Origin of the sequence: Nonomuraea sp. NPDC047529, assembly GCF_040642995.1 — a bacterium.
In the GTDB taxonomy this organism is placed as follows: Bacteria; Actinomycetota; Actinomycetes; order Streptosporangiales; family Streptosporangiaceae; genus Nonomuraea.
Map to the genome: position 1 here is coordinate 52949 of NZ_JBEYTJ010000005.1, position 54284 is coordinate 107232.

Consider the following 54284-nt stretch of genomic DNA (forward strand, 5'->3'; position numbering starts at 1 on the left):
GCCCGCCCAGTTCGCCCGGCCTTTTCCGGGGGGGTGGGGGGGCCCTCCGGCGCTCGGGGTGGTCGGGGCCGCGCGCCCCCCCCCGCCCCGGCGGCCCCCGCCCCCGCATCGGCGACCGCGACGGCGACGGCGACGGCGAGCGCCGGGGCCTCCTCCGGTCAGGCGCTGCCGGCCCCCGCCGCGCCGCTCCCCACCGACCCCGCCCGTCTGGCGACCGCACTCCGCGAGACGGCCACCGCCCTGAACGCGGCCATCGACCGCTGGCGGCCCGCGAACGGAACCCCGCCGCGGGACGTCGAGCTCCTGGCCCTCTACCAGCAGCGCCTCTACCGCCACGCCGCCCGCCACCGCGACCTGGCCGACCGCGCCTTCGCCCGCCTGCCCGCCGCGCTCGCCGCCCAGGCCAGGGACAACGTCACCGCCCTGCGCGAGCTGCTCGCCCTGACCCGGCCGATCAAGCCGTCCGCCGTGTTCAAGGTCCAGCGGGCCCGCCCCGCCGACGAGCTGCTCGGCCACTTCAAGCGGGCCGAGCGCCGTTTCGGGGTGGAATGGGAGGTGCTGGCGTCGGTGATGCTCGTCGAGAGCAAGTTCGGCCGGGTTCGCGCCGACAGCCACGCCGGAGCCCAGGGGCCCATGCAGTTCATGCCGGCGACCTGGCGGGCGTACGGGATGGGCGGCGACGTGCAGAACCCCCGGGACGCCGTCATGGCCGCGGCCAACTACCTGCACGCCAGCGGCGCCCCCGGCGACAACCGGCGCGCGTTGTACGCCTACAACCGGTCGCGGGCGTACGTGGACGCCGTGCTCCTGCACGCCCGGCAGATGCGGCGCGACCCGCGCGCGTACTACGCGTACTACAACTGGCAGGTCTTCGTGCTCACCACAGCCGGGGAACGCCGCCTGACCGGCCCGAAGTGACCCCGCGGGGGTCTCACTGTCACTGCGACGTCCGGGCGGTCCTCGCCGCGTCGGCCATCTCCGTCAGGACGTCGTCGACAGGCCCCCGGCGGGCAGGCCCAGTTCATCGCGTCCCCGCTGCCGCCCGAGACCGGCTTCACGCCCACCGCCTACCGGGCGGCCTTCACCCGTGCGAGCGCGCCTCGCTGATCGCCGGACGGCTCAGCGACGCGGGCCGTACACCGGCAGGGGACGGGCGTTCCTGCCCTGGACGCGGCGCTCCACCGCGCCGACGGCCTTCATCAGCGGCAGCCGGACCAGGGCGTCACGGACGCAGCGCCCGCCCTCGGTTCTGGGCACCATGAGCCGCACGTTGGGCCCGATCTGCTGCTTCTTCTCGACCAGCGGGCGATGGACGGCGTCGTACCGGGCGAAGGCGACCCGGTGATCCCCGCCGGCCGCGGCCAGCTCCCCCGCCAGCCGGTACGCCCCCACCAGCGCCAGCTCCGCGCCCGCCCCCGAAGCCGGGGACGCGCACCAGGCGGCGTCGCCGACGAGCACGACCCGCCCTTGGGACCATGAGTCCATGTGCACCTGGCCCAGCGCGTCGAAGTAGAAGTCGGGGTCGGCTAGGGCCGAGTCGAGCAGCTCCCTGGTACGCCAGGACGTCTCGTCCCCGAACGTCCGGCTCACCAGCCGTTTGTGCTCGACGATGTCCCGGTGGTCGTAGTCCAGCGGCGCGGACCGGAAGATGAAGTACGCCTTGGCCTGGGCGTGGTTGCCCGACCGGTAGATCCCGGCCATGCGGCCCGGCGTGTTGAACATCGTGACCCAGCGGTCCTCCCCGAGCGCCGCGTCGGCGTCGGCGAAGGCGAAGTAGTGGTCCTTGTGCCTGACGAACTCCTCCTCCGGCCCGAACACCAGCCGCCGCACGTGGGAGTGCATGCCGTCGGCGCCGACGACCAGGTCGAAGGCGCGGGCGGGCGCGTGCTCGAAGGTGACCCGCACGCCGTCGGCGTCCTGCTCAAGGCCGCGGATCGTGTCGCCGAACAGGATCTCCACGTCGGTCGCCTCGTCCAGCAGCGCCACCAGGTCGCCGCGCATGATCTCCACCGAGCCGGGGTCGCGGAACTCGACGCGCGCCACGGGCCGGTCGCCGGCGTCCACGAACTTCATGCCGTGCACGTCGGTGGCCAGCTCGCGCACCTGCGGCATGATGCCCATCCGCGCGGCCACCTCGACGGCGTCGCCCCGCACGTCCACGCCGTTGCCGCCGGTGCGCAGGCGGGGAGCGCGCTCGACGATCGTGGGCCGGAAGCCGTGCCGGGTCAGCCAGTGGGCCAGGGCGAGCCCGGCGATGCTCGCGCCGGAGATCAGGACGCGCTCGTTCATGGGGACTCCATCGCGCTAGAGTTAACTGAAATAAGCGTTCCAGTTAACTATGTGGAATGGACATTCCAGTTGTCAACACCCGCCGAGCCCAGACGCCGCGCCGACGCCGTGCGCAACCGCCGACTCGCCCTCGACGCGGCCATGACGCTGCTGGCCGAGCCCGGCGCGCCCCTCACGGTCGAGGCCATCGCCAAGCAGGCGGGGGTGGGGGCCGCGACCGTCGTACGCGCCTTCGGCGGCAAGGACGCCCTGCTGGACGCCGCGGTCTCCCGTCTGCTCGAACCGGTCGTCCGGCGCGCCCGCGACCTGCTCGCCGAGACCACGCCCTACCAGGCCCTGCGCACCTTCCTCCGCGAGCTGGTCGCCTTCCAGACCGCCCACCACGCCGTCAACGACCAACTGGACGGCCTCGATCTGCCGGCCACCACCGCCCTGCGGGCCGGCCTGGTCGCCGCCGTGGAGGAGATGATCGAGGGGGCGCGGCGCGAGGGCGCGATCCGCACCGACCTCGACCCCGCCGTCGTCACGACGCTCATCGGCCGGACCGCCCTGGCCGTCGCGCGCACCCAGCCGCCTTCGCAGGCCCTCGCCGACGCCTACCTCACCGTCCTGCTGGACGGCCTGCGCTCCGCCCGGTGACCCCGTCGGCTCGCTCTACACGCGCAGGACCCGCGGCTCACCCGACGGGCGTCCCCCCGCCGCCCCGCGTCCGCGCGAGGAAGTACCGCTCCTGCACGTGCACGGGCTCGCCGTCCCAGCGGACGACCCCGTCGAGGATCCACAGGCACGGCCCCCACTCGACCTCCGTCAGCCCGGTCTCCTCCAGCAGTTCCCTGCGAGCGGCCTGAAGGAAGTCCTCGCCCGCCTTCAGCCCTCCGCCCGGGGGCACCCAGAACACCTCCCGGACCGGGGATCCGGGAACGACGATGACGCCGTCGTACCTGTGCTGGATCATCAGAACGCGATCGTGCCGGTCCAGCAGCACAGCCCGGGCACCTCGTCGGCTTCGCGTCGGCGAATTTGTCGTGGCCATACGCCATGATCGGCGATCACCCACCCCGTACGCCCCCCAAGGAGTGTCATGGTCGCCGACGACAGAACCGGATGGTCCGGCATGGACCGGGACAGCTGGACGAACATCAGCGTGGTCCGCTCCCGGCTCGACGCGGGCGGCGACCCCAACTCCGGCGTGTACTTCCACGAACGGCCGCTGCACGCCGCCGCCGAACGGGGCTCGCCCGAGGTGGTCACCGAACTGTCCCGGCGCGTCGACGACGTCGATGCCGAGCAGGAGGGCCGTACCGCCCTCTGGGAAGCCGTCTTCAACAACCGTCCCGACAACGCCCGCAGCCTGGTCGCCGCCGGGGCGGACCCGTGGCGGCCGATGATGAACGGCTGGTCCCCCGGACGGCTCAGCCTGGCCACCCCGACCCCTGACCTGTTCCCCCTCCCCGCCGGCGAGACCGGCCTGTCGGACACCGAGGCCGCGGCCGTGGCCGACGCCAGGCACCTGATCGAGGTGCTGGGCGAGCCGGAGGACGACGGCTTCAGCCTCGCCTGCGTGGCGGGCGTCGGCGCCGCCGAGGCGGCCCGGCGACTGGAGGCCGTACCGGCTGACGACGCCGACGTCGAAGAACTGATGGAAGACCCGTTCGCGGACTTCGACAACAGCCTGGCCATCATCGGCGTCACGGACGTGCCCGGCGGATGCGTCGTCTTCCAGCCCGAGGGGTACAACGCGTCCACCCCGGGCGTCATGAAGCGCCTGTCGGCCGGCTCCGTCTGCTACGGCATGTTCGCCAACCCCAAGAGCGGCAACCAGGGAGCCGTCTGCCGCGACGGCGTCATGGAGGATTGGGACACCCATCCCGGCGGGGGCTCCGTCTCCGACGACGAGCCCGCCGAGGAGATCCTCGCCACCTACCTCTACCACCACCGGGCGGTGGCGTACTGCTTCGCCGGCGCGGGCCTGCGACCGGCCGACGCCCGATCGCTCACCTTTCGACCTGACATGTGGCTCAGGCTTCCCGAGCGGGACTGGTGGAGCTGATCAGGGCCGATCGCCCCGCGCAAGGGCGCGCCCTTCTTCGCGCATCGGAAAAAGAGACAAGATCCACAAAACGCACCAATGAAGATCAATGAGCGCTACCGTGGAAATGATCACTGCGGCGGCGTGTGCCGCCCCACGAGGAAGGACCATGCATGCGACAGAAGGCCGCACGGTTCGGTGTGACACTGGCCATGGCCGGAGCCCTCGCCGCCGGCACCCTCGCCAATGCTGCTCCGGCCGGCGCCACGGCTACGAGCTGGGCCCCCTACCAGGCGTACCGCACCCTTCAGAACTGCGTCTCGGCCGGGACCACCCTGCTCGTCACCAAGGGGTACAAGGAGTACGAGTGCCGCTGGGACAGCCCGTTCTACATGCTCTGGCTGAGGAAGTAGCTCACCGGCGCGGCCAGGTGTCCCGCCGCTGAGCCGCTCGCCCGGCGGCGTCACCACCGCGATCCACGAGGCCACGGACGACGTCGCACGTGTCGTGCGGCGCCGTCCGCCTCCCTCAGCCGTCCGCCTCCCTCACCCGCACGGACCTCATCGCGCGACCGCGATCCCCTGGACGCCCCCCACACCCGATGGCCCGATGCACCCGCCCCTACAATCGGCGGTCGGGCACGGATCCGAGGCGGCACCCCCGCCGCCGGCCGCAAGCTCGCCTCCCGCGCGCGGGCGCGGGTCGCCGCGGTCAAGGAGCTGCCTCAGGCGTCCAGGGCCGAGACCGAACGCCTGCTCAAGGCGTTCAGGGCGGCCGCCGACGTGGGGAACCTGGCTGGGCTCGTCGAGCTGCTGCACCCCGAGGCCGTCTACGTCGCCGACGGCGGCGGCAAGGTGACCGCCGCGCGCCGACCGGTCCAGGGCGCCGCGGCGATCGCGCTGCTGGCGGTCAGGCAGATCGAGATCAGGCGTCCGGACGCGTTCCAGGTCGTCGAGGTGAACGGGCAGCCGGCCCTGGCGACGTACCGCGGCGGCGAGCTGGTCTGGCTCGACACCGTGGAGATCACCGACGGGCGCATCACGACCTGGCGGAGACTGGCCAATCCCGAGAAGTTCGCCCACATCGGTCACATCTGAGCCCGCTGTCCGGTCTCCCTGCCGACCCCTGATCCCCAGGGGAGGTTGAGAGGACTGGACAATGGCCCACGTTGTGATCATCGGAGGCGGTTTCGCGGGCGTCTGGAGCGCGGCGGGCGCGGCGCTGGCACGCCGCCGGGCGGGCGGAGCCGCGGATCTGCGCATCACGCTCATCGCGCCGAACGAGCACCTGGTGCTGCGGCCACGCCTGTACGAGCCGGAGCCGGACCTGGCCAAGGTGGAGCTGCGCAGGATTCTCGGCCCGATCGGCGTCGACCATCTGCGCGCCTCCGTGACCGAGATCGACACCGGCCACCGCACAGTGGTGGCCGACGGCATGAAGATCGGCTATGACCGCCTGGTGCTGGCGGCCGGCAGCCGGCTCATCCGGCCCCACGACCTACCCGGCGCCGAACGGCTCTTCGACATCGACACCCTCGACGGGGCCCGGCGGCTCACCGACCATCTGCGCCACCGGGAGGACTACACGGCCGTGGTCGTCGGTGCCGGGTTCGCCGGTCTGGAGGCCGCGACCGCGCTGGCCACCCGTGGCCGGGTGCTGCTGGTGGACCGGTCGCAGGTGGTCGGGCACCAGCTCGGCCCGGGCCCGCGTACGGAGATCGAAGCCGCACTGGACGAGCTGGGCGTCGAACGCCGTCTCGGGACGACGGTGACCGAGGTCGGCGACGGGTGCGCCGCCCTGTCCGACGGCACCGAGGTCGAGGCGGACGCGGTGGTCTGGTCGGTGGGGATGCGGGCCAGCGACCTCACCCGGCAGATCCACGACGAGCTCGACCACCTCGGCCGGATACCGGTGGATCGGTGGCTGCGCGCCCTTCCCGAGGTGTTCGTCGCCGGGGACACCGCGGCGGCGGCGTTCGACGCCGAGCACACGGTCATGCAGGCGTGCCAGCACGCCACGCCGCTCGGCAAGGTCGCCGGGTACAACGCGGCGGCCGACCTGCTCGGCGTGCCGCCGCGCGACTTCACCCCCGGCCCGTACGTCACCTGCCTGGACCTGGGCGCCGCCGGCGGGGTCTTCACCCGGGGCTGGGACCGGCGGGTGATGGCCTCGGGCGACGACGGCAAGGAGATCAAGGTACGGATCAACCAGGCCATCCACCCGCCGGTCGACGACGCGGAGAAGATCCTCGCCGCGGCCGACCGCGTCCACATCGAACTCCCCTTCTTCCCGCGCGACGAGGAGGCGACCACTCCCACCCTCTGACTCCGGGACGCGGCGACCCACCGGCCGCCGCGTCCCGGTTGTCGTATCGCGTGCACCCCGGGAATCAACAACCGGTCGAGGCGTCAGCCATGTGGCCTGCGCGGATGCAAATTCGGCACTCGCCATCCGACTAGCGCTCATACAGAAACTGATATTGGCCTATTTCCGATATCGATATTAGACATCACTTGATCACACCTGCTTTGCTGCTGTTCTCTGATCGACGACCAGCAAGGATTCGACATGCGACATCTCCACGCCCGCCGATTCTCTGCCGCTCTGCCCGCGACCGCCCTGGCGATCGCCCTCGTGTCCGGTGGGACCCTCGGCGGCGGAACCGCGTCCGCCGCCGCCACCGTGGTGATGGCCCCGGCGGCGGTTCTGGGAGAGGGCCAGGTCAGGAAGGACCTGCGCGCGCTGGAGGCGTCCTTCAAGGGCCGTATCGGGGCGTACGCCATCGACACGGCCACCGGCAAGACCGTGGCGTACCGGGCGAGCGAGCGTTTTCCCCTCTTGTCCACGTTCAAGGCGCCTCTGTGCGCGGCCGTGCTGAACAAGGCGCGCACCGCCGAGCCCGGCCTGATGAGCAAGGTCGTCAAATGGACGGCCGCCGACATGAAGCCCAACTCGCCGGTCACCGAGAAGCACATCAAGGACGGCCTGACCGTCGCCCAGTTGTGCGAGGCGGCCGTCACCCGGAGCGACGGCACCGCGTCCAACCTGCTGCTCAAGCAGATCGACGGGCCCGCCGGACTGACGAGGTACTTCCGCACGCTGAAGGACCCGATCTCCCGCATGGACCGCTGGCACCCCGAGCTCAACGACTGGACCCCCAAGGACAAGCGCGACACCACCACACCCGCGGCCATCGGCCGCGACCTGCACCTGCTCACGGTGGGGAACGCGCTGCACGCCGAGGACCGCGAGCAGCTCGTCGCCTGGCTGCTCGCGAACAAGGTCGGCGATGAGCGCATCCGCGCCGGCCTGCCCAAGACCTGGACGATCGGCGACAGGACCGGCACCAACTCCGACGGCTTCGGCGGTGGGAACGACATCGCCGTCATCTGGCCCGAGAAGGGCGCCGCCCCCATCATCATGGCCGTCTACACCAACCGCACCCCGGGCCTGGCCACCGACAACGGGACCATCGCGAAGACCGCCACCATCCTGGCCCGCGGCCTCGGCAAACTCTGACCTCACGCCCGGAACCGTCTCCCGGGCGCCCGCCTCGTAGGTGGCGCGTCCACTGACTGCCGCCTCCGGGACATCTGCGATGCCGGCTGGCGCGCGCCATAGATCCGTCAGCCCTCCTGCGTCTTAGGGTGCGAGACACGAGGAGAGCCCTTGCACCCTGACCATCAGCGCGACTTCACCGAGTTCGTCGCCGGCCGATCCGACAGCTTGATCAGGCTCGCCTACGTCTTGACCGGCGACCAGCACGCCGCCGAGGACTTGCTGCAGACGGCCCTGGCCAAGACAACCGCCCACTGGCGGCGTATCCGCGACAACCCGGAGGCGTACGTCCGCCGGGTCATGTACCACGAACAGGTCGGGCGGTGGCGCAGCCCGCGCTGGGGCCGCGAACGCGTGCTCGAAGCGCCTCCCGATCACGGCGTGGCCGACCGCACCTCCGAGGTGGAGACCCGGATCACGCTGGCCAAGGCGTTACGGGTCCTGCCCGCGCGCAAACGAGCGGTACTGGTGCTGCGCTACTACGAAGACCTCCCGGAGTCCGAGGTCGCCAAGATCATGGGCTGCTCGGTGGGCACCGTACGCAGCCAGACCCATCAAGCCGTCGCCCGCCTGCGCGAACTGGTCGGCGAGACCGTCATCCTGGAGGGCCTGCAGTGACCATCGACGAACGGCGGATCGCCGAAGAGTTGCACCGGATGGCCGACGAGGCCACCCCCGTGAACCCGCTGGCCTACGCCACGCGGGCTCTCGCCGGGCGCCGGCGCCGGGCGTGGTCGGTCGCCGGACTCACGGCGGCGGCCGTGGCCGCCACCGTGGCCGCCGCAGTGGCCGCCGCAGTGGCCGCGGCGGTGGTTCTGCCCTCCCCGGGCACCTCCGGCCCGGACACCGCGGCCGGTGTGGCCACCCTGCCGGACAACACCCCCGAGCAGTTGCGGCTGGTACGCGAATGCATGCCCAAGGGCGGACCCGTGCACGACATGGACGGGAACCTGCGGATCCCCGAGCACGGGGTGACTAACGACTTCCGGGTGCTGGTGGAGTACCGGGACAAGGGCGGGGTCACCGCCCTGGTGGGCAGTGACGCCGGTTTCGTGCTCTGCACGCCGACCGAACAGAAGGACATGGCCGAGCGCGCCGTCTTCACCTACTGGGGGTTCAGGCCGCCCGGGAACCTGGCCGGGTTCTCCGGTGATCTCCAGGTGGACGCGTACACCAACCACACGTATCCGTACACCGTCGGCAAGCAGCGGATCCAGTACGACGACGTGTACCGGGTCGTCACCGGGCGGGTCAGCGACGCCGTGCGGCGGGTCGAGGTCGACTGGGCGGACGGGCGGCGCACGTCCGCGCGGATCGCCGACGGGTTCTTCATCGTACGGATCATCGGCAAGCTGGTGCGCGACCCTGAGGACCCCAAGAGAAAGGAGGCCACGATCCTGGACTCGCCGCCCGTCACGGTGACGGCGTACGGGACCGACGGGAAGATCCTTCGGCAGCAGAAGAACGTCGCGTTCGGGCCGCTGGGGCGCGGCAGCGACTGACGGCAGCCGCTGGAGCCGCCTGGCGCGGACGCGGCGACGGCTGCCGGCCGCCGATCGACTTGTGTTCGCCTATGGACGAACTTCTAGCGTCGATGCCATGACGCAAGACGAACTCAGCGGCCGGCAGACGTGGGCACGCGCGATGCGCCCCCCTCCGGGCGGCGGATCCGGCCGGTCGGGCATGAGCAGGCTGACAGGTCCGGAGCTGCGCGCCGCGAGCGTGCTGGCGTCCGGCGGGTTGATGGCGGTGCTGGACGCCACGATCGTCGCGGTGGCGCTGCCGCAACTGATGGCGACGTTCGACACGTCGCTGACCGCCGCCCAGTGGATCATCACCGCGTACACGCTCGCGATGGTCGCGACGATGCCGCTCGCCGCCGGTCTTGCCGGACGGTGGGGAGCCCGCCGCGTGTACGTGGGGGCGCTGGCCGGTTTCGCGGCCGCCTCCGCCGTCGCCGGCCTGGCCGGCGACCTGGGCTGGCTGATCGCCGCACGAGCGGCGCAGGGCCTCGGCGCCGGCCTGATGGCGCCCTTGGGAATGGCGATCGGGTTCGGCGCCGTGGCGGCCGAACGCCGTGGCCGGATGATGACGATCACCGGCCTGCCGATGCTGATCGGGCCGATCCTGGGCCCGGCACTGGGCGCGCTGCTCCTGGGCGCCGGGTCGTGGCGGGCGTTGTTCTTCGTCACGGTGCCGCTGGCGCTGCTGGGCGTCGCGGGCACGATGGCCTGGCTGCCGGCCGACGCCGCACACCGGCATCCTGGCCGGCCTGACCTGGCCGGAGCGATGCTGCTGGTTCCGGGCATCGTCCTGGTGGCGTACGGCATCAGCGCCCAGGACGGCCCGGCCTGGACGCGGATCGCCACGGCCGTCCTCGGTGCGGTGCTGGTCGCGGTGTTCTCGGCCCGGGCGCTGGCCCATCCTGAACCGCTGTTGCGGATCGCCCTCCTTCGGAACCCGACGTTCGGCCGGGGCGCCGCAGTTCTCGCCCTGTACGCGGCCCCCTACTTCGGCTCGGCCCTGTTGGGGCCCGCCTACGTGCAGATCCTGCGTTCGGACGGCGCCTCGGTGACGGCCGCGTTGATGGTCCCCGGTGCGGTCGGCATGGGCGTCAGCCTGCAGGTCGCCGCCCGGCTCCTGGAACGGCTCGGTCCCCGGCTGGTCGTCGGCGCCGGGCTCGGCGTCGCGATCGCTTCCGGCCTCCTCCAGGTGATCGTTCTCCGGCCGGACACGTCCTACCTGGTGCTCGGCGTGCTCGGATTCCTCCAGGGAGCGGGCACCGGCGCGATCATGATGCCGACGATGTCCAGCGCCAGCCGCGACCTCAACGGCTCCGACCTGGCCTCCGGCTCCGCGCTGTTGTCGCTGGTGAACACGGTCGCCAACGGCATGGGCACCGTGGCGGTCAGCGCGCTGTTCGCGGTGCTGACCGCCACGATGACCGGCGGTGGGTCGCTCGCTGCCCTGTCCGGCCTGGGAACGGCGGACAGAGCGACTCAGGTGGTCACCATCGTGGATGCGCTCCGGTTCACTCAGGTGGCGGCTCTCCTCGTCATGTCGCTCGCCTTGGTCGTACAGTTGCGCTCCCCGAGACGAACCCCATGACCCGTCCCCGGGCCGTCGGTGGGCCGAGCCGCCGATCCGTGTTGGGACTTCTCACGCGTTGAGTGAGGCCAGGGCCCGGCGGGTGACGTCGGCCGGGGCCGCGGCGATGACGTCATCGAGCGCGTCCATGGAGGTCTGAAGGTCGCTGATGGCCTGAGCGATGCGGTCGCGCTCCCGGTGGAGGTCGGCGAGCAGGTCCGAGCAGGTGGGGACGAGGCGGTCGCCGGTGTCCCGCAGGCACGGCAGGACCGTGGTGATGGTCGAGGTGTTCAGGCCGGCGGCCAGCAGGCTGCGGATGCGGCGGACGACGGCGACGTCCTCTTCGACGTATTCCCGGTAGCCGCTGGCCCGCCGCTGCGGGTGGAGCAGACCCTGCTCTCCGTAGTAACGCAGCAGGTGGACGGCCACGCCGGTCCGCCGGGACAGCTCACCGATGCGCACGACGCCCCCTGACGGCGAGCCGGGCATCACCCCGCCTCGACTTGACTCTCATACCGATATGAGACTTTAACGTCTGCCGCATGAAGATGAACAAGGGGTTCGCGACGCTCGCGGCATTGTGCTCAAGCGTCTTCGTCGTGGGCACGTCGGAGTACCTGATCGCCGGGTTGCTGCCCCAGGTCGGAGCCGACCTTGACGTCTCCGTGGGAACCGCCGGACAGGCGGTCACCGCATATGCGCTCGGAGTGGTGGCCGGAGGACCGCTCATGGCCCTGCTGACCTCGCGCCTGCCGCGCAAGGGGCTCGCCATCGGCCTGATGCTGCTGTTCGCGGCAGGCAGCGCGATCAGCGCGGTGGCCCCGTCGTTCGGCCTGCTGCTGGTGGGACGCGTGGTGTCCTCGCTCAGCCACGCCGCCTTCCTGGCTCTGGCACTGGTGACGGCGACCCGGGTGGTCCCGGCGGAGCGGACGGGCTCGGCCATCGCCACCGTGGCCTCCGGCTTCACCGTGGCCACGCTGCTCGGGGTGCCTCTGGGGGCACTGCTCGGGGAGGGCGCCGGATGGCGGGCTCCCTTCGCCGTGCTGACCGTTCTGTCCCTGGTGGGCACCCTGCTTCTGGCCGCCGTCCTGCCCCGGCAGGAGGCGCCGTCCACGCGACTGCGTGACGAGATCCGCGTGGTGACGCGCCGGCCGGTCATGCTCGCCATCGCCACCACCGCGGTGGGCTTCTCCGGGGTCGCCACGGTGTTCACCTACATCGCCCCGCTGCTGATCCGCGTCTCCGGCTTCTCCCCCGCGGCGGTCTCCGGTCTGCTGCTCGCCTACGGCGCCGGTAGTTTCATCGGCAACCTCACCGCCGGAAGGCTGACCGACAGGTCGATGAGCGCCACCGTACGCGGGGTCTTCGGCGGGCTGGCGGGAACGCTCCTGCTCGTCCCGTTCGCCGTGGTGTGGCAGCCCACCGCCGTGGCCGCGGTCCTGGTACTCGGCCTGCTCGCCACCGCGACCATCGCCCCGCTGCAGGGACTGATCCTGCACCACGCGGGCGCCGCCCCGAACCTGGCGGTCTCCGCCAACGTCGGCGCCTTCAACCTCGGGGCCGCAGTCGGCTCGGTCATCGGCGGCGCGATCGTCGCCGCCGGCGCTCTACGGTGGACCGGCCTGGCGGGGGCGGTGCTGAGCCTGATCGGACTGGCCCTCACCTGTCTCGTCCTTCCCCGGACGCGGACGCCGACGAAGGACTCCGGACAGGAAGTCCCGATCGCCGTCTGATCCCCCGTCACCCACCCAAGGGGACAGTACGTCTCCATGACCAGGATCATCTCGCCCAGCTCGCGGCGTCACAGTCGGGCGGTCATCGTCATGGTGGCGGCGGCCAGCGCGGCGAGCAGGGCCCAGGCGGGTGCGAAGCTGCCGGTCAGGTCCGTGAGCAGGCCGAGCACGGGAGGCGCCAGGATGATCGCCACCTGACTGACGACCATGGCCAGGCCGAGGATGAATCCGGCCCGGTCCGGCGGCGCCGATTCGGCGGCGTAGGCGACCCAGGGGCCGTACCAGCCGATTCCGAAGAAGCCGAGCCAGACGAAGACCAGGCAGGCCGCGACGGGAGACCGGCCGATCGGCGTCGTCAACACCATCATGGCGATGATCACGGCGGCCAGGCAGGTCATGACCCAGGCGTGGCGACCGGATCCGTGACGGTCGCTCCAGGCCGCCAGGCAGACCCGGCCCAGCGCGCCCGCGCACTGGACCGCGACGTAGACCAGGGCCGCCGAGGCGGAGTCCATGGACGTCACCTCGTGCAGGTACAGCACGGTGAGAACGCCCACACCGCTGTGCACCGACGCCATGCTCGTACCGGACAAAATGATCTTCTTCATGTACGGTTCGCGGAGCAGTCCCAGCCGCACGCGGGACGTGTCCGGCATCGGACGCCGGTCCGGTGGACGGCGGTAGAAGACCATGAAGGCGACGGCACCCGACAAGGCGACGAGCGCACCCGCCACGAGCGTCGACCGCCAGCCGAAGGCCGTCGCCAGTACGGGAAGCGCAGAGGCGGCGACGACGCCGCCGAGCGGAAGTCCCGCCTGGCGGACACCCATGGCCAAGCCACGCTGCGAGGCGTCGAACCAGGACGCCACCGATTTGCTCCCGCCCGGCTGAATGGTGCTGTACCCCGCGCCGACGACCAGCAGGGCGACGAGCAAGGAGACATATCCCGGGGCCGCACCGCCGACGGCCAGCGCGGCGGCGACCACAAGAGCGCCGATCCCGACGACCCAGCGTTCGTCGTGGCGGTCCAGCAGTCGTCCCGCCACGAGCAGTCCGGCCAGAGGAAGCAACTGAGCCGCCGACTGCAGCAGGCCCAGTTGGGTCGTGTTCAGCTCCAGGTCTCGTTGCAGGTGGACGCTCATCGCGCCGATGCCCTGCACGAAGAACGCGGCCGTGGCCTGGGTGAAGGTCGCGACAGCCAGAATGACCCAGCGGTACCGCGAGGTCCTCACGGCTTCCAGCACAACAGGGGATCCGGATGGTCGGAGAAGCCGAGCTGCCGGTAGAGCGGTTCCGCATCGCGGGAGGCGGTGAGGTCGACCCGTACGGCGTCGCGGTCGCGGAACCAGTCGAGCAGACCGAGCATGATCGACCGGCCGTGCCCACGCCGCCGGTACGACGGGTCGGTGACCATGCCGATGACGTGGCCGATCCGCCCGTTGCGGGAGTGTGGACCGGGGAACCACTGCTCGATCGTGCCGATGCCGCAGGCGGCCAGGCCGAGGTCGCCGTCCGCGACCAGGATCCGGCAGTCGGGTTCGGTCAGCTTCTGCTGGAAAACCCGTGCGAGCGCGTTACGCCAGTCGTCCGCGGCGTTCGCGGGGTTGAAGAAGTCGCCGCCGAGGTCGTCGAAGAGCAGCGCCCGGAGGCGGACGAGTTCCGGAATGTCGTGCTCTGTCGCTGTTCGCGTCATGACGTACAGGCTGATGTAATGGGCTTGTGCACCTCAACCCTTACGGCGCGGACGTGGTGAACTTCGCCGCGGAACTGGCGAACCGCCCGCCGGCGAGCGCACCCGAACTCGCCGACCGCTGCCGCACGGCCGGGCTGGTGCTGGAACTCCCCGTCGAACCATCGGATCTCGACCAGACCCTCGCCGTCATCAACGCCTGGACGAACGTCGTCGACGCCCCGAACGAGCGCGAGAAGGCCAAGCTGGTCAACGAGATGCTGGCCCGGTCGGCCGCCTATCCCCGGCTGACCGACCACGCTCACGGCTGGCACCTGCACTATCGCGACGACCTGCAGCCGCTCGGCGCGGTGCTGTTCGCGCTGATCTCCGTGGGCACGGCGATGCACCTCGTCAGCCGGGGGATGGACCGGCTCGGACGGTGTGCCGCCGCCGACTGCGAGATGATCTTCGCGGACACCTCACGCACCGCCCGGCAGCGTTACTGCTCCCAGCCGTGCGCCAACAGGGACGCGGTACGCCGCCACCGCGCCCGCCAGTCCACGCCGACGTCAGGGTGATCGAGGCAACCCCGCACGCCGACGCCATGGCCTGGCCCGGCAGGTCGGGGGCGCTCACGGGCGAGGGCCGTCACCTGCCACCGCCTCGTCCAGAGCACGGAAGGAAACCCGGGTCGCGGCCAGATCGGGATCGCGGACGTGTTTCTTCGCCTCGGACTCCGGAACCAGCCGCCGGTGCTGTATCTCGAACTCCGGCACCCATTCCTCAAGCCGGACCTCCGCACGCCAATAAGAACGGACGAGAACCAGACCAAGCTCACGCCCGCGCACGCATTCGCTGCGCGAACAACCAAGCAGGCGGCTACCGATGACGGTGACGCACGCCTCTTCGAGCATTTCCCGGCGCAGGGTCTCCTCGATCGTCTCCGTTCCTTCAGGACGTCCTGCGGGGAAACCCCAGTGCTCGCCGTCATGGCTGATCAGGACCAGCTCATCGGCAGCCGTCACGCAGATGCCGGCGGCCCCGTGAGGCCGGCCTTCCTGCGGGTCATCGACAGTGTGCCAGGACACCAGCCAGTCCTGGCCGTTCGAATGCGTCGGCATCCGCTCCCGGTCACGGGCAGGGACGACAGATGTCATATGGCTCTCCTGCTGAGGTTCGCGATCAGAAGGACCGGCGAGGCCCTTGAGGCGGCTGGAGCGGCGATCATCTCCGAACCGGTCCGGGACCCCGGGGTGATCTGAAACTGCCACTCTTGTGCCATGGTTCGCACATCACTGATCGCATGCTGCTTAGCCATCTCGCTCGCCGGCTGCGCAGATAGCCCGGCACCGGTGGCGTCATCCGAGTCCGCTCAGCCGAAACCCGCCGCCGCCCCGCAGACTCCCCTGCAGCAGAGCACCATTCCCGGCACGCAACAGTATTACGCCACCGATCTACGACCCGGCGACTGCATCGAACCTCTTCCCCAGACGTACCTGGTGACCGTCGTCCCCTGCCACGTGCCGCATTCGGCTGAGTTCGCCACCACATACGTCCTCCCCCAGGGACCGTATCCGGATGCGGACATGACGCGGCTCGCGCAGAACGGATGTCTTCCCATAATGCGCATCAAAAAGTCGAAAACGGATGAGATCGGCATGGCGTGGCTTGGGCCGGCCTTGGAGGACTGGCCGCGTTACCGGACCGTGTACTGCCTGGCCGTACGCATGGACGGAAAGAAGACAACGGGACGAGTGGTCGAGTAGCGACCCGTCGTCTCCCTCATGAGTGACCAGGGCATCCCGATCGCGACATCGCCGATCTCGTCGGCCACGCCGGCACCAGCGTCACATAGGCGGCCCACCTGCCCGGACCGCCGAACCTCCGCCCACGTGACGGGTGGAAGCGTGGTACTGGTGAATGAGCCAGCTGCCGCCCGCCCTTTTGGCCACGACGGACAGGCATATCAGGTGGACGTCACCGGTAGGCGCGGTGAAGGTCACCTCCGCGAATCCGTGCACGATCTCCTCGCTCAGCCGGCCACCCGACACCACCTCGACCTGTGCCGTCGTGCCGCGAACGACCCTGGCGTAATAGTCGAAGACCTCCTGCGGACCGTGTCCCAGCTGCGGACTGATGCCCTGGAAAAGCGCGTCCTGGCTGAACAAGGCGGCGATCTCGGCCGGTCGGTGTGCGTTGAAGGCCTGCTGCCAGTCGTGGAGGAGCCTGGTGAGAACGTCTGTAGCCCCGGTGCCGGTCATCGCGGGGAACCTGCGTGCAGAGCTTCCCGCGTCCACCGGTGTCGTGGCCGCGTAACCAGGCTACGGACACCTGCCCCAATGATCACGGCACCTGGCATTGATCTACTCCTTACCTGCTGAATCGATGCTCGGGACGGTAAGGCATCACATCCATGTGAAGGTCAAGGAGAAGGAACCGGATACGGATCGGCGAACTGGCAGGACCTCCTCAGGCCGGTCCGGCTGGACAACGGCCACCGCGAATACCCTGCGGCGGATGCTCAGGAACGTCGCCGAGCCGGTCCCCACACCCAAGGGCACGAACGGACGTCCCAGCAAGGCACACATCCGACAGCGAGCGGAGGCCGTACTCAACCACGCTTGGCACGGAGGGAGCCCGCGCCCTGCGCCGGGTGCGGTAGAGGCGCGGCCTGGAAGATCGCTTCCCGGACAACCGCTGCTCGTTTCCCGCGCCGGCGGACAGCAGTTGGTGCCGAGAACATCACCAACTGCAGAAGTGTGAAAGAAGTCAGCTTCTTGAGCCTGAGCAACCTTCAGTTCTTCCGGCGGCGTAAGGACGGGTGACTGTCGCCTGAGAAAGGACCGTACATGGCGGATGGATCGGAGTACGACGCGTTCGTCGAGGCGTCATGGCACCGGCTGCTCCGCACCGCCTACCTGCTCGCCCGTGACTGGGGTGTGGCCGAGGACCTGGTGCAGACGGCGCTGCTGAAGGCGTGGCAGGCCTGGCCGCGCCTGGGCGACGAGCGTGAGGCGTACGTCCGCAAGATCATTGTGAACCTGCACGTCTCCTGGTGGCGGCGCCGCTGGAGACGGGCCGAGCTGACCAGCGAGTCGCCGCCCGACCAGGCGCAGGCGGCCGACCACATGGGACAGGCCGACGATCGCGAACTGGTCTGGCAGGCGCTCGGCCGCTTGCCCGCCCGGCAACGGGCCGTCGTCGTGCTGCGGTTCTTCGAGGACCTGACCGAGGTCCAGACCGCTTCGGCGCTCGGCTGCAGCGTCGGGACGGTCAAGAGCCAGGCGAGCAGGGCGCTGGCCAAGCTTCGGGTGGACGAGTCATTCGCGTACGACAGGAGGGGGTAGCGCCGTGCATATCGACCAGGGAGAACTCCGCGACCTGCTGGATGAGCGCAGCAACCCTGCGCTCGACCGCCCGATCCCGTGGCACTCACTGCGGACCAGGACACGCGGCGCGCGGCGGCGCCGGTTGTCGGCCGTCGCTGTCGCTGTCACTTTCGCCGTCGCGGTCGTCACCGTGGGAACGATCGTCAGCCTGCGCGGGCCGGAGCAAGTCGATCAGCCGACCACCGCGACAGTGACCGAGAAGTTCCCGATCCAGTACGAGGAGTCCGACGGCACTGTCTACCGCAGGCTCGCCATTGCGGCCTTCGACCCATCACGCGAGGAATCGACGACATTCCAGGTGAAGGTGAGCGGCAAGCCGGTGGCCATCCTGCCTGACTGCCCGCATCCCAAAGCGGGGCCACCACGGGTCAGCGTGCGGGTGCCGGGCCTGAACAAGGACTTCACGCTGTCACTGAAGAACTCGTGCGAGCGGGGCAAAGCGGTCGACACGCAGCTCTTCCCCGCCGGGACTCGGACGGTGAGATTCTCCGTCACGACCTACCCTTGGGTGACGCCTCCGGGTAAATGGCGGTTCGGCGTGTACGAGTGGACGCCGCCGGCCACGATGAGGACCGCCTCGCCTCCGGTCGAGCCGCTCGCGAAGATCGGGAAGGAACTCAGCCTGGTCGCCAAGGGCAGCGCCACCTGGCCCGGCACCCGCGAGGTGACGCTCACCGTGCCGAACAGGGGCCACGGCCTGGCCATCGTCACCTACTGCGGGGACGGCCTCGCCGAGCGGCTCAGCCGGAAGCTGTGGGTGAACGGGCGCCTGGAGGACTCCGGCGTCTGCTCCTTCCCGCTGTCCGGGGCCGGGTTCCTCCACCTGGGCAAACGGCCGAGCAGTGAGAAGACGACAACGATCAGGGTCCGGTTGGAGACGTCCATCCCCGAGTACCTGCGGCGCCCCGGAACGCTGACAGTGGCCGTCTATGACGGCGACCTATGACAGTGCGTGATCGTGCCATGCGTAACCGGCTCAGGGGCATGGTCGGCATCAGTGTCCTCAGCCGGTGACGGTGGTGGCGATCGAGTGTCTTCTCTGCTTGATCACGGCGTCGTCAAAGCAGGCCGGTATGCGCTTGACGCGTATCGCTATGAAGGTGGATCAGAGAGCCATGTGTCGGCCGGTTTGAGAGCCACTTGCTGATCAACTGCCATGGAAGGTCATCGAAAAGGAGAGCCATGCCCGTGGGTCTGGGGCATGGCTCTCCTTGACGCTGTGTGTGTTGTCGGCGTACACATCCCGCTTCAGCGGGGTTCCTGGCGTTCTGCCGTTTCGCCCAGACGATGGAGCAGGTACGCCCAGCCGTCGCCGGTCTCCTCTTCGAGCGCGGCCGGCAGACCGCTGTGGCGCAGGGTGAGCTCGGTGCCATCACCGTCCGAGGTCAGGATGACTTCGACTCGGGACGCCTCTGGTGCCATGTCGGGCGCTCCCGGTGTGGCCTCCCAGCCGAAGGTGAAGACAAGACGTTCATACGGCACGAGCTCCACGAACCGTCCGCGCATCACCGGGCGTGGGCCCTCGTGCATCGCAACCTGCAACGTGCCACCGGGGCGGGCGTCCAGCTGGGCAGTTCCCCACCATTGCGCCAGGCGTGCGGGGTCGGTGAAGAACCGCCAGACCGTCTCGGGACGCGCACGGATGTGCAACGTCTGCTCAATAGTCCTGCTCACAACGATCCCTTCACGTCCTGGTCACCGGTGTGCGCGCGTTCTTCTTTCTCGGCTTCGTGCTGGAGGCGGCTGAGCGAGGTGGACCACATGGTCTCCAGGAACGTCACCGCCTCGGCCAGCCCCTCCGGACGTAGCCGATAGAAGCGGCGATTGCCTGCGCGGCGGACGTCGACGAGGCGGGCTGCTGTCAGCGTTCGCAGGTGCTGGGATACCGCAGGGCGACTGATCTCGGGAAAGCGCTCGGCGATCTCGCCTGCCGACACCTCGCGATCCCGCACCAGGACGAGGATGGCGCGGCGGGTCGGGTCCGCCACAGCGCGAAGCGCGTCGTCCATGGGCCACCGCCTTCGTTTGCGCACTGCCGGGACAGCATGTAAGTGTTTAAGCAACATCTTACACTCTATCGATGACGAGGATTCCCCATGTCAGGAGACGACAACACCCGCGCCCCGCGATCGGAGAACCAGCGCCTGAATGCGCTGGTTGGCCATTGGCGTTCGCAGGGGCGTATAGCGGCCACCGCGATCGACCCGGCGATCCGCATCGCCGGGTCGGACACCTACGAGTGGCTGGCAGGCGAGCACTTCCTCATCCACCGTGTGGACGTGCGCATGAATGAGGAGCACGTCGAGGTCATCGAGATGATCGGGCCCTACGATCCAGCGAGCCGGACCTACCCCATGCGCTCCTTCGACAATCACGGCAACTTCGTCACCATGTGGGCAAGCGTCGACGACGAGGGCGTCTGGACGTTCGCCGGTGAGACGGAGCGGGCGACGCTGGTGATCGCCGAAGACGGCGACTCCATGACGGCCGAATGGGAGCGCACCGACAACGGCTCAAACTGGCGGCACTGGATGGACATGAGCTTCACGAGGGCTCCCAGCCCCAGCGCCATCCCTCGCCGCTGAATCCCCCGCAGACCAGAAGCCTCACCGTCGAGCTCGCTCCTGGCAGAGGCGCCACAACACCATCATGCTGCGCGCGTCTCTCTGTGCGCGCCTTTGCACATGGAGGTGTACGCCGACAAGTGTGGCCAGCTGGCTTGTTCGGCTCTGGCTCGGGTGCGGGCAAGGCGGTAGGAGTCGGTGCCGGTCTCGATGATGTTGCCGGCGAAGGTGAGCCGGTCGACGATCGCGGCGCAGAGGTGCGGGTCGGTAGAAGCCGGAGAAGGACTCGTTGCCTGCGACGACGACGCTGTTCTTCTCTCTGCGTCCGGTGAGCACCTGGAAGAGCGGTCTCTCCATCGACGAGACCGCCCAGCTGTGCGGCCATGCCGGCACCACCGTGACTAAGACCGTCTTCCGCCACCAGATCCGGCCCGTCATTCAGACTGGCGCGCCGGCCATGGACCGAATCTTCGACGGCAGAGATGCCTAGCCCTGCAACATGTCACTCAGAAGATCACAAAGGCCCTTCCGGAACATCCGAAAGGGCCTTTGACCTGGGTGGGGTGTTCACGAGTGTGTCCAAGCAGGGATGAAGTGAGAGCCTGGAAGATCGCTTCCCGAACTCTGTGTGATCGTTTCCCGGACTGGCAGCAGCCGAACAGCCAGTGGCGTCAGCAAGCCGCCGGGGTTCGGGTCGCCGCCACTGGCCGTTCCGATACGGGTGGGCGTCGGGCTGGTCGGGGTCTGTAACGGCTTGATCGCTCGGGTTGATCACCGCTTCCGGGACGGACAGCAAGTCAAGAAGAATGCACGTGTGACCGGCACGCGCAGATCCCCTGAAGAGGGCGAGGACGACCTGGCCCGTCTCCTGGCCGCCATACCCGGACTGTCCTTGCTCGCCCGCACGGTCGTCGCGCTCCGCCCACGCCGCGGTGAGCCCGGCATCCGGGACAGCCATGTCGGCGGGCCGATGCTCTGGCCGGTGGACGAGCCCTGGCCGCGCTGCGCGGACGCGGACCACGGGAGCGGACGATCGGTGCCGATGGTGGCCCAGTTGTACGGCGCTCGCCGACACCGTGAGCGTGATCACCTCCCTAGGCGATCGGTGCCGATGGTATCCGTGGCCCAGTTGTACGCCGCCGACGTCCCCCAGATCCCCTTCCCCGAGGACACCGATCTGGTGCAGATCCTGTGGTGCCCCACAACGCACAACCTGCCAAAACCGCAGATCACGGGCAAGCACTGCCGGGTCTTCTGGCGGCGCTCCGGCGAGGTCGTGCACGGGCCAGGGGCGCAGCCTGACCCCTGGGAGCACTGGAAAGGGGAGTGGGACGAGGTCCCCCGGCCCTGCACCGTGCATCCCAAGCTGGTCGTCGAGTACCCCTGGTGGGAAGAGCTACCCGTCGAGCTCCGGAAGCAGCTGGAGAAACGGGAGGAGCTTTTCGACCTCTACTACTGGGAGGTGAGCCTTACGCCTGGCTGGAAGGTCGGCGGCAGCAAGTCCTGGTCCGGCAGCGATATGCCCGAGAGATTGGACTGCCCCGAGTGCAGCGCGCCTCTCGTCCTCCTGCTCCAGGCGGACTCCGCCGAGGACCTGCCGCTTGTGTCGGAGAACCCGGACACGTACCTGTGCACCGTGACAGGGCAGCATCTGGTGTGGGGGACGGAGGAGCACATGCTCGCCCGGGAGCCAGCCGGTTTCATGGTGGACGACGCCGCGGACGCGGGGATCTACGTCTGCTCCGCCGACCCGCGGCACCCGGCTCTGTACTTCACCCAATGAGGCCATGCTCCATGCACGAACCGCTGACCTCCCAGGCGTGGTTCACCGCCCGATGCTCGCCTGGCATGCGGACCCACCGACAAAGATCAACTGAAAGTCCTCCACCAGCGACCAGCCGGGCCTCCCCGGGCACGCTCCGCGACTTCCAAACCAGGAGGAACCCGATTCGGAAACCCTCGAAACGACAAGATCCCGCCTGATCGCGATGATCAGACGGGATCCCGTCAACTTCAGTCCGGCCGTTTCAAGAACGGCCCTGGGTGGAGATGAGGGGATTCGAACCCCTGACCCCTTCGATGCGAACGAAGTGCGCTACCGGACTGCGCTACATCCCCAAGGACTCGACCAGATTAGCAAACTCCCAGAGGTACTCGCGCCACCCTTTCAGTCGCCCACCGCTCGTCTGGGCGGTTCGGCGTACTGGTCGAACAGGACGTCGGTGTGCAGTGCGGTCAGGTCGATGACCTCGGCCTCCATCTCGGCCGCCGCCCGGCGCCGCTCGCGTGCCCGCCGTAGCCGCTCAGAGCGCGCCTGGAGCGCCCGTTCGCGGCGTTCCCGATCGACCTGTACGGCGATCCGCAGAAAGGCCGTGTACGCCAGCATGACGACCCCGGACGGCGCCACGCCCCACCACGGGATCATCTCGACCCCGGCCGTGACGACGGAGGCCAGCACGAGCAACGCGGTGAAGAACAACAACCGTCTGCGTCGCGCTACGATGATCGCCCTACGGCGAAGCCGGAACTGCCGGACATCGACCTTTTCGACCTCGGGTGCGTCCTCGTCGCCGATGGTGGCGTCGAGATTGTCCAGGTCGGGCAGGGCGTGCTCGCCGGTGTAGTGCTCCTCGAGCTCGGCGAGCTCCTGGAGGTTCGTCTTGTCCCGGCGCAACCACATCGGAATCAGGACGCACAGCCACATCACGACGATGGCGACATAGAGGAAGGCGCTGCTCACGACCACCTCCGGGCAGCACGAAAGCGCGTCTGTGCTCGTCGCGCCTTCATTGTGCTCACGTCACGCACCGTAAGACCGTGTGTCACTGATTGACGAGCATTCGGTGCGGTGTGTCGCGAGATCGTCAAACCTCTTCGACCGGAGATCCGCCGCGAGCGGCCGACTCACGTGCTCGCCGCCACTGTACGAGCAGGCCGCCGGGGACGTCCTCGACGGTCAGCGCGTAACAGATGTGGTCGCGCCAGGCCCCGTCGATGTGGAGTTGGCGACGCCGAATGCCTTCTTCCCTGAACCCGAGCTTCTCCACCACCCTACGACTGGCCTGGTTCTCAGGACGGATGTTCGCTTCTAGCCGATGCAATCCGGTGGTGAAAAAGCAATGATCGACGGCCAGGGCCAGGGCGGTGGGGATGATGGCCCGCCCGGCCAGCGCGCCGTCCACCCAGTAACCGACCTGGGCGGAACGGGCAGATCCCCACACGATGGCCCCCACGGTGAGCTGCCCCGCGAAGCGACCGTCGTAGGTGACCACCCACGGCAGCGCCAGCCCCTGCCGCGCCTCGCGGCGCAGGGTGCCGACCATGGAGATGTACGGGCCGAGCCCCGTTCTGAACAGCGGGGTCTCGGGGTTGCTCGGTTCCCAGGGACGCAGCCAGTCGGCGTTGCGCAACCTGGTCTCGCGCCAAACGCGTACGTCGCTCAGCCGCAGCGGCCGAAGGCCCACCGGGCCTTCGCTCAGGTTCGCCGGCCAGCCACGAAGTCGATCCACGCCTCTCATCATCCCCCCATCGGGCTCGATGTCGCCACGGATCATCGATCGGCAGACCGAAACCTGGTCAGCGGGGGTGGTCGCCGCCCTTGATCTGCTCGACCGCGTGCCGCAGGACGGGCGCGAGCACAGCCACCCCATCCCGGACGCCACCGGACGAGCCGGGCAGATTCACGATCAACGTGTCACCCGCCTGACCGGCCAGCCCCCGAGACAGAACCGACGTGGGCACCTTGTCGCGATTCGCCAGGCGAATGGCCTCCGCTATACCGGGAATTTCCCGGGTGATCACGCGGGCGGTCATCTCCGGCGTCAGGTCGAGGGGCGTGAGCCCGGTGCCGCCGGTGGTCACGATCACGTCGTAACCCCGGGCGACGCCGTCGCGCAGGGCCGCCTCGACCGCGTCGCCGTCGGGCACCACCAGCGGACCCGAGACCTCGCAGCCGGCGTCGGACGCCAGCAACTCGGCCAGCAACGGCCCTGACTTGTCGGCATATATCCCGGCGGAGGCGCGGTTCGACACGGTCACCACGAGCGCCCGAATCACGTGGCCTCCCTGGTCCACAGACCGGTCTTGCCGCCCACCTTCTCCTCCACCCGGACGTCGGTGATCACGGCGGCCGGATCGACCGCCTTGACCATGTCGATCAGCGCCAGGGCGGCCACGGTGACGGCGGTCAGCGCCTCCATCTCCACCCCGGTACGGTCGGCCGTCCGCACCCGGCAGGTGATCGCCACCCCCCAGTCCTCGACGTCGAGCACGACCTTCACACCGTGCAACGCGATCGGATGGCAGAGCGGAATGAGGTCGGGTGTGCGTTTCGCCCCCATGATCCCAGCGATCCGGGCCACCCCGAGCGCGTCGCCCTTGGGCACCTCGCCCGACCGCAGCAGCGCCACGACCTCGGACGACAGCAGCACCCGCCCGGTCGCCGTCGCGGTACGGGCGGAGACGTCCTTGGCCGAGACGTCGACCATGCGCGCCGCGCCCGTCTCATCCAGGTGCGTGAACTCGCTCACAGCCGGATCACCTCCACCTCGGACCCGCCGGGCACCTCGGTCACGTCCTCCGGCACCACGATCAGCGCGTTCGCCGAGGCCAGGGCCGCGAGCTGGTGGGAGCCCTGGCCGTGGACCGGCGCGACCGTGCCGTCGGAGGACAGCACGCCGCGCAGGTACGAGCGCCGGCCCGACGGCGAGCGCAACGCCGCGGTGACGTAGGCGGTCACCCGGGCCGTGTCGGTGGGCAGGCCGCGCATCTTGTCGAGCGCGGGACGTACGAACAGCATGAACGACACGAAGGAGGACACCGGGTTGCCCGGCAGGGCGAAGATCGGCACCCGGTCGTCGCCCAGCACGCCGAACCCTTGAGGCATGCCGGGCTGCATCGCGACCTTCTCGAACCTGACCGTGCCGAGCGGAGACAGCGCCTCCTTGACGGGCTCGTACGCCCCCATGGAGACCCCGCCGCTGGTGATGATCGCGTCGGCGCGCACCAGGTGGGTGTCGAGCTGGTCGAGCAGCACGGCGGGATCGTCGCCGACGGACCCCGCGCGGAAGCCCTCGGCGCCGGCCTCGCGCACCGCGGCCGTCAGGGTGAAGCTGTTGGACTCCCAGATCTGCCCGCGGCCCAGCGGCGTCCCGGGCTCGACCAGCTCGGCGCCGGTCGAGATGACGACGACGCGCGGCTGCGGACGCACCCACACGCGCCGCCGCCCCACACCGGCGATGATGCCGAGCTGGGCCGGCCCGATCACCGTGCCGGCCTTGAGCACCACCTCGCCCGCCTGGACGTCCTCGCCGGCTCGGCGAATCGCGTTTCCAAGCGGTACGTCACGATTAATCTGGACAGAGACCGTGCCCCCGTCCGTCCACTCCACCGGCACGACGGAGTCCGCCCCGGCGGGCATGGGCGCCCCGGTCATGATCCGGACGGCGTGCCCGGGGCCCACCGCCCGCAGTTCGTCGGACCCCGCGGCCACGTCGTCGATCACCGGCAGCATGCCGGGAACGTCCTCGGCCCTGACCGCGTAGCCGTCCATCGCGGAGTTGTCGAACGGCGGCAGCGGCACCGGCGAGGACACGTCCTCGGCCAGCGTCGTGCCTAGCGCCCGCTCCAGCTCCAGCTCCAGAGGCGCCAGCGGACGCACAGTGGCCAGGATCTCGGCCAGATGCGCGTCAACCGATCTCATCGAGGAACTCCCGCAGCCACGGCACGAACTCCGGCGCGAGATCCTCACGATCCGCGGCGAACTTCACCACTGTCCGCAGATAGTCGAGCTTGTCGCCGGTGTCGTAGCGCCGCCCGCGGAACAGCACGCCGTGCACGGGGCCGCCCTCCTCGGTGCCGCGGCCGGCCAGCGTGCGCAGCGCGTCGGTGAGCTGGATCTCGTTGCCGCGCCCGGGCGGCGTGCTCTCCAGGACCTCGAAAACGGCGGGATCGAGCACGTATCGCCCGATGACCGCCCACGTGGAGGGCGCCTCGTCCACCGGCGGCTTCTCCACCAGGTCGGTCACCCGCACGACGTCGTCCTCGACGGTGCCGGCGATGGTGGCCACGCCGTAGAGCGAGACCTGCTCCCTCGGCACCTCCATCAGCGCGACGACGCTCCCGCCGAACGTGTTGCGCACCTCGATCATGCGCTGGAGCAGGCGGTCGCGGTAGTCGATCAGGTCGTCGCCGAGCAGGCACGCGAACGGGTGGTCGCCGACGTGATGCTTGGCGCACAGCACCGCGTGCCCGAGCCCCTTCGGCTCACCCTGCCGCACGTAGTGCAGCGTGGCGAGCGAGGCGGGCTCGCGGACCTGGGACAACCGTTGCTCGTCGCCCTTGGCCTCCAGGGCCTCCTCCAGCTCGAACGCGCGGTCGAAGTGGTCTTCGATGGACCGCTTGTTCTTGCCGGTGACCATGAGGACGTCGAGGAGCCCGGCGGAGGCGGCCTCCTCGACGACATACTGGATCGCGGGCTTGTCGACGATGGGCAACATCTCCTTGGGTGTCGCCTTGGTCGCCGGGAGGAACCGGGTGCCCAGACCCGCGGCGGGCACGACGGCTTTCGTCACAGGGTCGAAGTCAGCCATGAGTAGACCCTAGTGGAGGTACCTGTGGACAAGCTGAACCTGCGTCGCCAACTGCTCGCGGCGCGCACCCGTCTGTCCTCCGAACAACTACGGGCAAACGCCACCAAGGTCCGCGAGACGCTGCTCGAACAGCCGTGGGTCCAGATGGCCGGTCTGGTGGCCTGCTACTGGTCGGCGGGGTCGGAGCCGGAGACGCACGGTCTCGTGTTCGCTCTGTGGAAACACGGCGCGACGGTGATCCTTCCGGTGCTGAAAGAGGACAATGACCTGGATTGGGCGGTCTACGACGGCCCGGACACACTCGCCCCGGGCCGCTTCGGCATCATGGAACCGGTCGACACGCGTCGCGGCGTCGACGCCGTCCGCACGGCCGCGCTGGTGATCGTGCCCGCACTCGCGGTCGACCGCGGCACGGGGGTGCGCCTCGGACGCGGCGGCGGTTCGTACGACCGCGCGCTGGCCAGGGTGGGGCCGAACGTCCCCACGGTGGCCCTGCTGCACGACGGCGAGCTGATCGACGACGTGCCGGCCGAACCGCACGACCACCGGGTCCGTTTTGCGATGACGCCGGAAGGACTCACTAGGCTTATGTGACCGAAGGGACGAGAGGGGACCGGATGACGCTTGATGTCTGGCTCCTGATCGGCGCCGGAATTGTCATCGCGGCCATCGCGTCCGTACGCGTCGCACATCGCAGCGGTCTGCCCAGTCTTCTCCTCTTCCTGGCGCTGGGTCTGGTTCTGGGGGCCTCGGGGTTCGGCGCGAAGCTCGAAAGCCCGCAGGCCGTCCAGCAGATCGGCCTGATCGCGCTGGCGGTGATCCTGGCCGAGGGCGGTCTGACCACGACCTGGTCGCACGTCCGCAAATCGGTGCCACTCGCCCTGATCCTGGCCACCGTCGGCGTGACGGTGAGCATCGTGGTCGTGGCGCTGGCCGTCCAGGGGCTGCTCGGCATGGATCCGACCGCGGCGCTGGTCCTCGGCGCCGTGCTGGCCTCGACGGACGCGGCCGCCGTCTTCTCGGTGCTGCGCAGGTTGCCGCTCCCGACCCGGTTGGCGGGGGTTCTGGAGGCGGAGTCCGGCTTCAACGACGCGCCCACGGTCATCGCCGTCGTGCTGCTCAGCGGGGCGTCGCAGCGGCCGGCGTCCGTGGGAACGTTCCTGCTGGAAACCGCCATCGAGCTGGTCATCGGCGCGGCCGTGGGGCTCGCGGTCGGGCCCGCGGGCGCGTACGCGCTGCGCCGCGTCGCCCTCCCGGCCTCCGGCCTCTACCCGATCGCCGTGCTGGCCCTCACCTTCGTCTCGTACGGCGGCGCGGTGCTGCTGCACGGCTCCGGCTTCCTGGCCGTCTACCTCACGGCCCTCATCCTGGGCAATTCACGCCTGCCGCACCGCGCCGCGACCAGAGGGTTCGCCGAGGGCGCGGCCTGGCTGGCGCAGATCGGCCTCTTCGTCATGCTGGGGCTCCTGGCCTCGCCCAAAGAGCTGCCGTCGGCCATCGTGCCGGGCGTGATCGCCGGGTCCGTGCTGGTGATGGTGGCCCGTCCGCTGTCGGTGCTGGCCAGTTCCACGGTGGCCCGCGTCCTGCGACTGGACCGGGTGAGCTGGCGCGACCAGGCGTTCCTGTCGTGGGCGGGGTTGCGCGGCGCGATCCCCATCGTGCTGGCGACCATCCCGTGGGCGTCCGGCGTGCAGGGGTCGAAGGAGATCTTCAACCAGGTCTTCGTGATCGTGATCGTCTTCACGCTGCTGCAGGGGCCCACGCTGCCGTACGCGGCCCGGCTGCTCGGGGTGAGCGCGCCCGGCGAGGCGCACGACCTGGAGGTGGAGTCCGCGCCGCTGGAGGAGCTCAAGGCGGACCTGCTCCAGGTCAAGGTGCCCATCGGCTCACTCCTGCACGGCGTGGAGATCTTCGAGCTGCGCCTGCCCGCCGGGGCGGCCGTGACGCTGGTGGTCCGCGACGGCAAATCGTTCGTGCCGGACAACAGCACCCGCGTCCGGGCCGACGACCAGCTCCTTCTGGTCACCACGGCCGCCTGCCGTGACCAGGTCGAACGCCGTCTGCGCGCCGTGAGCCGCAGCGGCAAGCTGGCCGGCTGGCACGGAGAGCGGGGGTTGGAATAGGTGTTTGGCCCAATCGGTTAGCATTAGCAGTCGCATCGCTCGAGTGCCAGAACGTATAAGGAGGAGCGCGTGCCGACCTACCAGTACGCCTGCAACGACTGCGGTGAGCAGCTCGAAGTCGTTCAGAAGTTCACCGACGATGCGCTGACGGTGTGCCCCAACTGCCAGGGCAACCTGCGGAAGGTGTTCTCCGCCGTCGGCATCGTGTTCAAGGGTTCGGGCTTCTACCGCACGGACAACCGCTCGTCGTCCTCGGCCTCCTCCGCCTCTTCGACCACCCCGTCGAAGCCGGCCGAGAGCAAGTCGAGCGAGTCGTCGTCCTCGTCGTCGTCCACCCCGGCGCCGGCGCCCGCGGCGGCCTCCAACTAGGCACGTCGACCCCGCCCGCACGGGCGGGGGCCCTCATCGAGGCCGGTCGGCGTACGCGCCGAGCAGTTCCGGCGCGATGCGATCGACGAGCCGCTCCAGCTGTGGATCGGACCCCCAGTCGGCCACGAGCCTGCTCAGCCCCTCGCACGAGCAACGCACGAGCCTCAGGGCCGCCCGGTCCCCCTTCGGCGTGAGCCGCAGCCGCTCGCCGTCGTCAGAACGCTCCACCAGCCCCTCGTCCACCAGCCGGTCGACGTGGGGCCGGCCGTGTTCCCTGCTGACCTTGGCGCACTCGGCCAGCTCTCCCGCCCCGACCCAGCCCTTGCCGTTGAGCCTGGCGAGCACCCACACCCCTTGCGGCGGGACGCCGCTCAGCCCGGCCAGCGCCCCGAGCCGTTCGTAGTAGCCCCTGCGCAGGTCGGCATCGGCGAGCCGCATGAGCCCCCGTTCGACCTCCTCCAGCGACGACCGCTCGGCCGACGTGGCGCCCAGCCCCTCGCCCAGGTCCGCCGCCTTGGTGGTCTCCCTGAGCCGCGTCTGCGGGATGAACCAGCTCAGCACGAACGCCCCGAACATCACCGGCGCGGCCACCCGGAAGACGGTCGCGATGGCGTCGGCGTACACGTGGAGGAACTGACCGGCCAGCGCGGGAGGCAGCCGCTGGATGACGGTCGGGTCGCGCTGGATCCTCGACGGGTCGAACCCCGCCGGCAGCCGGGCCCTGGCCAGCACCTCCCGCAGGTCGCCGTTGAGCGTGCCGGTGAAGACCGCCCCCAGCGTGGCGACCCCGAAGGACCCGCCGATCGAGCGGAAGAACGTCGCCCCCGACGTGGCCACGCCGAGGTCCTTGAAGTCGACGGCGTTCTGCACGACGATCACCAGCACCTGCACGGTCATCCCCAAGCCGATGCCGAGCACCAGCAGGTAGCCGCCCATCGTCAGCAGGCTGCTGCGCTCGCTCAGCCCGGACAGCAGGAACAGCCCGATCGTCGCCACACCTGTGCCCGCGATGGGCAGGAAGCGATATTTGCCGGTCTTCGAGATCACCAACCCGCTGGTGATCGACAACGTCAGCATCCCGGCCATCATCGGCAGCAGGTACACCCCGGACAATGTGGGACTCACCCCATGCACGACCTGCAAGAACAGCGGCAGGTACGTGAGCGCCCCGAACATCGCGAACCCCACCACGAACCCCACCGCGGACGACATCGCGAACGCCCGCACCCTGAACAGCCCCAGGGGCAGCACCGGCTCCGCGGCCCGCCGCTCGACGGCCGCCCACGCCGCGACCAGCGCCGCCGCGGCCAGCGCCAGGCCGGCGATGACCGGACTCGACCAGGGATAGGTCGACCCGCCCCAGGTCGTGATGAGCACCAGGCACGAGGTCGCGCCGCCGAGCAGCACCACCCCGGCGTAGTCGATGCGGTGGCTGGTGCGCGTGTCGTCGCCGGGCAGCGCGGCCGCGATCACGGCCAGGGCGATCGCGCCCAGGGGCAGATTGATGTAGAACACCCAGTGCCAGGACAGATGGTCGACGAACAGCCCGCCGAGCAGCGGCCCCACGATGCTGCTGACGGCGAACACGGCGCCGAAGAAGCCCTGGTAGCGCCCGCGTTCGCGGGCCGAGACCACGTCGCCCACGATCGCCAGCGCGAGCACCATCAGGCCGCCGCCGCCCAGGCCCTGGACCGACCGGAACCCGATCAGCTCCCCCATGTTCCGGCTCAGCCCGCAAAGGGCCGATCCAAGGAGGAAGATGATGATCGCGGTGATGAAGAGCTTCTTGCGGCCGTACTGGTCGCCCAGTTTGCCCCACAGCGGCGTGGAGACGGTCGAGGCGAGCATGTAGCCCGTCACCACCCACGAGAGCTGCTCCAGCCCGCCCAGGTCGCTCACGATCGTCGGCAGGGCCGTGGAGACGATGGTCTGGTCGAGCGAGGCCAGCAGCATCCCGAGCATCAGCGCGAGGATGATGAGGCCCAGCCCTTTTTGCCGCATGCGGCGATCCTACTCTTCGTACTGGTGTGCGTACGCTCCGCGTTCAGGTTATCCACAGAACCGCGTTCGGCGTTCTCGGCGCCCTCGGCCGTCCGGCTACTCTCGGCGCCATGGTCACTCGCGCAGACATCGGCGTCCTCGGCGGTTCGGGCTTCTACTCCCTCCTCGACGACGCGGAGGAGATCGAGCTCTCCACCCCCTACGGGCCGCCCAGCGACGTCGTCACGGTCGGCCGCATCGGCTCGCGTTCGGTGGCGTTCATCCCCCGGCACGGCCGCGACCACCGCTTCCCGCCCCACCGCATCCCCTACCGCGCCAACCTGTGGGCGCTGCGCTCGCTCGGCGTGACCCAGGTGCTCGCCCCCAGCGCCGTCGGCTCGCTCAAGGCGGAGTACGGGCCGGGCGCCATCGTCGTGCCCGACCAGATCGTCGACCGCACCTCGGGCAGGCCGCAGACCTATTACGACGTCTCGGGGGCCGTCCACGTCTCCTTCGCCGACCCCTACTGCCCGTCCGGCAGAGCCGCCGCCGTGGCCACGGCCCGCTCCACCGGCTGGGGCGACGTCGTCGACGGCGGCACGCTGGTGGTCATCGAGGGCCCCCGCTTCTCCAGCCGGGCCGAGTCCCAGTGGTTCGCGGCCAACGGCTGGTCGATCGTGGGCATGACCGGCTACCCCGAGTCCGTGCTGGCCCGTGAGCTGGCCCTGTGCTACACCTCGCTCTCCCTGGTCACCGACCATGACGCCGGGGTCGAGGCCGGCCAGGGCGTGACCCACGACGAGGTGCTGGAGTTCTTCGCCCGCAACGTCACCCGCATGCGCACGCTCGTCGCCGAGACCGTCCAGGCCCTGCCCGTCGACCGCACGTGCCCCTGCGGCTCGGCCCTCGACGGCATCAAGCTGCCCTTCGAGCTGCCGTGAGCAGGCAGCCCGCCTGGTTGCGCGCCTGGGCCCGGCGCCGCCGCCTGATCGCGGCGGCCCTGGCCGCGCTCGGCGTACTGGCGGCCTATGTCGCCCTGCGTCCCGCCGCGGGCCCCGAGGTCCTCGTGGCCGCCCGCGACCTCGCCCCCGGCCTCCTGCGTCCGGGCGATCTCCGTCCGGCGCCGCTCGACCGTCCGCCCGACGGGGCCGTGCGCTCGTACGCGGCCGGCCGCTACCTCGCCGGCCCCATGCGCCGGGGCGAACCCCTGACCGACGCCCGCCTGCTCCATCCGGTGCCGCTGCCGCCGGGCACGGTAGCCGCTCCGGTGCGCATCGCCGACCCCGACGCCGTCGCCCTCATCTCCCCCGGCTCCACCATCGGCGTCCTGGCGGCCTGGGAGGGCGGCCGGCCGGCCCAGCTCATCGCCGACGACGTCCGGGTGATCACCATCCCGCCGGCCGCCGACGACTCCCGCACGGGCGGCGCGCTGGTGGTGCTGGCGGCCACTCCGTACCAGGCGGCCCAGCTCGCCGGCGCCCAGATCTCAGGACGCCTCTCCATCACCTTCAAAACGTAACGCCGAGTAATCGTTCGACTACGCTTCTCGGCCATGAACGGATTCAGAAAGTTCCTGATGCAGGGCAACGTCCTCGACCTGGCCGTCGCGGTCGTCATCGGGGCGGCCTTCAACTCGATCGTGCAGTCGTTCGTCGCCGATCTCCTCACCCCGCTGATCTCGGCCTTCGGCGGCCTGCCCGACTTCTCGTCGCTGAAGATCACCGTCGGCGACTCCAACTTCATGTACGGCAAGTTCCTCAACGCGTTGATCTCGTTCCTGGTGATCGCAGCGGTGGTCTACTTCCTGGTCGTCAAGCCGTACACGCATTTCAAGGAGCGCGCCGCGGCCCAGATCGAGGCGAAGACCCGCGACTGCCCCGAGTGCCTGTCAGAGATCCCGAAGGCCGCCTCACGCTGCGCCTTCTGCAGTGCCGAGGTCGTGCCCGCCTAGAGACCCGGCTCAGAGCTGCGAGTCGATCTTCGGGTCGTACTCCCAGTGCCACGGCTCGAACGGGCTGCTGTAGGCCCAGGCGGGATGGAACCACCCGTACCTCTTGGAGTTGTTCTCCATCCACACGAACTCCGTGGACCGGAACCGCTCCACCCCGCCGCACAGGTCCACAGCCAGCCCGAGACCGTGGTTGCTCCGCCCCGGCACGGCGGCGAACCCCGGCCGCCGGTAGTAGACGGACTGCTGCTCGGCCAGGCTCCGGTAGGCGTCCGTCACGCAGATCGCCTTGCCGAACCGCCTCCGGTAGGCCTCGTTGAGGCTGACGAAGGCGATCGTGGCGTCCGCCCGCAGACTGAACCCCTTCTGCTGCAACGGACAGAGCATGCTCTTGGGGATGAGCCCGTTGGGGAAGTTGTTGGCCGTGGCGGCCTGGAGGGGGTTGCAGCCCAGCGCCGCCCGTCCGACCTTGTCGATCTTGATGCCGAGCTTCACCAGCGCGGCGGTGAGCGACTTGACGATCTTGTCCGAACGCTGCCTGAGCGTGTCGATCTCGGCCGCCATCTGAGCCTCGGCCAGCAGGTTGCCCGCCCGCAACTCCTGGGCCTCGGCGGCCAGCCCCTCGGCCTGCTTGTAGAGGGTGCTGGTCTGCTCGACGGCCTGCTGCCTTACCGCGACCATCTGGGTGGTGTCCGAAAGCGCCCGCAAGGTGCCGACCCCGGCGTCCCCCGACAGGAACGGCACCACGCCGTCCGCCCCGATGGGCTGCTCGTAGAGCAACTCCGCCAGCTGCGAGACCGGCTGCCGGATGACCGCGAGCCTGCGCTCCAGGTCCTGCAGCCCGTTCAGCTTGGTCTTGAGCTCCTTCTCGGAGGCCGCGATCGTGGCGCGCCGCTTCTCCAGGGCCTTGGTGGCGTCCTCAAGCTCCTTGGCCGACCGCTCGGCCTCCTTGCGCAGCTCCGCCAGATTGCTCGGATCCCGCCGGTCCATCTGGGTCCGCGCCTGAGCCTGCGCCGCGGATGGCACGAAGAGAGAAGCCATCGCCATGACGACCGCGATCAGACCCGCTGATCGAGGGGATGGCACGTTCGACTCCTCCGTTTGCACACTCGTTACCCGGGTCAGGCACGCACGTTACTACAGCCCCCCGAGTGTCCGGACCGAACTCCGAAGAGCTGCTATGAGACAAAAAGCGCACTATGTACGGCTCCCCCTCCCCACCAGCACCGTCACCCCCTACGCCCGACTCTCCATGAAGTCCTGCGCCTTCCCTGAGCCCTTTGGTGTGGTTTCGCCTTCGGCGGCGCGGGATCCGGCGTCGCTGTGCATCCTGGGGTCTTCTACGTGGATGCTTCGGGACGGCACGTACTGGGCAGATGTGTCAGCCGCAGTCCTGACCTGCATTCCCTGCGGGTCGTAGGCCGTACGCCGGCCCGCAGCCATCCTTGAGTCGACTGTCGAGGCGTGGCATCGCCCTGACCGGCGTCCGGCTCCTCCCCGTCGCGCGTTCCAGCACCTTTCCTCACCCTCCACAAGCCTCCAACGTGCCCTTTGTCACGAAATCGCACGACACACCCACCCGCGCGGAACCCCCCAGGCACCCGAGCTCCTACGGCTCGGCCGTCGTGCGGGAAGGCCAGCTTGCCCCTACCGCCAGCGCGTCCTGGAGATCACCGCCGACAGCCTCCGTAGGGACACCTTCCGAAGCCATGCGGCCTGCAGCGAGTATGCAGCTCCTGAGCTGCGCCACCTGCCCAGCAGCCCCTCCTCATAGGAGGCGCACCGCCACCAACCCCTGCGCCCTACACCGACCTTGCACCGAGCCACCGTCAAGAGCTGTCGAACGCCGACAACCGATGTCCCACCCGCCAGAGCTGTCCGAAAGGGTAGATCCAACTCCATCAACCACCACCAGACTCACCCAAGCCACTCCCGCCGCCTCCAGACGCCACGACATAGAGGGACCAGGTCGCGCGGGCATGAACCGTCGCCGACCGGGCGACACCGCACACGACGAGCGCACCCTCCTCAGCCCCTGCCCGCCGCCGCCCTCACAATCCCGACAGCCAGCCATAGCGGGCATTCTGCGCCGCCTCCTGCTCACGCTCCCGGCACATGTCCCACAGCCAGGTGTCCTCCCACTCCCCCGCACATCCAGGCGAGGGCTGCGAAGGCGTAGTCGCGTACGGCTCCTCCTCAACCACCGGAGCCGGATCAGGCGCAGGCTTAGGCGCCGCGGGCCGCATCTCCAAGGCCTCGGACGCCTCAGAGACCTTCCGCACAGGCGCCGGAATCACCCCTCCGTACCGCCGATCGGGATGCGCGGGCGCGGGCATCCACACAGGCTCGAACGCCAACCGCACCGCCCTCCGCCCCTCCATCCCCACCGGCCCACCAACCCCCTCAAACCCCCGCATGTCCCCAGCCAACAGCCCGCCGGCAAGAATCGCAGGAGCCAACAACGCCCCGAACAACACGACGGGCCGCCTACGAGCTTGCGTGGATCGCCTCCTGGTCACAGGCAGACGCTATCCACGCACGAAGCGCAGGAATCTGACCGCTTGTCATGCCTTTACCGCAGCTCAGAGCACCCATAACCAACGTCACCAAACTCACCCCGGCCCGAAGGCCCACGCACTGTCCAACTTTCGCTAGGCTTACGAGAGTCCGCCTCCGTAGCTCAGGGGATAGAGCACCGCTCTCCTAAAGCGGGTGCCGCAGGTTCGAATCCTGCCGGGGGCACTCATCTCCACCAGGCATTTCGCCTTCTGACCTGCGGTTTCTCAGCCGCAGGTCTTTTGCTTACCAGACCCTTGATAGGCCGCCGAGTGCACCCGAATGCAGCCGTAGGACAGCGCTCTGGGGACATGCGGGGGATGATCTTGGTGACGTCCCCGAGGCACCCTGCGCCTGGGTTCATAGCCAGCCGAGCTTCCCTCTGCCGCCCACTTTCTCCTGCAGAGGACGAGTTCGGGTGAGCCTCGACAGGCACGGCGGTGAACCCTCTGACCGTCCCGCGCCGCTATTGGAGCCGGCTACGCACCTCGTTGATGAAGTCCCACCATTCGCCGACCCGTCCACCTGAATAGCCGTGCCCCTTCAGCGTCAGTTGAAGGGTCCGCTTCAGCGGATGCGGCGACTGCATGATCGCCTCGTTTCGCAGAGCCAGACGAGTGAGCTCGCCCTGTGAGGGCGACTGGTTGCTCTTCTGCCCGTTGCAGAGCCGATGTGCGGGGGCAAGGTTCCAGATCGCGTCCAGGTCGACTTTTGTACCGCTCAGGAGCCGCTTAAAGGAGTACGGAAACACGTGGTCGACCGCGACCTCGTCGACACCGGGGATGAGCGGTTGGGCGCAGATGATGCAGCGGCCATGCTGAAACCCGATGACAGCGTCAGTAACCCCGGCAACTGAGCGTCGCCGTTCTTTGTCGGTGATCCGCAGCGTCGTCAGATCGACCGCGACGCCCTCCTCCACAAGACTTCGCCCTACACCCGCGGCGAAGGAGGTCTCAACGATGCTCCACCTGGCGGCCAGTTCCGCCTGCAGGGTTGCCCTCTGCTCCGACAGAGCGACCTCACGCAGAGGCTCTGTCAGCTTGACCACCCGTTCGCGAGCGCTGCCGGTCACCTCGTAGAAGCGATGGGGTATCTCAACACCGCCGTTGCCGCGCAGATTGTGAAACTTCTGCATCACCATCTCGGGCATCGACTTCATCGCGGCGGCGAGCAGCTTCTCGGTGGGTGAGCCAAGCTGTACGGACTCCGCGGTCTCCTCCTGAGCCACGGTCAGGAAGTCGGCTCCCCCAGTCGCGCTCCGCTGCGAGGTCTGTGGTGCCTGTGCCAGATGCTCCACCAGGCTCATCGCATATGGCCTGGCCAGCTCCCGTAGAGGGATGTCGGTGCGCCCCTCGGCAGCGGCGCCCAGCAGCGCCTCCCCCAAGGCGAACTTGTAGGTACGCGAGTTGGCGCCCATGAGCACCGCCAGCCTCCATGAGGAGCGAGCGGTCGGTTCTTCGCGAAAGAACTCCACAGTCATCCGTACATACCAGCCTTGATCGCGTTTCGACCGGTTCAGGGTAGTTCGCGATCACCTGGATGTCACTGAGGCTCGATAGGCTCAGAAGCCTTGCAGGTAGGGCGCTCGAAGTGAAGGACGTGGAGCATGGGCAAATTGGTTCGGGACAAGATTCCGGACATCATCCGTCAGGGCGGTGAAGAACCGGTCATTACCGTGCTCGACGGCGTCGACTACCGCAATGCTCTGCTGACCAAACTGTTTGAAGAGGCCACCGAACTCGGCGAAGCGTCTCCCTCCGAAGTCGCGGAGGAGATCGCCGATGTGTACGAAGTTCTGCGTGCGCTAGCTACGGTCCATGGGCACGCCTGGAGTGCGATCGAGAAGGTGGCGGCCAACAAACGCGAGGAGCGCGGAGGGTTCCACCACCGTCTCTACCTGGCGTGACTGGTTCTTGCCCCGTCCGGACCATGAGGATCTCTGCTCAGATCTAATTCGTGGCAGAATGAATGACCCTGCGGGGATTCGCAGCGTCCTGTAACTCCTCAAAAGTGTCGGTGACGTGATCTCCAAACATCCTGAAAGAGCGATGAGCACACGCGTGACGTCGGCCGCAAGCTTCAAGAGCTGATCGGCAGGCCGCGAGCATGGGCGCGCGCCGAAGAGCGGAGACCGCTCAAGTACGGATGAAAAGCATGACGGCGGTTCTGATCCAGATTTAGGGGAAGATCCAGCTGAGCGATCAGCGCAGACTCCCCCGTCCAGGGCTCCTCATGACGAACCCAACACACCCGGGCGTGTTCCGCCATCCAATCCGTCAGTTCCCTCTCGCCGGCCTGGCCGAAGGTCAACCGCTTCCCGCTACCTACCCGTCGGAGCTCGCAACGGGTACCGGGCAGGTTCTAACTCTGCCCGATCGTTCATGCCTGCGATTCCAGCAGTCCTGAGAGGAACTCTTGCGTCGCCCGATCGACCGAGTACACGGCGGTGCCCATCATGCCGCGGGTCAGCAGCACCTTGTAGGTGTTGCGGATCAACCGGTCCGCCTGTTCGTCGCTGACCCCCTTCCGCATGAGCGCTGGGTCCTTGCTGGCGCTGCGAACAGTGACCAACCTGCCGTCGCGGTAGACGAGGTCCGGACCGAAGATCACGCCGTTCCAGTCGTACTCGAAGCCCTGCGCCGTGTAGACGCACCCCACCTGCTCGAAGCCACCGGCCGCCGAGGCCCACAAGGCACTGGCCGGCGCGGTCCCCACGGCCCTGTCACCCTTGACGTTCCATGGGCGCGCCCAGTCACCGATCCGCACGTCGGCGACCAGGCTGTCATCTCCATTCGGCGCGCTCCAGGGCCAGCAGAACCCGGCTGTCATCCGCGCTGAGTAGCCCGCTTGAAGCCTGGCTCGCAGCGTGGCCTCCAACTCGTACGGAGACTCGGTCAGGGAGACAGCGAAGTGGTCGTCCCCCTTCCACGCCTCTGGCGAGTCGCCGTCCAAGCCCAGCAGGCGCAGCACCCACTCCTCGTACTTGCGGCTCCCACCGCAGCGGAATTGTGCGTCCAGGTCGACTTGGTGCACGGCGAGGCCGAGCGATTCGGCGTAGGTGGTGATGTCGGCGACGCGCCCCATCTCGCCGGGCCGTACCACCTGATGCTCATCCAGCAAAAAAACCGGCACTCTCGCCGCGTTGATCAGCTCATCCAGCTGCGGCCGGCCTGTTCGCTGGTCTGATCTGGTGAACCTGTTGGCCGAGGTCTCGCGAATGCGGTGGGCCTCGTCGCAGATCAGGACATCCACGTCATTGGGGTTGGCGGTCATGAAGTTGTTGAAGTACTTGAACATCCCCTTCAGCCGGGTCGACCCCTTGGCGACGACGCGCCTCATCGTCTCGGTGAAGGAGCGTGAACCGGTGGCGTGCAGAGCCGAGTACCCACGTCCGGAGAGCTCGCCCAATAGGGACAGCGCGATGACGCTCTTGCCGGAACCCGGCCCTCCGGTGATGATCACCACCTGCTTCGAGTTGCTCGCTCGAGCCTTCTCCACCGCGTGCAGGACCATCTCGTAGGCCAACCGCTGCTCGGCCAGCAGGACGAACTGATCGCGGTTCTTGATCTCGCCGGCAGCGACCTTGAGCAGTTGCTTGGACGGCCGGATGGAACTGGACAGCAGGCGATCGGCTGCAGCAGCCCCGGGCTCAGGCGCGAACTGTGCCTTGAGGTAGTCGACGAACTGGCCGCGGCGTGTCTTGCTGAAGAGCCGGGTGCGTTCGTCCTCGACATGGTCGTAGAGATCGTGGATGTCCGGGTCGCTGGCGTTGTGCAGGTAGGCCACTCCACGCACGGCGTTGTGGTGCTGGTCCAGGGCTCCGACAAAGTCGGCCAGGTATTCGCAGTAGCCCCGCACTTGCACGACCGGGTGAAGCTTGGGTCGCGGCCCCATGCCGGACACCAGGACCATTTCAGCGTCGTCCTCGTACAGCTCGGCCTGGCTCCACTGCTTGAGCTCGACGATCAGGTAGGAGTCGGCTCCTGTGCGCCGGTCGCGTCCGGCAAGAATGACATCCGCCCGCTTGCTGGTTAACGGCAGTTGGTACTCAATCAGCATCTCGACGCCACCGAGCCCGGCTTCCATCAGATCGCGGGCCAAGATCGGGATGCTCCGGTCCCAGGACCTACGCTCGCTCTTGCCTGGATTGATGCCTTGGGTGGCGCGCATGTTCTCGGCGATCACCTCGCTGAGGACGCGTTCGGGCACCGACTCAGACACCAACTGGACAAGGCTTTCCGCCGAGTGCCGGAAAACGGCCACGGATGTACCCCCAGGCAGCACGAAAGACTCGTGCGGTATGGGGGCGTGTCCGCAACTGGGGCGGAAGCCCGTCGGGCCGCATCACCGATGCGTCAAAGATTAGCGGGATCTTGCCTGGATCCACCCCCGGATAAGCCGACGAAGGCCTTGAGCGGAGCAGCCGGCGTCACCTCTCCGCATTTCGCAGGCGCCAGGCCAGTTGATGCGACGTGATGAATCGGAGGGCACTGGCCGAGGTACTCAGCGGGCCACAGGACGGACTGTTGTCGTGGGATGTTCACACCTAGGGTGTCATCGTGCAGCGCCTTGCCCTCTTCGACCTCGACAGGACGCTCATTGACCTCAGCGGCGCGTTCCTGCGCTGGGCCGAGGAGTTCGCTGAGCACCATCACTTGCAGCCGGAAGACATCTCCTGGCTCACCTTCCTGGATCAGGGCGTACACCCTCATCGAGACGTCTTCTTCACCAAGGTGCGTGAGCACTTCGCGCTGCAGGAGCCGGTCGAAGAGCTGTGGGCCGGCTACCGTCAGCGGATGCCGTACCTCGTGAAGTGCTACCCAGGCGTCCTGGCGGGGTTGGCTGACCTACGGGCCGCGGGGTGGCGAGTAGGAATCGTCACGAATGGCATGGCGGACAACCAGCTCGGCAAGCTCCATCGAACCGGCCTGGCCGACGCGGTTGACGGCTACGCCGTGTCGGGGGTTGAGGGCGTCCGAAAGCCGGATGCTCGCCTGTTCCAGATCGCCGCCGAGCGGTGCGGAGCCAGCCTCATCGATGGCGGTTGGATGGTGGGTGACAACCTCATCGCGGACATCGCAGGTGCTCACGCTGCGGGTTTGCGCGGGATCTGGGTCGATCGAGGTACGTGGCCGGGGCACGAACATCGAGCCGATCACGTGGTGGCGGACGTAGCCGAGGCGATTGCCATTATGCGTGATACGCATCAGCCGAGATAAACGTTGAGATTATGCCGTATGAGTCATTCGACTCGACGGCACTACGACCGCCCTTTATCGTCACATTGATCCCACAGATAGTCGTCCTCAAGATCCGAAAGATCCAGGATGATGGCATCCCAGGAACAGATCGCCGCCGCCCGGCGGACGATCGAGCAGTTACGCGACCAGCACGCTAACGACGTGCGCAAACTCGTCATGCTGCTCGAAGACGGCGCGATGAAGGGCAAGGCCGCCGACAAGCTGCTCAAGGACTGCCAGGCATGGGAGGCAGCCTATAGAGGCGCCTTCAACCGAGCTTTGGCACTGGTCGAGTCCGCACATCCCGATCCTGCCCAGCCGACCGATCCCTTGGGGCTGGGGACGCCACCACTGAATCTGCCGGGAAGGGCCGGCTTATGACTCCGCCCTCGAACCGGATCGGCATCGACCCCGCGCTGATGACTCAGCTCATCGGCGAGATCAAGCGCCTCAAGCAGGCATGGCCGGACGCGGATGCGCAGATCGGCAGAGTCTTGAGCTCGATTGGCACCAGCATGACCGGACCGGGCACGCTGTCGGACGTCGCATCCCAGATGGCCCAACAGGTCCCCGACCTTCAGCGCCGCTTGGACCTCATCGTCTCCACACAGAAAATCGGGCTCGACAAGGGGGTCATCTGGGCAGATGAGACGCTGTGGGCGTCTCACTCGCCGGCGAGTGGCGCGGCTGCGGCCAAGTCCGTCGCGGACCAGCTTCGAGAAGCCCGCAAGCGTGGCGCCTTCACCAGCAAAGATTCGCTGCCGAGCAAAATCCTGGAACAGCTGGAGAAACACAAGAACGATCCCTACTTCGCCGTGTCCTTCGCCCAGGAGATGCCGCCCAAGGAGCTCAAGACGCTCCTGAAGGATCTTTACTTCGCGGACGTCAGCTCCCTCCACAAGGAATGGAAAGAGCCGCCGACCTCGGCCGTAGACAAGCTGGTGGCGGCTCTCAGCGTGACCTTGGGAACAGCATCGCGAGGAGTCGGCGACATGAAACCCCCCAAGGGCTATGTCGATGAGTTGATCGCAACCGATGACATGGGTGTGAGTGGAACCATCGTCAGCAACCTCCTGCGATACGGCGCCTTCGATGACACCTTCCTCCGTGATACCGCCAACAAGGTGTTCGACAACCTGCAGAGGCCGCGCGACGAGCAGCAGGGGATAATCGGTTTCACTCCTGGCCTCGCTGCCGCTCTGGCCAACAACCCCAGAGTCGCTCAGGACTTCTTCACCGACTCCAAGCGTAAGCCGCTGGCATTCCTGATGCGGAAGACCTACTGGGGCGATGGAAGCAAGGAACTCGGCCGTGCGATCGAGGCAGCCACCACGACGTTCCGTGACAACGGTCAACCTCCGGGCACCTCGCGTGGATACAAGTCAGCCTTGATCGCCTCTTGGGCCGTCCACTTCTGGGCGGATCCCAAAGCACAGTTCGCCCTCCCTGACACGCGGCAGAGCGCCGCCCGCGTCTTCGCCGCCTACATCGGCGATGTAAACCAGATCTCACCGCAGATGCCCGAATACCTGGGGACCTCCCCCATACCTGATGGAGACCCAACGCTTCCAGGCAAGCAACCGTATGGAGCCGTCTTCGGCCACGATGAGTCGAAGGAGGCCATGACCTGGGCATTCAAGGATCCCGAGGCGCTCAGGACTGTCATGGCCGGCCACGGCAAATACAGCGTGATGGTCATGGATGCCGAGGCCACACGCATCGCGAAGGTCAACAGGGATGCCTTGGACGCTTGGCGCAGGAGGCACCCAGAAGCCAGCAAGGCAGAGGTCGAGGAACAGAGCCAAAAGATTCTTCGGGACAACATGGCGGGCCAGACAGTCCAGGACTTTAAGATTAGAGTCCACAATCTTAGCAAGTCGCTTCATTTCATCGTTGATGCAGGAAACATGTCCGAGATCAACACGGCAGACGCAAAGGACAAAACTAACAAAATCCTAAAGGATGTGGCCGTGAGCACAGGGAAGCTGATGCTCACGCCTTACGGCTGGGCTGTCGCCGGATACGAGTACATTGCGGATAACGCAGACCCACTGATCGAGTTCGAAGAAGGGAAGAAGGCCCGGGCAAAGGCCGAGACGGCTCTAGAAACGAGCGAGACCATGTTCAGAGACATGACTGCGGATGCGATGATGCGGCACGGCCTATTCGGAGACGACACAGCAGCGGCCACAACACACCCACACGCGTCCGATAGTTACACAAAGGGATCAGATCGGGATTTTATCAGAGATGGAGAGATACTGCCTCGAAGTGCCATGACCGTGACCCAGCGGATAGCGTACGAAAATTGGCTGGAATATGGTCCCGCCTCAGGCATGTTCATGGAGATCAACAAGGCTGTTGGAGACGGATTCCGTCCAAAGGATTCTAACTAGCCGAGGCGGAGGCGGACTAATGAGAGCTCGTTCCTCAGCACTACTACTGATCATTTTGGTAGCCGGGACGACAGCTTGTTTACCATCTGCCCTGACACAGGACAAAACACCTCTAGGTTCAGTTACCGCATCGCCTGGCGAATGCGGCCTGCTCTCCAGCCAAGCCATTACTCGAGCAACAGGTTTGACCGACTTCTACGCCAGCGGCACCAATTCCCCAACTCACTTCCAGTACTGCGTCGTATCCGAATCGGGCAACGCTAAAGCACCGAAGCGGCTGGAGATCGAACTGCACGACGACCTAGCCTTTTCACAGGAAGGCCTCGAACGTCGAAGAGTCACCGACAAAGGTGTCACCCTGCCAGCCGGGGTCGGCCCTGGATATAGCGCGGCGATCAAAGGTAAGGACGGCGAGCCGTTGGGGGCCTACGTGTCAGCATGGGCATCGCATGGCACCAAACTACTCTCCGTCACGCTTTATCGGGGCGCGCCAGGCCGAGATCACCAAGCGGACGTCATCGAGTTCGCTCGGCAACTCCGGCCCCTCCTCCTTGCTCAGACACCTTGACGACTTCACTACCCGTAGAGAAAGTGACACGCTCGATTACGGATGAGGAACTCTGATCGGGAAGGAGGAAAAAGCTCGTCGCATTTCGCGGCGATCCAGGGAGCCGAGCTCGTCCTGTCGCGGTGCTCGGGAACCACGGGCCTGCCCCTTCCTGGACGACGAGGAGGCGTCGAAGTCGTCGCATACGGCGTTCGAGGAACGACATCATGGTGCCGACGTGCCACAGCCGAGTCCCGTGATGGGTGATACTCCCCCGTCGGCTCCGCCTTGTCCTTCGACTGCTTACGAACTGTCCGCGGGACCGCCAAAGGCGACGGCGCATGGGGAGCAGGCGTATGCGTCGCTGGCGGAGTGAGCATGATTGGGTGTTCGGCAGGACTTAGGCGAGCTGTCTGCAGCGAGGTAGCCGTCGTTCGAGGCGACGCGTTGTCATTGCCCCATGCACTCGACCAGAGGCTGAAGCTGCCACAGGCCAAGAGGCCGGCGATCAGCACCGAACGGATCAAGCGACCCCGCCTTCGCAGACCTGATCGTTTGGGCGAGGCAGGGGGTGAATACGTTCGCCAGTCAAGGGAGTCGGACGTGTCGAGGAGCCGGGGAAGGTCTCGAAGCGACCGGCCGTACGGCGGTTGCCACGGCGAGGCGGGCTCTGCGGAGAGCAGCGCGGGGTGGTCGGGGTCGGTGTGCATGGTCCTCCTCTCGCTGCGCGTGCATGACAGGGTGGCGCAGCGTGATGGGATTCTGTGGGAACGACGCGGCATGGCGAGCAGCGTGAAACAAAAGGGCCCCGGCAGATCCGGGGCCGAACGGGACAAGGGTTAGTTATGTGTCGAGGGCGTTGTTGATTTTGTTGTTGATCTGCTCTTGTTGGCCGTCGATGCATTTGGCGTAGACCCGCAGGAGCACATCGACGCTGTGGCCGGCTCGTTTGGCTACTTCGGGGGCCGGGACGCCGGCGTTCAGCCAGAGGGAGACCGCGGCGTGGCGGAGGTCGTACGGTCGTGCTGCCAGTGAGGAGGAGGCCTGTTCCGGGGTGAGGGCCAGTTTGCGGGCTTCTTGCCAGACGTAGGAATGTGCCGAACTGGAGTAGGTGCCGCCTGTGGCCGTGCTGAAGATCCTGCCGTCCTTGGCCGTGCCGTACTCGGCGACGTGGTCGCGGAGCAAGCTGACCAGGGTGGGCGGAATGGGGATCTCTCGTGTCTCCTTGTCCGCGCGGTGCTTCAGGCTGCGGGACTCGTGGGTCTCGCCGGAGTTGGTCCAGCGTTTCGTGCCTTGGGGACGGGCCTTCTCCAGGATGATCAGGCCCCAGCCCGTTTCAGGCAGCGTGCAGTTCTTCAGCCGGAGGTCGGCCGCCTCCTCTGGCCGGAGAGCGGCGTAATAGATGCAGGCGAACAGGGCTTGTAGTCGAGCGCCTCGCTTGCGGCCCACCTTGGGCAGGGCGTTGAGAAGTTGCCGTGCTTGGGCGGGATTGACCACCGTACGAGGGTCGATGACCGTGACGGCCCTCGGCGCCGTCCATTTAATCTCGTCCAGCGGATTGGTGTTGAACACCTTCTGCTCGACTGCATGTTCCAGCAGGTGATGCAGGATGGCACGCTTGCGCCGTACCGTGTTCGCCCCCGCTGGAGTGCCGGCGAAGGTGACCGAGATGGCGTCGAGGGCCGTACGCAGAACGTGTGCCTCTCCCAGTGCCGAGAGCGGGAGTGATGCCCTCTGCAGCCAGGCCAATGCTGCTGCTTGGGCCGTCGTTAGGGCTGCACGTCTGCCCTCTGGAAGCAGTCCGTGGATCCTGAGGACCTCCCGCAGTTCTTCTGCGGCGGGACGGCGAGGTGTGTCGGTCACCAGGGCCGGAATCAGAGTTAGGAGTGCATACGCGTCCGTCTCACGGGTCCGGGCCGCTGAGGTGTTCCAGCGCCGGAGAACGTACGCCTGAGCGAACTCCAGGAAGGACGGCCCGGAGGACCCGGCGGCGAGCATCGACACCGGCAGGCCGGTGGCGATGTCGAACTCCTCCCCCGCCTTGGCAGCCTGGCGCAGGTCAGAGACGAATGCGTTGGCCAGGCCCTTGGTCCTGAAGCTCTTGGACTTGGGCTTGCCCGCGACCCGCCAGCGGGCGATGAACGTAGGAGTCTCACGGTCCGTACGGTGCTGAATTTCGCCGAGCTTCACGTCGTAAGTGGTGTTCATACGGCCCCCCGTCGCGAGTCGAGCCAGGCTGTGAGGTCGCTCCGCCAGATGCGGAGTTCGAGGTTGGGCAGTTGGATGCAGACCGGCGCGCGGCCGAGCTCGCGCCAGCGGTAGAAGGTGCGCCGGGAGACGCCGCCCAGTTCGGCGAGAACCTGCGGGACGGTCAGCAGTTCGTCGCGCCTACTCATCGGCGGTCACCAACTGCGTTGCGAGTGGTGTGCCGGTGAGTGCAGCCGCAAGGAGTTGATCTCCGAGGGAGAGTCCTTGTCCGGCGTACTCCCAGTGGGTGACGACGAGGATGGTGTCCTCGTCGAAGAGCGGCAGCCGCCCGAGGCTGATCTCTTCTGTGCGCATGTGTTCTTCGCGGGCGGCGCGGAGTTCGCCAAGGGTGGTGGAGTAGTGGCGGCTCTTGGTGGAGAAGTGGCCGCGGAAGCCGAGCATGTGGGCCCAGTGAGTGAGCCGCAGGTCGGCCAGGTCGGCGTTCTCGCCAAGGCGCATGCAGGCGGCGATCAACCGGCGGGCGTGGTCTCGAACGGGGAGGGCGTCGAGATTGTCGAGGGGCTGGATACGCCGGTCCAGAGTGCCGACGCACTCGGCGGCCTTGGTGGCGTACTTGGCGATGTAGGCAGCAACGGCCTGTTCGGTGAGGTCGCCGTTCATGGTGATGCGGCGGACGTCGAGCTGAGTGCCCCAGCGGAACGTTCGGCCCAGCGGCTTGATCTCGGCGGTCACGACGGCCGCCGAGTGCTGGGCGGCGTCGGCCAGGGCGTCGGCGGTGGCCCAGGCCGGCGGTGGCGAGTTGGGGCCGTCGGGTCCATCCAGGCGGATGACGGCATGGAAGTGGACGACACCGCGGCGCTGGTATTCGGCGACCTTGGCGAAGGCGATGGTCACCTGTTCGCGCAGGGCTTTGACGGTCAGGCCGTTGAGGCGGGCGAAGCGGCGGCGCAGGGCGAGGGTGAAGCGGCGCCAGAGCTCAGGGCTGATGGCGTTGAACAGGACCGAGCCGTCGTAGTCGTAGCAGTCGGGGCACAGCGGTTCCCCGAGACGCGAATCGGCGGCGTGGTGCCGGTCGGTGCAGGACATGAGCTGTCCATGCGGGCAGGTCTGGGCGTTGCGGCGGGCGTGGCAGGGCAGGACCTTGCCGTTCTTCTCCCGCCGCACGTGGACCGCCCCGAAGGAGGGCGCGGTGAGGGTGACGAACAGGCACGGGTGCGAGCTGACCGTCTCGGGAACGCCCTTGCCGCCGACGAGGCCGGCGCGGACGAGTTGATAAGTGTCGGCGCGGTAGACCTCGGCGCAGGCCGGGCAGCGGGAGGCGCGGCGGGTCTTGCATGGGACACGCAGGACACCGTTCGGTTCGCGGTTGGTGCTGTAGCGGTGGAGCAGTTGGCCGGTGGCCTGGTCGTAGTGCTCGACCTTGCCACGCAGGTGAATGGGCTGTCGGCAGCCGCCGGTGCGCTTGATCTGGCAGGCCCAGCGGTCGTAGTCGGGTTGGTGGAGCCGGTCGATCATCCCGGCTACCGCGTGAGAGCGCGCAAGGTGGGGCAAGATGGGTTCCGTCCTATCCAGTGACGCTGGTGTGGATGGCCCCCGGCCTGGCGCGGATCTTGGCGGATGTGTGGCCAGGCGGGGGGCGCTGCGCGTTATGCGCCGTGGTTATCGATGCCGCTGCCGTGGCAGTCGGCGCAGGTCTGGTCGTCGGTGATGCCAGTGCCGTTGCAGGTGCAGCAGCAGTAGCGCGGGATCGGGATGGTCACCGGTTGTCCCGAGGGACGATGCGGACGTACACGCGGTACTTGCGCGGGTGGGCGCGGTCTGGGTACGCCCGTGACATCGCGGTGACCGTGAAGACCTCACGCAGGTGGATCAGACCGAGGGTGATCTCCGCGCGGTTACCTTCGAGGCGGATACGCATGTTGGTGAGCTCCTAGGTCTCGTCGTGCTGGATGGAGTCGCGGTAGCTGTTCACCGCGTCGTGGCGGGCTTGGGCAGCGGCGAGGATGGCCACGGCCCGGTATTCGACCGGCCCGAAGTGCACGGAGGTCGCGTAGTGGCCGTACGGCGAGTTGTCGAATTCGATGGGCGAGCCGATCCGGGCGGCGATCTGGTCGATCTCGGCGCGCATGTCCTCGTCGGCTTCGTGGGCGGAGAAGTAGTGGAGGGTCGGGTCGGGCGGGGCCGGTACGTCGGGGTGGGTCTCCAGGAAGATGGCCAGGTTGAGCAGGCCGTTGATCAGTTCTCGGCGGTGGTCGCGCATGACGTTCCTCTCAAGGGATCTCTGGTGTGGTCTCGCAGGGCGCGGAGCAAGGTTGAGGCGAGTTGGTCGGACACGCCCAGGCGGGCGCGCAGCAGGTCGCAGGTGATGGGCTTGCCGTGCTTGGTCTGGTGTTCGACGGCCACGCGGCGGGCGTAGTCGACCAGGGCTGGTGCGGGAGCGGGACCGTCGTCGTCAGCGGGGACGAGCGCGGGACGGTCCTCGTACGAGACGGCTTGGGACGTCTCGGGGACGGACGGGGACGCTTCTGCCCAAGACGAGGACGGCTGTAGGACGTCCTGGGACGGTTCGGTTCGGGCAGTGGTGGCGCGGCGTTCGAGCATGGAGACCGCGACGAGGAAGGCGCCGGCCGGAGTGGCTGCGGTGATCCAGCCCCAGACCGTCGGGGCGGCTTGTTGCAGGTTCGCGGCCAGGGACAGAACAACTCCGCCGGACAGGACGAGGACGGGCCAGGAGACGGGACCGCGCCGAGCCTTGCCCGTCTTCTTGTCGCGCTGGCGTTCCCGGGCAGCCATGACGCAAGTCAGATCGACACAGACCGCGATGGCCCACGCCATCCAGCCCTGCTGGCCGTTCTCGGTGGCGGTGTCACGGATGTGGGTGAAGGATCCAGCTCCGGCGATGAGGGCCAGGACGACGACGGGGCCGGTGTCGAGCAGCCAGGCGGCGAAGCGTCGCATCTTGTTCCTCCTCTCCGGCGAGTCAGGCGGTCTGGGAGTCGGGTGTCTGGTGAGGTTGTGCGGCCATGACCTCCGCCCACGTCGGCGCTCTGTCGGCGTAAGTACGGGCGGCGTGTTCGGCGGCTTGCTCGCTGACGTAGAAGGACCGGGCCCGGTACCACTGGCCGTCCTGACCGGCGACGATGGCGACACCCGGCGTCTCGGCGGCGATGGCGCGAGCCGAGTCGAGCGCCGCCGGGTCGAGATCGCCGAGGGTCATGGTGGCGGTCTCGGGATCGTTCACCCGGTGGCAGATCCGGCCGGAGCACTGAGCCCGAAGGGCGGTGACACCGGGACCGAGGTCAGAGCCGATGCGCTGACCGCAGCAGAACAGATAGATGCCGAACGCCCTACCGAGCTGCGCCACCCGAAGCAGCGCGGTCGAGGTTCTGGCGATCTCGTCCTTCTCCGACTTGTCTGCCATCAGGTAGAGCTCGGCCAACTCGTCGACCAGGACCACGACCGGGACCGGACGCATGCCCGGCGGGAGCTGCCAGATGTTGCGGGCCGAGGCCATCCGGCACAAGCCCATCCGGTCGGTCATGAGCTCCACCAGGTCATCGAGCAGTCCCCCGCACTCGGCGCGGCTCGTGGCCAGCGCGGACAACCGCGGCGCGTACGGCGTGAACTCGACTCCGCCCTTGAGATCGAAACCGACCAGGGCGACGGGTTGCGGGGCCAGGCCGACGATGAGCGCGTTGGCCAGGTTGGACTTGCCGGACTGGGTGGCGCCGGCGTTAAGCCAGTGCGGGACCGTCCGGAAGTCGACGGTCCAGGGCTTACCGGTCTCCAGCCGACCGACGGTGACCTTGAGCAGCTCCGTCGAGGGTGGCAGGTCATCAACCTGGACCAGCGGGTCGCGCAGGGTGACGGCGATCCGTACCCGGCCAGGCTTGTCAGAGGAGACGCGCACGGCGTGCACGCCCCAGGAGTGCGCCAGCCGTTCGGCGGCGTCGGAGTAGTCGGCCGGGATCTGGCCTTCAAGGGTGTGCAACGTGACCCGCCAGCCGTAACGGGTCGGCAGCGGCAGCCACATGAACGGCTTGGTGTCCACGGCGACGCGCTGGAACTTGCGCCGGACGCGGACGACCCCGGTCGAGGCCACCATGCCCGGAACCGTGGTGAACCAGAACCGCTGCCGCTTCTTGGTCAGACCGCAGCCGAGGGCGACCTTGCGCCAGGACGCCCGAATGCTGATCGCGGTCAGCGGATAGCCGACGACGAGCCAGAACGACGGGTGGTGCCAGCGGCGCCAGGCCCAGAGCCCGGCCGCGACAGCGGCCAGGACTCCGAGCAGGGTGTAGAGCTGATCAGACACTGGCGGCCTCCTGCTGCGGGAGCAGGGCGGCGGCCCGGTAGGCGATCCCCCAACGGCCGGCGATCTCCCAGACGTAACCGAGAAGGCCGACCGCGTTGACGGCGTCGCCGGCCTTGATAGGCGGTTCACCGCTGATACCGATCTTCACGAGCTCGATCCGGCCGAACTCGTCCTCTACCGACACGGTCACCTCGTAGACGGTGTTGCCGTTCTTGTCGGTCTTGATCTCGCCGGTGTCCTTGTTGAGCAGCCGCGGGCGCGGCGCCTTCACGCAGGTGATCGCGAGCTTGCTGGTGTCCACAGGGATGGGGACGGTGCGCATGGCGTGAGTTCCTTACGTAGTGCCGTTGTGACTCTTAGTATTCATGGAACACTTGGCGTTCTAAGTTGTCAAGGGATTCCACGAAGACTTGGTTGGCATGTCGTGCGGGGTGTGCTGAAGTAGAGGCCAGACGACCTCACGGAAGGCGCGGAATGGTCGAGAAGAGCGGTCGCCCCGGCTACCTCCAGATAGCGGACGACCTTCGTACGCAGATCAGAACGGGCTCACTCGCGCCCGGCGCTGCGTTGCCCTCGACCGCCCGGCTCGGCCAGCGCTACGACGTGTCCGCCAGCGTGGTCAAGGCCGCGATCAGCGTGCTCCGCACCGAGGGGCTGATCGTCGGCCAGCAGGGCAAGGGCGTGTTCGTACGGGAGGGCGCGGCGGAATCGCTCCAAGAGCCGGCCCCATCGGACGTCATGGACCAGCTCTCTCAGATGCGGAGCACTCTGGCGACTCTCGGCGAGCGGATCGCCGACCTGGAGAAGGCCGTGTTCCAAGAGCGGAAGCGATCTCGCTGACCCGACAGGCCAACTCTTCCATCTCCGCCCGAATGGCCTGAAGTTCGGCCAGAATTTGCTCGTTTGCGGTCACTCTCGGCACCCCTTTTCTGGTGGTTCGTAATCCCCTGTGGGATGCCGTTAGTTCATCGCGTATCGCCGCTGTTGAGTATCACGGAGCGTTAGCTAAGCTTCTGCATTGCTGCCTGCACGGCGGTTACACATGCGCTTACACACGCCCGCCCCTCCAAGCGCGCAAAAGGATGCGATGAAGACAATTCACCGCCCCGGATGGCAACCTCTGCTGCTGCGCCAGTACCGCGAAGCACACGGACTCACCCTCGAAGCCGCAGGTGACCAGCTACGCCAGGTCGCCGCACGGCACGGACTCACCGCGCCGGCCGCGAATTTCCAGACACTCTGGGCACACGAACAGGGATCGGTATACCCCGGGCCTCACTACCGACGAGCCTATTGCCTCCTATACCAGGCAAACGAACCCACACTGGGTTTCCGGCTGCCGCTTCCCGGCGAAATATCCGAAGTGGAAAATTCCATCTCGGATTTGCCCCAGCCCACCGACCCCGCCGTGGACAACGCCGCCGCCGAGGTGATCGAACAGGCCCTCGTCAAAGTCTCGGGCGCTCCCACCAACGGTGAGCAGAACGCCCTCCTCAACCGAGTCGTGGACGCCTGGCGACGCCGCCACGGCCAAGGCAGCCCCAAGCCCATCCTCACCCTCGTCGGCGGCTACGCCGGATCCGGCAAGACAGAGTTCTCCCGCTTCCTGTCCGACATCACCGGCTGGGCCTTCCTGGACAAGGACTCCCTGACCCGCCCTATGGTCGAGCGCCTTCTGATCTCCCTTGGCGGCGACCCCCACGACCGGCACACCGAGCTGTACCTGAGCGAGGTCCGCCCGCTGGAGTACCGGTGCCTGATGGAGACCGCGTTCGACAACCTCAAGGTCGGCACTTCGGCCATCCTCGCGGCACCGTTCATTGCCGAACTCCAATCCCCCGACTGGATCTCCCGCCTCACCAACCGATGCGCGGCCAGGGGCATCGACGTGGCCGTGGTCTGGGTGCGCTGCGACGCCGACTCCATGCGCGAGTACATCGAGTTCCGCGGCGCGCCCCGAGACACCTGGAAGCTCGCCAACTGGCAGACATACGTCAGCGGCCTCAACTCCGAGACCAGCCCGCCCACCGCGCACATCACCGTCGACAACCGCCTCGGCGCCGCCATCAGCCTTGCCGACCAGACCCGCGAGACGTTGAAGCGGATCCTCATATGAGGGGCATCGTCCTGTACGGGCCACCCGCCAGCGGCAAGAGCACCATCACCGCCGCCCTCAGCCGACTCGACCCGCGGTTCACCCTGGTGCGCAAGCTCAAGGCCGGCAACCAGCGCGGCACAGAGTACGACTTCGTCACCGTCGAGGAGCTGGCCAGGCTGCGAGCCGCCGGCCGCCTCCTCCTGGAGACGCCTCGATACGGCAACACGTACGCCATCGACCGCCACCAGATCGACGAACTGGTCTCGTCCGGCCAGGTACCGATCGTCCATCTGGGCACCATCGCCGACATCCGCCGACTGACCGAGGCAACAGCCTGGCTGGTCGTCCTGCTGTGGGTACCGCGGGCGGTCTGCGAGGAACGCTCGCGACAGCGCCTCGACATCGACACACCACAGCGCTTGGCAGCATGGGACGAGGCATTCGCCGACCTGCACACCCATGGTGAGATCACGTTCCATCACCGGCACCGAACCGACCTGATCGCGCCGGAAGAGATAGCGCAGCAAATCGCAAGCGCCTACTACGGCCGCGAAGTGGCGCCGATGGATCAACGCGCGTAGCCGGTGAGGATCTGCATCCATAGCCGCCGAGCAGCCCGAGCAGACATCCATTCGGTCTGAACGACGCGCGGGCGGCCGTCCGATGACAAGCGTCGGATGAACGACAACCCGCCGGCCGCGCACAACTCGTACATCGGAGGCATGCAGGTGCACGTGTGCTCATGGACCCTGATCCGATCGCATCGCCGCACAACGTCTTGCCAGGCCACTTGAAGCACATCCTCCTGAGGAACTGCCAAGTGATGGCTGTGATGGTCGAAGCGCCACGACGGTACGGTCATACCTCGGCCCCCAACTGCGCCTGCGCGAGAAGCAGCCTGACGAAGGTCTCCAGGTCATCCGCGCTCACCGTCTGCTGCATCCCAGCGTCAACCTCTTTGTCGCTGAGCCGTACGCCGCTCCGGCTCCCATAGAAGGCGCCTGCGTCACTCTGGAAGAAGGACCAGCCGGGGAAGCGCGCGCGAAGCGCTACAAGGCAGTGACTCTTGGTTGCCATGTCACAAGCGTAGAAGTTGCTCTAGGAGCCTGTCTACCCCTAGGGATACCGAGGGATATCGATAGATCCCTATAGGCGAGTGACGACCCTTGAAGTCCCCTTTCTACGCTTGGGCCTCGTGATCGAATTCGAGCCGGATCGCCCCCGCTGGCAGCAGGTCGCCGACGTCCTCCGCGGACGCATCAGCAGCGGCGAATACCCGCCAAAGTACCTCGTCTCGGAAGTCCGCCTCGTCCAGGAGTTCGGCGTTGCCCGCGACACCATCCGCAAGGCGATCCGCCAGCTGCGCGACGAAGGGCTGATCTACACCGTGCCGAACCTCGGCAGCTTCGTCAGCCCACCCGGCGAAGCTGAATCCACGAAGAGCTAAGTCCCGGCACATTGGCGGAGTAGTCTCCCGGGGCATGAGCCGCCGGATCGACTACTACGACGCCCCAGACGCACCCTTGCCGAACAGCCTCGTTCCTTCGGTCAACGTGGCCGTCACCAACGAGGCCGGCGCCCTACTCCTGATCC

General features: G+C 67.9%; 62 protein-coding genes, 2 tRNA genes and 1 pseudogene (1 of these 65 cut by a window edge). 35 read left to right on the top strand and 30 right to left on the bottom strand.

Annotation, left to right across the window (positions count from 1 at the left end; all coding sequences use genetic code 11):
- Positions 1-918: lytic murein transglycosylase (locus tag ABZ815_RS10410; protein ID WP_357696181.1), on the top strand; the 918-nt coding region annotated here is incomplete at its 5' end.
- Positions 919-1119: 201 nt separating this feature from the next.
- Here the strand turns inward: ABZ815_RS10410 and ABZ815_RS10415 are convergent.
- Positions 1120-2289, bottom strand: a complete 1170-nt coding sequence (locus ABZ815_RS10415; RefSeq protein ID WP_357696183.1) for an FAD-dependent monooxygenase — start codon at positions 2287-2289, stop codon at positions 1120-1122.
- A gap of 51 nt (positions 2290-2340) precedes the next feature.
- Between ABZ815_RS10415 and ABZ815_RS10420 the strand changes: the two genes are divergently transcribed.
- On the top strand, positions 2341-2928 hold the full coding sequence (locus ABZ815_RS10420; RefSeq protein WP_357696185.1) for a helix-turn-helix domain-containing protein: 588 nt from the start codon (positions 2341-2343) through the stop codon (positions 2926-2928).
- Positions 2929-2965: 37 nt separating this feature from the next.
- Here ABZ815_RS10420 and ABZ815_RS10425 read toward each other — a convergent pair whose 3' ends face one another.
- The gene (locus ABZ815_RS10425) at positions 2966-3322 is read right to left on the bottom strand and encodes an NUDIX domain-containing protein (protein ID WP_357696187.1); all 357 of its coding nucleotides are present in this window, start codon (positions 3320-3322) and stop codon (positions 2966-2968) included.
- A 48-nt stretch (positions 3323-3370) separates the two neighbouring features.
- On the opposite strand from ABZ815_RS10425, the gene ABZ815_RS10430 reads away from it, so the two are divergent.
- The 8 genes from ABZ815_RS10430 (at position 3371) to ABZ815_RS10465 (ending at position 10984) form a co-directional block, all read left to right on the top strand.
- Positions 3371-4339, top strand: a complete 969-nt coding sequence (locus ABZ815_RS10430; RefSeq protein WP_357696189.1) for an ankyrin repeat domain-containing protein — start codon at positions 3371-3373, stop codon at positions 4337-4339.
- 152 nt (positions 4340-4491) lie between these two features.
- Positions 4492-4731 carry a hypothetical protein gene (locus tag ABZ815_RS10435; RefSeq protein ID WP_357696191.1) on the top strand — a complete coding sequence of 80 codons (240 nt, stop codon included), beginning with the start codon at positions 4492-4494 and terminating at the stop codon, positions 4729-4731.
- A 369-nt stretch (positions 4732-5100) separates the two neighbouring features.
- Positions 5101-5415 carry a hypothetical protein gene (locus tag ABZ815_RS10440; protein WP_357696193.1) on the top strand — a complete coding sequence of 105 codons (315 nt, stop codon included), beginning with the start codon at positions 5101-5103 and terminating at the stop codon, positions 5413-5415.
- 61 nt (positions 5416-5476) lie between these two features.
- Positions 5477-6643, top strand: coding sequence for an FAD-dependent oxidoreductase (locus ABZ815_RS10445; RefSeq protein WP_357696195.1), 1167 nt, complete (start codon positions 5477-5479; stop codon positions 6641-6643).
- A 243-nt stretch (positions 6644-6886) separates the two neighbouring features.
- Positions 6887-7837, top strand: coding sequence for a class A beta-lactamase (gene bla / locus ABZ815_RS10450; RefSeq protein WP_357696197.1), 951 nt, complete (start codon positions 6887-6889; stop codon positions 7835-7837).
- A 150-nt stretch (positions 7838-7987) separates the two neighbouring features.
- Positions 7988-8494 (top strand): SigE family RNA polymerase sigma factor, encoded by a 507-nt coding sequence (locus ABZ815_RS10455; RefSeq protein WP_357696199.1) that lies wholly within the window; start codon positions 7988-7990, stop codon positions 8492-8494.
- Positions 8491-9378, top strand: a complete 888-nt coding sequence (locus ABZ815_RS10460) for a hypothetical protein (protein WP_357696201.1) — start codon at positions 8491-8493, stop codon at positions 9376-9378. The genes ABZ815_RS10455 and ABZ815_RS10460 overlap by 4 nt, the downstream gene beginning before the upstream one ends.
- Positions 9379-9475: 97 nt before the next feature.
- Entirely contained in the window at positions 9476-10984 is a 1509-nt protein-coding gene (locus ABZ815_RS10465; protein WP_357696203.1) for an MFS transporter, read from the top strand.
- A 51-nt stretch (positions 10985-11035) separates the two neighbouring features.
- Here the strand turns inward: ABZ815_RS10465 and ABZ815_RS10470 are convergent, their stop codons facing one another.
- Entirely contained in the window at positions 11036-11425 is a 390-nt protein-coding gene (locus tag ABZ815_RS10470; RefSeq protein WP_357696205.1) for a MerR family transcriptional regulator, read from the bottom strand.
- A gap of 80 nt (positions 11426-11505) precedes the next feature.
- On the opposite strand from ABZ815_RS10470, the gene ABZ815_RS10475 reads away from it, so the two are divergent.
- Complete coding sequence (locus ABZ815_RS10475) at positions 11506-12696, top strand: MFS transporter (RefSeq protein ID WP_357696207.1); 1191 nt, start codon at positions 11506-11508, stop codon at positions 12694-12696.
- Between the two features lie 68 nt (positions 12697-12764).
- Here the strand turns inward: ABZ815_RS10475 and ABZ815_RS10480 are convergent, their stop codons facing one another.
- Together ABZ815_RS10480 and ABZ815_RS10485 are read right to left on the bottom strand one after the other, a co-directional pair.
- Positions 12765-13928, bottom strand: coding sequence for an MFS transporter (locus ABZ815_RS10480; RefSeq protein ID WP_357696209.1), 1164 nt, complete (start codon positions 13926-13928; stop codon positions 12765-12767).
- Positions 13925-14389, bottom strand: coding sequence for a GNAT family N-acetyltransferase (locus ABZ815_RS10485; protein ID WP_357696211.1), 465 nt, complete (start codon positions 14387-14389; stop codon positions 13925-13927). Before ABZ815_RS10485 ends, ABZ815_RS10480 begins: the two co-directional genes overlap by 4 nt.
- Positions 14390-14415: 26 nt before the next feature.
- On the opposite strand from ABZ815_RS10485, the gene ABZ815_RS10490 reads away from it, so the two are divergent.
- Complete coding sequence (locus ABZ815_RS10490; protein WP_357696213.1) at positions 14416-14946, top strand: CGNR zinc finger domain-containing protein; 531 nt, start codon at positions 14416-14418, stop codon at positions 14944-14946.
- A gap of 54 nt (positions 14947-15000) precedes the next feature.
- Here the strand turns inward: ABZ815_RS10490 and ABZ815_RS10495 are convergent, their stop codons facing one another.
- Positions 15001-15525, bottom strand: coding sequence for an NUDIX hydrolase (locus tag ABZ815_RS10495; RefSeq protein ID WP_357696215.1), 525 nt, complete (start codon positions 15523-15525; stop codon positions 15001-15003).
- 123 nt (positions 15526-15648) lie between these two features.
- Here ABZ815_RS10495 and ABZ815_RS10500 point away from each other — a divergent pair, with 123 nt between their 5' ends.
- Complete coding sequence (locus ABZ815_RS10500) at positions 15649-16134, top strand: hypothetical protein (RefSeq protein ID WP_357696217.1); 486 nt, start codon at positions 15649-15651, stop codon at positions 16132-16134.
- Between the two features lie 81 nt (positions 16135-16215).
- On the opposite strand, the gene ABZ815_RS10505 is transcribed toward ABZ815_RS10500, so the two are convergent.
- Positions 16216-16629, bottom strand: a complete 414-nt coding sequence (locus tag ABZ815_RS10505; RefSeq protein WP_357696219.1) for a nuclear transport factor 2 family protein — start codon at positions 16627-16629, stop codon at positions 16216-16218.
- Positions 16630-17217: 588 nt separating this feature from the next.
- Here ABZ815_RS10505 and ABZ815_RS10510 point away from each other — a divergent pair.
- Both ABZ815_RS10510 and ABZ815_RS10515 read left to right on the top strand, forming a co-directional pair.
- The gene (locus tag ABZ815_RS10510; protein ID WP_357696221.1) at positions 17218-17715 is read left to right on the top strand and encodes a SigE family RNA polymerase sigma factor; all 498 of its coding nucleotides are present in this window, start codon (positions 17218-17220) and stop codon (positions 17713-17715) included.
- Between the two features lie 4 nt (positions 17716-17719).
- Positions 17720-18703 carry a hypothetical protein gene (locus tag ABZ815_RS10515; RefSeq protein WP_357696223.1) on the top strand — a complete coding sequence of 328 codons (984 nt, stop codon included), beginning with the start codon at positions 17720-17722 and terminating at the stop codon, positions 18701-18703.
- 302 nt (positions 18704-19005) lie between these two features.
- Here the strand turns inward: ABZ815_RS10515 and ABZ815_RS10520 are convergent, their stop codons facing one another.
- Together ABZ815_RS10520 and ABZ815_RS10525 are read right to left on the bottom strand one after the other, a co-directional pair.
- Positions 19006-19431 (bottom strand): SRPBCC family protein, encoded by a 426-nt coding sequence (locus tag ABZ815_RS10520; protein ID WP_357696225.1) that lies wholly within the window; start codon positions 19429-19431, stop codon positions 19006-19008.
- On the bottom strand, positions 19428-19766 hold the full coding sequence (locus tag ABZ815_RS10525; protein WP_357696227.1) for a metalloregulator ArsR/SmtB family transcription factor: 339 nt from the start codon (positions 19764-19766) through the stop codon (positions 19428-19430). The genes ABZ815_RS10520 and ABZ815_RS10525 overlap by 4 nt, the downstream gene beginning before the upstream one ends.
- Positions 19767-19853: 87 nt before the next feature.
- Here ABZ815_RS10525 and ABZ815_RS10530 point away from each other — a divergent pair, with 87 nt between their 5' ends.
- The 3 genes from ABZ815_RS10530 to ABZ815_RS10540 all read left to right on the top strand — a co-directional run bounded on the left by ABZ815_RS10530 (position 19854) and on the right by ABZ815_RS10540 (position 22104).
- Positions 19854-20342, top strand: coding sequence for a DUF1579 family protein (locus ABZ815_RS10530; RefSeq protein WP_357696229.1), 489 nt, complete (start codon positions 19854-19856; stop codon positions 20340-20342).
- 268 nt (positions 20343-20610) lie between these two features.
- On the top strand, positions 20611-20811 hold the full coding sequence (locus ABZ815_RS10535) for a hypothetical protein (RefSeq protein ID WP_357696231.1): 201 nt from the start codon (positions 20611-20613) through the stop codon (positions 20809-20811).
- Between the two features lie 615 nt (positions 20812-21426).
- Positions 21427-22104 carry a hypothetical protein gene (locus ABZ815_RS10540; protein WP_357696233.1) on the top strand — a complete coding sequence of 226 codons (678 nt, stop codon included), beginning with the start codon at positions 21427-21429 and terminating at the stop codon, positions 22102-22104.
- Positions 22105-22365: 261 nt separating this feature from the next.
- On the opposite strand, the gene ABZ815_RS10545 is transcribed toward ABZ815_RS10540, so the two are convergent.
- The 7 genes from ABZ815_RS10545 to galU form a co-directional block, all read right to left on the bottom strand.
- Positions 22366-22439 (bottom strand) — tRNA-Ala (locus ABZ815_RS10545).
- Positions 22440-22488: 49 nt separating this feature from the next.
- Complete coding sequence (locus ABZ815_RS10550; RefSeq protein ID WP_357696235.1) at positions 22489-23061, bottom strand: hypothetical protein; 573 nt, start codon at positions 23059-23061, stop codon at positions 22489-22491.
- A 124-nt stretch (positions 23062-23185) separates the two neighbouring features.
- Positions 23186-23839, bottom strand: a complete 654-nt coding sequence (locus tag ABZ815_RS10555; RefSeq protein WP_357696660.1) for a GNAT family protein — start codon at positions 23837-23839, stop codon at positions 23186-23188.
- Positions 23840-23897: 58 nt separating this feature from the next.
- The gene (locus ABZ815_RS10560) at positions 23898-24377 is read right to left on the bottom strand and encodes a MogA/MoaB family molybdenum cofactor biosynthesis protein (protein WP_357696237.1); all 480 of its coding nucleotides are present in this window, start codon (positions 24375-24377) and stop codon (positions 23898-23900) included.
- Positions 24374-24850: a cyclic pyranopterin monophosphate synthase MoaC gene (moaC, locus tag ABZ815_RS10565; protein ID WP_357696239.1), complete on the bottom strand. Its 477-nt coding sequence runs from the start codon at positions 24848-24850 to the stop codon at positions 24374-24376. Before moaC ends, ABZ815_RS10560 begins: the two co-directional genes overlap by 4 nt.
- Positions 24847-26022, bottom strand: coding sequence for a gephyrin-like molybdotransferase Glp (glp, locus tag ABZ815_RS10570; RefSeq protein WP_357696241.1), 1176 nt, complete (start codon positions 26020-26022; stop codon positions 24847-24849). Before glp ends, moaC begins: the two co-directional genes overlap by 4 nt.
- On the bottom strand, positions 26009-26911 hold the full coding sequence (gene galU / locus ABZ815_RS10575) for a UTP--glucose-1-phosphate uridylyltransferase GalU (protein WP_357696243.1): 903 nt from the start codon (positions 26909-26911) through the stop codon (positions 26009-26011). Before galU ends, glp begins: the two co-directional genes overlap by 14 nt.
- Positions 26912-26935: 24 nt before the next feature.
- Here galU and ABZ815_RS10580 point away from each other — a divergent pair, with 24 nt between their 5' ends.
- From ABZ815_RS10580 to ABZ815_RS10590, 3 genes are all read left to right on the top strand, one after another.
- A complete protein-coding gene (locus ABZ815_RS10580; RefSeq protein WP_357696245.1) occupies positions 26936-27505 on the top strand; it encodes a 5-formyltetrahydrofolate cyclo-ligase in 570 nt (189 codons plus the stop codon).
- A 23-nt stretch (positions 27506-27528) separates the two neighbouring features.
- Entirely contained in the window at positions 27529-29034 is a 1506-nt protein-coding gene (locus ABZ815_RS10585; protein WP_357696247.1) for a potassium/proton antiporter, read from the top strand.
- Between the two features lie 69 nt (positions 29035-29103).
- Positions 29104-29403 (top strand): FmdB family zinc ribbon protein, encoded by a 300-nt coding sequence (locus tag ABZ815_RS10590; protein WP_357696249.1) that lies wholly within the window; start codon positions 29104-29106, stop codon positions 29401-29403.
- Positions 29404-29436: 33 nt separating this feature from the next.
- On the opposite strand, the gene ABZ815_RS10595 is transcribed toward ABZ815_RS10590, so the two are convergent.
- Positions 29437-31404 (bottom strand): MFS transporter, encoded by a 1968-nt coding sequence (locus ABZ815_RS10595; RefSeq protein WP_357696251.1) that lies wholly within the window; start codon positions 31402-31404, stop codon positions 29437-29439.
- Between the two features lie 110 nt (positions 31405-31514).
- Between ABZ815_RS10595 and ABZ815_RS10600 the strand changes: the two genes are divergently transcribed.
- Genes ABZ815_RS10600 through mscL form a run of 3 tightly spaced genes read left to right on the top strand, consistent with a single transcriptional unit; the run spans position 31515 to position 33334 of the window.
- Positions 31515-32324 carry an S-methyl-5'-thioadenosine phosphorylase gene (locus ABZ815_RS10600; protein ID WP_357696253.1) on the top strand — a complete coding sequence of 270 codons (810 nt, stop codon included), beginning with the start codon at positions 31515-31517 and terminating at the stop codon, positions 32322-32324.
- Complete coding sequence (locus ABZ815_RS10605; RefSeq protein ID WP_357696255.1) at positions 32321-32902, top strand: SAF domain-containing protein; 582 nt, start codon at positions 32321-32323, stop codon at positions 32900-32902. Before ABZ815_RS10600 ends, ABZ815_RS10605 begins: the two co-directional genes overlap by 4 nt.
- A gap of 33 nt (positions 32903-32935) precedes the next feature.
- A complete protein-coding gene (mscL, locus tag ABZ815_RS10610; protein ID WP_357696257.1) occupies positions 32936-33334 on the top strand; it encodes a large conductance mechanosensitive channel protein MscL in 399 nt (132 codons plus the stop codon).
- A gap of 9 nt (positions 33335-33343) precedes the next feature.
- On the opposite strand, the gene ABZ815_RS10615 is transcribed toward mscL, so the two are convergent.
- The gene (locus ABZ815_RS10615; protein ID WP_357696259.1) at positions 33344-34321 is read right to left on the bottom strand and encodes a D-alanyl-D-alanine carboxypeptidase family protein; all 978 of its coding nucleotides are present in this window, start codon (positions 34319-34321) and stop codon (positions 33344-33346) included.
- A 1679-nt stretch (positions 34322-36000) separates the two neighbouring features.
- On the opposite strand from ABZ815_RS10615, the gene ABZ815_RS10620 reads away from it, so the two are divergent.
- A tRNA-Arg gene (locus ABZ815_RS10620) sits at positions 36001-36073 on the top strand.
- 280 nt (positions 36074-36353) lie between these two features.
- Here ABZ815_RS10620 and ABZ815_RS10625 read toward each other — a convergent pair.
- Positions 36354-37367: a hypothetical protein gene (locus ABZ815_RS10625; RefSeq protein WP_357696261.1), complete on the bottom strand. Its 1014-nt coding sequence runs from the start codon at positions 37365-37367 to the stop codon at positions 36354-36356.
- A gap of 126 nt (positions 37368-37493) precedes the next feature.
- Between ABZ815_RS10625 and ABZ815_RS10630 the strand changes: the two genes are divergently transcribed.
- Entirely contained in the window at positions 37494-37793 is a 300-nt protein-coding gene (locus tag ABZ815_RS10630; RefSeq protein ID WP_357696263.1) for a nucleoside triphosphate pyrophosphohydrolase, read from the top strand.
- A 173-nt stretch (positions 37794-37966) separates the two neighbouring features.
- Here the strand turns inward: ABZ815_RS10630 and ABZ815_RS10635 are convergent, their stop codons facing one another.
- Both ABZ815_RS10635 and ABZ815_RS10640 read right to left on the bottom strand, forming a co-directional pair.
- Positions 37967-38245 (bottom strand): GIY-YIG nuclease family protein, encoded by a 279-nt coding sequence (locus ABZ815_RS10635; RefSeq protein WP_357696662.1) that lies wholly within the window; start codon positions 38243-38245, stop codon positions 37967-37969.
- A gap of 21 nt (positions 38246-38266) precedes the next feature.
- Positions 38267-40150, bottom strand: a complete 1884-nt coding sequence (locus tag ABZ815_RS10640; RefSeq protein ID WP_357696264.1) for a DUF2075 domain-containing protein — start codon at positions 40148-40150, stop codon at positions 38267-38269.
- Positions 40151-40446: 296 nt separating this feature from the next.
- Between ABZ815_RS10640 and ABZ815_RS10645 the strand changes: the two genes are divergently transcribed.
- From ABZ815_RS10645 to ABZ815_RS10660, 4 genes are all read left to right on the top strand, one after another.
- On the top strand, positions 40447-41106 hold the full coding sequence (locus ABZ815_RS10645; RefSeq protein WP_357696266.1) for an HAD family hydrolase: 660 nt from the start codon (positions 40447-40449) through the stop codon (positions 41104-41106).
- 108 nt (positions 41107-41214) lie between these two features.
- Positions 41215-41508 carry a hypothetical protein gene (locus tag ABZ815_RS10650; protein ID WP_357696267.1) on the top strand — a complete coding sequence of 98 codons (294 nt, stop codon included), beginning with the start codon at positions 41215-41217 and terminating at the stop codon, positions 41506-41508.
- Positions 41505-43523, top strand: a complete 2019-nt coding sequence (locus ABZ815_RS10655) for a hypothetical protein (protein WP_357696269.1) — start codon at positions 41505-41507, stop codon at positions 43521-43523. Before ABZ815_RS10650 ends, ABZ815_RS10655 begins: the two co-directional genes overlap by 4 nt.
- A gap of 19 nt (positions 43524-43542) precedes the next feature.
- Positions 43543-44091: a hypothetical protein gene (locus ABZ815_RS10660; protein ID WP_357696271.1), complete on the top strand. Its 549-nt coding sequence runs from the start codon at positions 43543-43545 to the stop codon at positions 44089-44091.
- Between the two features lie 822 nt (positions 44092-44913).
- Here ABZ815_RS10660 and ABZ815_RS10665 read toward each other — a convergent pair.
- From ABZ815_RS10665 to ABZ815_RS10700, 8 genes are all read right to left on the bottom strand, one after another.
- Positions 44914-46278: a tyrosine-type recombinase/integrase gene (locus tag ABZ815_RS10665; RefSeq protein WP_357696273.1), complete on the bottom strand. Its 1365-nt coding sequence runs from the start codon at positions 46276-46278 to the stop codon at positions 44914-44916.
- A complete protein-coding gene (locus tag ABZ815_RS10670; RefSeq protein ID WP_357696275.1) occupies positions 46275-46466 on the bottom strand; it encodes a helix-turn-helix domain-containing protein in 192 nt (63 codons plus the stop codon). Before ABZ815_RS10670 ends, ABZ815_RS10665 begins: the two co-directional genes overlap by 4 nt.
- A complete protein-coding gene (locus ABZ815_RS10675; protein ID WP_357696277.1) occupies positions 46459-47793 on the bottom strand; it encodes a replication initiator in 1335 nt (444 codons plus the stop codon). Before ABZ815_RS10675 ends, ABZ815_RS10670 begins: the two co-directional genes overlap by 8 nt.
- 241 nt (positions 47794-48034) lie before the next feature.
- Entirely contained in the window at positions 48035-48196 is a 162-nt protein-coding gene (locus ABZ815_RS10680; protein WP_357696279.1) for a hypothetical protein, read from the bottom strand.
- A 12-nt stretch (positions 48197-48208) separates the two neighbouring features.
- A complete protein-coding gene (locus tag ABZ815_RS10685) occupies positions 48209-48538 on the bottom strand; it encodes a hypothetical protein (protein ID WP_357696281.1) in 330 nt (109 codons plus the stop codon).
- Complete coding sequence (locus tag ABZ815_RS10690; protein ID WP_357696283.1) at positions 48514-49236, bottom strand: DUF2637 domain-containing protein; 723 nt, start codon at positions 49234-49236, stop codon at positions 48514-48516. Before ABZ815_RS10690 ends, ABZ815_RS10685 begins: the two co-directional genes overlap by 25 nt.
- Before the next feature lie 22 nt (positions 49237-49258).
- A complete protein-coding gene (locus ABZ815_RS10695) occupies positions 49259-50593 on the bottom strand; it encodes an FtsK/SpoIIIE domain-containing protein (protein WP_357696285.1) in 1335 nt (444 codons plus the stop codon).
- Entirely contained in the window at positions 50586-50915 is a 330-nt protein-coding gene (locus ABZ815_RS10700; RefSeq protein ID WP_357696286.1) for a hypothetical protein, read from the bottom strand. The genes ABZ815_RS10695 and ABZ815_RS10700 overlap by 8 nt, the downstream gene beginning before the upstream one ends.
- A gap of 152 nt (positions 50916-51067) precedes the next feature.
- Between ABZ815_RS10700 and ABZ815_RS10705 the strand changes: the two genes are divergently transcribed.
- The 3 genes from ABZ815_RS10705 to ABZ815_RS10715 all read left to right on the top strand — a co-directional run bounded on the left by ABZ815_RS10705 (position 51068) and on the right by ABZ815_RS10715 (position 53272).
- Positions 51068-51433: a winged helix-turn-helix domain-containing protein gene (locus tag ABZ815_RS10705; RefSeq protein ID WP_357696288.1), complete on the top strand. Its 366-nt coding sequence runs from the start codon at positions 51068-51070 to the stop codon at positions 51431-51433.
- A 247-nt stretch (positions 51434-51680) separates the two neighbouring features.
- On the top strand, positions 51681-52709 hold the full coding sequence (locus ABZ815_RS10710; protein ID WP_357696289.1) for an AAA family ATPase: 1029 nt from the start codon (positions 51681-51683) through the stop codon (positions 52707-52709).
- Positions 52706-53272: a guanylate kinase gene (locus ABZ815_RS10715; RefSeq protein WP_357696291.1), complete on the top strand. Its 567-nt coding sequence runs from the start codon at positions 52706-52708 to the stop codon at positions 53270-53272. The genes ABZ815_RS10710 and ABZ815_RS10715 overlap by 4 nt, the downstream gene beginning before the upstream one ends.
- A 277-nt stretch (positions 53273-53549) precedes the next feature.
- Here ABZ815_RS10715 and ABZ815_RS10720 read toward each other — a convergent pair whose 3' ends face one another.
- Positions 53550-53768, bottom strand: a complete 219-nt coding sequence (locus tag ABZ815_RS10720; RefSeq protein WP_357696293.1) for a hypothetical protein — start codon at positions 53766-53768, stop codon at positions 53550-53552.
- Positions 53769-53886: 118 nt separating this feature from the next.
- Between ABZ815_RS10720 and ABZ815_RS10725 the strand changes: the two genes are divergently transcribed.
- Positions 53887-54138 carry a winged helix-turn-helix domain-containing protein gene (locus ABZ815_RS10725; RefSeq protein WP_357696295.1) on the top strand — a complete coding sequence of 84 codons (252 nt, stop codon included), beginning with the start codon at positions 53887-53889 and terminating at the stop codon, positions 54136-54138.
- 34 nt (positions 54139-54172) lie between these two features.
- A pseudogene (locus ABZ815_RS10730) lies at positions 54173-54284 on the top strand (NUDIX domain-containing protein); it runs 360 nt beyond the window's last position.

Excerpts from the sequence above, each read along its gene's own strand:
- ABZ815_RS10415 (WP_357696183.1), bottom strand. The coding sequence starts at position 2,289 with ATGAACGAGCGCGTCCTGATCTCCGGCGCGAGCATCGCCGGGCTCGCC.
- ABZ815_RS10425 (WP_357696187.1), bottom strand. The coding sequence starts at position 3,322 with ATGGCCACGACAAATTCGCCGACGCGAAGCCGACGAGGTGCCCGGGCT.
- ABZ815_RS10430 (WP_357696189.1), top strand. The coding sequence starts at position 3,371 with ATGGTCGCCGACGACAGAACCGGATGGTCCGGCATGGACCGGGACAGC.
- ABZ815_RS10435 (WP_357696191.1), top strand. The coding sequence starts at position 4,492 with ATGCGACAGAAGGCCGCACGGTTCGGTGTGACACTGGCCATGGCCGGA.
- ABZ815_RS10445 (WP_357696195.1), top strand. The coding sequence starts at position 5,477 with ATGGCCCACGTTGTGATCATCGGAGGCGGTTTCGCGGGCGTCTGGAGC.
- bla (WP_357696197.1), top strand. The coding sequence starts at position 6,887 with ATGCGACATCTCCACGCCCGCCGATTCTCTGCCGCTCTGCCCGCGACC.
- ABZ815_RS10465 (WP_357696203.1), top strand. The coding sequence starts at position 9,476 with ATGACGCAAGACGAACTCAGCGGCCGGCAGACGTGGGCACGCGCGATG.
- ABZ815_RS10475 (WP_357696207.1), top strand. The coding sequence starts at position 11,506 with ATGAAGATGAACAAGGGGTTCGCGACGCTCGCGGCATTGTGCTCAAGC.
- ABZ815_RS10485 (WP_357696211.1), bottom strand. The coding sequence starts at position 14,389 with ATGACGCGAACAGCGACAGAGCACGACATTCCGGAACTCGTCCGCCTC.
- ABZ815_RS10495 (WP_357696215.1), bottom strand. The coding sequence starts at position 15,525 with ATGACATCTGTCGTCCCTGCCCGTGACCGGGAGCGGATGCCGACGCAT.
- ABZ815_RS10500 (WP_357696217.1), top strand. The coding sequence starts at position 15,649 with ATGGTTCGCACATCACTGATCGCATGCTGCTTAGCCATCTCGCTCGCC.
- ABZ815_RS10505 (WP_357696219.1), bottom strand. The coding sequence starts at position 16,629 with ATGACCGGCACCGGGGCTACAGACGTTCTCACCAGGCTCCTCCACGAC.
- ABZ815_RS10510 (WP_357696221.1), top strand. The coding sequence starts at position 17,218 with ATGGCGGATGGATCGGAGTACGACGCGTTCGTCGAGGCGTCATGGCAC.
- ABZ815_RS10525 (WP_357696227.1), bottom strand. The coding sequence starts at position 19,766 with ATGGACGACGCGCTTCGCGCTGTGGCGGACCCGACCCGCCGCGCCATC.
- ABZ815_RS10530 (WP_357696229.1), top strand. The coding sequence starts at position 19,854 with ATGTCAGGAGACGACAACACCCGCGCCCCGCGATCGGAGAACCAGCGC.
- ABZ815_RS10555 (WP_357696660.1), bottom strand. The coding sequence starts at position 23,839 with ATGAGAGGCGTGGATCGACTTCGTGGCTGGCCGGCGAACCTGAGCGAA.
- glp (WP_357696241.1), bottom strand. The coding sequence starts at position 26,022 with ATGAGATCGGTTGACGCGCATCTGGCCGAGATCCTGGCCACTGTGCGT.
- galU (WP_357696243.1), bottom strand. The coding sequence starts at position 26,911 with ATGGCTGACTTCGACCCTGTGACGAAAGCCGTCGTGCCCGCCGCGGGT.
- ABZ815_RS10585 (WP_357696247.1), top strand. The coding sequence starts at position 27,529 with ATGACGCTTGATGTCTGGCTCCTGATCGGCGCCGGAATTGTCATCGCG.
- ABZ815_RS10595 (WP_357696251.1), bottom strand. The coding sequence starts at position 31,404 with ATGCGGCAAAAAGGGCTGGGCCTCATCATCCTCGCGCTGATGCTCGGG.
- ABZ815_RS10600 (WP_357696253.1), top strand. The coding sequence starts at position 31,515 with ATGGTCACTCGCGCAGACATCGGCGTCCTCGGCGGTTCGGGCTTCTAC.
- mscL (WP_357696257.1), top strand. The coding sequence starts at position 32,936 with ATGAACGGATTCAGAAAGTTCCTGATGCAGGGCAACGTCCTCGACCTG.
- ABZ815_RS10615 (WP_357696259.1), bottom strand. The coding sequence starts at position 34,321 with ATGGACCGGCGGGATCCGAGCAATCTGGCGGAGCTGCGCAAGGAGGCC.
- ABZ815_RS10625 (WP_357696261.1), bottom strand. The coding sequence starts at position 37,367 with ATGACTGTGGAGTTCTTTCGCGAAGAACCGACCGCTCGCTCCTCATGG.
- ABZ815_RS10630 (WP_357696263.1), top strand. The coding sequence starts at position 37,494 with ATGGGCAAATTGGTTCGGGACAAGATTCCGGACATCATCCGTCAGGGC.
- ABZ815_RS10650 (WP_357696267.1), top strand. The coding sequence starts at position 41,215 with ATGATGGCATCCCAGGAACAGATCGCCGCCGCCCGGCGGACGATCGAG.
- ABZ815_RS10655 (WP_357696269.1), top strand. The coding sequence starts at position 41,505 with ATGACTCCGCCCTCGAACCGGATCGGCATCGACCCCGCGCTGATGACT.
- ABZ815_RS10660 (WP_357696271.1), top strand. The coding sequence starts at position 43,543 with ATGAGAGCTCGTTCCTCAGCACTACTACTGATCATTTTGGTAGCCGGG.
- ABZ815_RS10665 (WP_357696273.1), bottom strand. The coding sequence starts at position 46,278 with ATGAACACCACTTACGACGTGAAGCTCGGCGAAATTCAGCACCGTACG.
- ABZ815_RS10670 (WP_357696275.1), bottom strand. The coding sequence starts at position 46,466 with ATGAGTAGGCGCGACGAACTGCTGACCGTCCCGCAGGTTCTCGCCGAA.
- ABZ815_RS10675 (WP_357696277.1), bottom strand. The coding sequence starts at position 47,793 with ATGATCGACCGGCTCCACCAACCCGACTACGACCGCTGGGCCTGCCAG.
- ABZ815_RS10680 (WP_357696279.1), bottom strand. The coding sequence starts at position 48,196 with ATGCGTATCCGCCTCGAAGGTAACCGCGCGGAGATCACCCTCGGTCTG.
- ABZ815_RS10685 (WP_357696281.1), bottom strand. The coding sequence starts at position 48,538 with ATGCGCGACCACCGCCGAGAACTGATCAACGGCCTGCTCAACCTGGCC.
- ABZ815_RS10690 (WP_357696283.1), bottom strand. The coding sequence starts at position 49,236 with ATGCGACGCTTCGCCGCCTGGCTGCTCGACACCGGCCCCGTCGTCGTC.
- ABZ815_RS10700 (WP_357696286.1), bottom strand. The coding sequence starts at position 50,915 with ATGCGCACCGTCCCCATCCCTGTGGACACCAGCAAGCTCGCGATCACC.
- ABZ815_RS10705 (WP_357696288.1), top strand. The coding sequence starts at position 51,068 with ATGGTCGAGAAGAGCGGTCGCCCCGGCTACCTCCAGATAGCGGACGAC.
- ABZ815_RS10710 (WP_357696289.1), top strand. The coding sequence starts at position 51,681 with ATGAAGACAATTCACCGCCCCGGATGGCAACCTCTGCTGCTGCGCCAG.
- ABZ815_RS10715 (WP_357696291.1), top strand. The coding sequence starts at position 52,706 with ATGAGGGGCATCGTCCTGTACGGGCCACCCGCCAGCGGCAAGAGCACC.
- ABZ815_RS10720 (WP_357696293.1), bottom strand. The coding sequence starts at position 53,768 with ATGGCAACCAAGAGTCACTGCCTTGTAGCGCTTCGCGCGCGCTTCCCC.